Consider the following 57,001-nt stretch of genomic DNA (forward strand, 5'->3'; position numbering starts at 1 on the left):
ATATATATCTTATTACAACAATTATCGTATAAAACAAAAACTGGGAGGAATGTCACCGGTTGAATACCGGATCAATTCCTCCCAGAAAATAGCATAACCATCTTCCAATTTTAGGGGTTCAGGTCAAATGCTTTTTTATTTATATAAATGATTCATCTTTTTAATTTCGCTTTTGACATTTTCAACAATGCTACTTGGCGATATAACTTTTGCATTTACTCCTAGACGCAAAATATCAGAAATAACATACTTTGTATGCCTTTTTGGAAATGATGCCTTTAACATTAGTTTTCCGTTGTCATATTTAGAATATATACCATTGTATAACCAATGATTAGTAATATCGTCTTTATTCCTTTTATTAACGATTATTTTTATCTTTATCCATTCATCATCATCTAATCCTTTTTGATACCACTCATTAAATGACATGATACCGGTCGGTATTTTATATCCAGGATATTCATTTAAAACCGTAATCTGATCAACTCTAACATTTGGATATGTCCCATCATTGATATCATATCCTACCATATACCAATATCCATTCCATGCGTATAGACCAATCGGTATTAGCTTTCTTTCTTCGTTTTTATAACTAACCATGATTAACATTTTTTTGCCAACATAATCATATATTTGTTTTATATTTTTTACCTTTAATCCACGATTCGGATAGATAAATTTAACCCCCATGTCTTCTTCAACATCGTATTTTTCAAACCAGTCTTTGATTTTTAATTGAATTTGTTCTGAAGTTGTAGAAAAAGGTGTCTCAATTACTTTATTTAACATTTGCAAGGAGAATAGTATTGCTTTTGCTTCATCTGATGAGGAAGAAATCGGTGGAAGTTTTATACTATCTAAAACGCGATATCCGCCATTTTTCCCTTTTTCGGCATAAATGGGCACACTTAAAGATGAAAGCATCTCTAGGTCCCGAAAAATCGTCCTAGTGGAAACATCAAAGTGTTTGGACAACTCATTCGTGGTGAATTGACGATGCATATAAATATATAACCAGATTTTGATGATTCTTTCAGTTTGTTGCAAACTAGCTCCTCCTAATAAAAAAGGAGATGGAATCCCATCTCCTTTTTGCTATTGTTGTTCTTGGATTCCTAAAACATGTCCCTTATTATCTTTTACTAGTGCCTGAGTAAAACCAGTGTCAGTTGTGAATTTAGGTACAACGATACTACCACCATTCTTCAAAACTTCATCAATAGTGTCACTAACACTTTCAACACCAATGTATAAAGCGACCCATTCTTCTTTATCTTTTGAGTATGGATCTGCAATTGCCGCTAGCATATGGTTAGGACTTTTAGGGTCCATTACTCGATATTCCATCTCACCAGCAGGTGGATAAACATTCCATCCAAAAACATTTTGATAAAAATCTACCATTTCTTTTGAATTGTTTGAAGTAATTTCAATAAAAGTAATTGGGTTTGCCATATTAACAATACCTCTTTCTATAATTTCAAAATTAATTTTAGAGGTTTAATATGACATACTACTTCATATTATAATTTTTATTTTGTAATGTAATCTAAAATTGCATACATCACTTGTTTATTTTCTTTTGGTACTGGTCTAGCTAAGATATCTTCATTTGTTTGATTCAAAGCTGATCCTTCGACGTACTTATTATCATTGGTAACAATTTCTCTGACTTCGTCAGTCCCTAATTCAAAATGGAATTGTAAACCAACAATTCTATCACCAATGATGAATCCTTGGTTTTCTACCAAGTCACTGGAGAATAATAATTCACCGTTCTTTGGAATTTCAAACATTTCACCATGCCAATGCATTGCAGTAAGCTTGTTATAAATTCCAGGAATGCGTTCGGATCTTAAGTATACAGGTGCCCAACCTACTTCCTTGGCTGTTGAAGTGGTAATCTTGGCACCAAATGTTTTGGCAATTTGTTGCGCACCAAAACAGGCACCGTAGATTGGAACATCTTTTTCAGCAAGTTCTCTAATAATATCGCGTTCGAACTCAATCCAATCAATATCATCGTTAACACTCATTGGACCACCCATGATAACTAGCATATCTGTTTCATCTACCTTTGGTAGAATCCCAAATTGGTAAGGATGGTAAATGTAGACATCGTGTCCCCTGTCATGTGCCCAATCCAAAATCGAACCTGGTCGTTCATTTGGAGTATGTTGAATAATATTAATACGCATAATTTTTCGCCTACTTTTATATTTAATTTTTTATGTTTGATATTTTTTAATAGAAAGTAATATATACCTAAATTGTTGGGAGTGCAAAAAAAGACACCTGAAGGGGTTCATTTTTTAGGTTAGCCTTTGTCGGTGTAAAAGCTACCAAGCTTATATGTAGTGACTGGTTGGACATAATATTGGTATTTAGCAACAAGGTCACAAATCTTATCACCATTAATTAAAGTAATCACTCTTGTTCCTTGTCTAGCAACTTTAATTGCTTCTCTTGTAAAGTCTGATGTGGTAATGAAAATACCGAATTCCGCATTATATTTATCCATGGCACCTCTAAACTTATCAATTTCAGGTGTTGAAACTTTGCTTTCCCATCTTTTAGATTGTAGTGCCACTCGTGTGGTTCTGAAATCGTTAGATGTAATATACCCAAAACCATCTAAACCGCCATCAGCAACATATTGGATGCCAATTTCATCATCGATATCGACTCCCATTTGCTTTAATAGCCCTCGACTAAATAGCTCAAACTTTTGTGGACTCATACTTGATAATGCATTCAATAATTGATCTCTCCAAGGTTCATTATCAACTGTATCATCATCAATATCATCTATAATTTCATCAGCCTTAACCTTCGATTTCTTGTTATCAATCAAAAAAGGTAATACATCCCTGCTTCTGGAAAAATTATTTAGGTTAACAGTTCTTCCACTTTCAGATAATTCTAAAACTCTATTATCTTCGGTTACAAAATAACCTGACTTTATTAGTTTCTTAACTGCATGATTAAATAGGTATTGGAAAGGATGGTATTTAGCGCCAGATTTTTTTGAAACCTTTACCTCATCAACCTCATCTTCAGAAAATACATCAGAATTATCTCTAATTTCGCTTCTGATTTCTTTTCTGGTCATTTTGCCGCCAAGGGTCTGCATAACTTTTATGGCTTCTATCATAGCCTTTTCTTCTTCAATGTCGTGTTTATTTTTAGACATAATAAAATGCCTCCATGTTTTTAGTTATTACTTTAATTATAAATCGTAGATTGATTGTTAACAATGTAAGCTGATGACAAATGAAAAAAGACACCCTCTCACAGGGTGTCTTTTCCTTTATCTATCTCTTTTCAAATACAGTCACTGATTCAACGTGAACAGTTTGTGGGAATTGGTCAACCGGTTGAACTGGTTGAGTAATTTCATAACCGTATTCAGCTAAACGACGAGCATCACGTACTAATGTTGATGGGTTACATGATACATAAACAATCTTCTTAGGTGCTACTTGAGCAGCACTGTCGATGAATGATGATGCAAGTCCCTTACGTGGAGGATCAACCATGATAACATCTGGTTTCAATCCTTGTGCTTGCCATTTTTCCATTTGGTCTTCAGCACTACCTGTTACGAAAGTAGTGTTGTTGATGTGGTTCTTTTGCGCGTTAATCTTAGCATCTTCGATAGCTTCCTTAACGATTTCCACACCGTAAACCTTCTTAGCATGTTCAGCAACGGCTAGTGAAATAGTACCGATACCACAGTAAGCATCGATTACTGTTTGAGTACCATCTAGTTGCGCTTTTTCGATTGCTAGAGAGTAAAGCTTTTCAGTTTGTTCTGGGTTAACTTGGTAGAATGAGTTCAATGAAATAGCGAACTTCAAACCAAGTAACTTGTCTTCGATGTACTTCTTACCATCTAGGCAAACAGTACTCTTACCTAACAAACCGTTACCATCTGACAAGTTGATGTTTTGCATGATACTTGTTACTTCTGGTAAGGCTTCCTTGATTTCACGAACGATGATATCAACCATTGGAATCTTCTTGGTACGAGTAATCAAACCAATCATCATTTCGTTAGTGTAGTGACCTCTTCTAACCATGATGTTTCTAATCACACCACTGTGCTTAGTTTCATTGTATGGTTCGATGTGATACTTACGTAGGATGTCTCTAACGACAACGATTGCCTTGTCGATTTCAGGATCTTGGATGTAGAAATCTTCAATGGTTACTAAGTCGTGTGAATGCTTACGGAAGAAACCAGTTTGTAGCTTTCCATTAATTGAACGAACTGGAATTTGGGCCTTGTTTCTGTAATGAGTTGGGTTATCCATCCCAATAGTTGGCAATACTTCAACATCCATCTTTGACTTATCGAAAAGTTCTTGGATTTGGTGTTGTTTAAATTCCAATTGTGCATCGTATTTTAGATGTTGTAATGGAGCGATTCCTGTACGAGTGTAGTTTCTGTCGATGTTTTCTACACGATCTGGTGACTTAGTTAGTAATTTTTCTAACTTAGCGAAACCAAAGTTTTGGTTAACTTTGATTACCTTAATCAAAGCTTTTTCGCCTGGAAGAGTGTCTTCAATAAACAAAGGATAATCCTCAATCTTGGCTACTCCCAAGCCTTGGTAAGTTAAGTCGACAATATCAACTTCATATTCTTCGTTCTTTGTAACTGGTGCTTTAAATTTCATATTTACCCCTTTTTCTAAACAAAAAAGTTTTGTTGTAATCTTCTAAAATAATCATACAACAAAACTTTTCGTTTTTAAATTCCACTATGATAATTTATCTACTTTGTCGACGAATTCTTTTTCCACCTTTTCAGCATCAAAACTGATAGACTTCTTTGGCATTTCATCGACATTAGCAAACATTTCAATGTGTTGCTTTAAGTCAATAAACGTCATTGGTGCGTCGCCACCATATTCACCATCCAAGTTAATTTGCATCTTGTCTTGAACAGGATTAGCAACTAACTTGCTGGTCTTCTTGTAAATGATTCGAGGGTCATTGATATGGCGCCCACCACTTAAGACTTTCGCAAGTAGTTGAACAATTTCAACGATGTTACTGGTCTTAACAATAATCATTGTAAACTTACCATCATCTAACTTGGCGTCTGGAACGATTTGTTCCAAACCACCGATTGAGTTAGTCATAGCAAGTAAAAACATTGAAGCTTTACCTTTGAACTCCCCACCATCATATTCAAGATCCATTTCGATTGGCTTAATTCTTGGAAGCAATTCAGCTCCACGAACTAGGTAAGCCAAGTAACCAAAAATAGTCTTTAAATCTGAAGGAACATCGTAGGTTAATTCGGTTAACAAACCACCACCAGCAATATTCATGAAGTATTTTTCTCCAGCTTTACCAATGTCCATGTTGAAAGTTTGGCCTTTCAAAACAACTTTGGCCGCCTCAACTGGATCTTCTCTTGGAATATGCAATGCACGGGCAAAGTCATTGGTAGTCCCAGCTGGAATAATTGCTAGCTTAGGACGCTTTTCTAGTGGTGCAATCCCATTAACGACTTCGTTAATAGTTCCATCCCCACCAGCAGCAACAATCAAGTCAAAGCCATCTAAAGATGCTCTCTTGGCTTCATCGCGTGCTGAGTTAGGTTTAGGAGTGGTTGCGTATGCACTAGTTTCATAACCAGCTTCTTCGAAAACAGCGAGAATATCAATCAAGTTGCGTTTCAAAGCCTCACGGCCAGATGTTGGATTGTATATTACACGTGCCCTTTTTTGCATTTCCAAATTCTCCTAAACTTTATTTATTAATGGATGCCATTAATAACTTGTTAACAACTTGTGGGTTAGCTTTACCACGAGTTTGTTTCATAATTTGACCAACTAAGAAACCAATAGCACGGTCTTTACCGTTATGGAAGTCTTCCACAGATTGTGGGTTGTTTGATAGAACTTCGTCAATAATTGGTTGTAATTGTGCTGGGTCTGATAATTGAACCATTCCGTTTTCTTCAACAAACTTCTTAGGTTCTTTACCTTCAGTAATACCCTTGAAGACTTTCTTAGCCATCTTAGATGAAATAGTACCATCTTCAATTAGCTTAATCATTGTAGCTAAGTTTTCTGGTGTAATTTCAGTTTCAGATAGATCTTTTTGTTCATCATTCAAGTAAGCGTTAACGTTAACTTGTAGGTAGTTAGATGCCATCTTAGGATCTGCACCTAATTTAATCATGGCGTCGAAGAAGTCGGCCATTTCCTTAGTTTGAGTAAGAACCATTGCATCGTAGTCCTTCAAACCAAAGTCGTTAACGTAACGTTGACGACGACTAGCTGGCATTTCAGGCATTGAATCGTTAATTTCGTTGATCCATGCATCTGTGATGTCTAGTGCTGGTAGGTCAGGTTCTGGGAAGTATCTGTAATCATCCGCACCTTCCTTAACACGCATTAGGACAGTCTTACCAGTTGTTTCATCGAAACGTCTAGTTTCTTGTTGAATTTCGCCACCAGCCATGATTACACGTTGTTGACGTTTTTCTTCGTATGCAAGACCTTTTCTTACGTAGTTAAATGAGTTCAAGTTCTTTAATTCGACCTTAGTACCGAATTCTTTTTGACCGTATGGGCGAATTGAAACGTTAACGTCCACGCGCATTGAACCTTCTTCCATCTTAACGTCAGAAATTCCTGTAAATAGGATTCTTTCACGTAAAGCTTCAAGGTAAGCATATGCTTCATCAGGTGAAGCTATATCTGGTTTTGAAACAATTTCGATAAGTGGAGTACCTTGACGGTTCAAGTCAACGTAAGAGAACTTGTTTCCGTGGGTATTCTTACCGGCATCTTCTTCAATGTGCATTTCTTCGATACCGATTTTCTTCTTCTTACCGTCTACTTCGATTTCAATCCAACCATCATGCGCATCAGGAGTATCCTTTTGTGTGATTTGGTAAGCCTTTGGATTATCTGGGTAGAAGTAGTTCTTACGATCAAAGTGAGGGTGTTTTTCAACTTCAGCGTGTAGTGCTAAAGCAGCCATAATACCTGATTTAACAACACCTTTGTTGGTTGATGGTAATACCCCTGGGTATCCCCAATCAATTACGTTGGTGTTTAAGTTAGGGTCAACCCCGTATTGTACGGGAGATGGACTGAAAATCTTAGAGTTAGTCTTTAATTCAACGTGGACTTCTAGTCCAATTGTAGTTTCAAAGTTCATTATTGTGCTCCCCCCATCTTTGGATCTTGCTTATGGAAATCAGTGTTTTGTTCGAAAGCGTAAGCAGCTTGGTATAGAGTTGATTCATCAAATGGCTTACCGATTAATTGCATACCAATTGGTAGTCCGTCTGAGAAACCTGCAGGAACTGACATTCCTGGTAGACCTGCCATGTTAACAGGAATGGTTAGAATATCATTCATGTACATAGTGATTGGGTCTTTTTCATCCTTCAAGCTGTAAGCTGGAGTAGGAGCTGTTGGAGTTAAGATCACATCGTAATCTTGGAAAACCTTCTTGAAGTCGTCAATGATTAAAGTACGAACTTCAGCGGCCTTCTTGAAGTAAGCATCAAAGAAACCAGCTGATAGTGAGTAAGTACCAACCATGATACGACGCTTAACTTCATCTCCAAAACCTTGTGAACGACTCTTAACGTATAGTTCTTCTAGGTTCTTAGCATCTTCTGCTCTGTAACCGTAACGAATTCCATCGAAACGTTGTAAGTTTGATGATGCTTCTGAAGGAGCAATGATGTAGTAAGCTGCTACACCGTACTTACTGTTTGGAAGAGATACTTCTTCAACAGTTGCACCTAATTCACGGTACTTGTCAGCAGCGGCTAAAATAGCGTCTTGAACATCCTTGTCGACACCTTCACCTAAGTATTCCTTAGGTAAAGCAATCTTCATACCCTTAACACCCTTATCGATGTTTGCAGTAAAGTCAGGAACTTCCTTGTTTGAACTTGTCATATCATGTTCATCTTTACCGGCAATGGCATTTAGAACTACGGCGTTGTCCTTAACAGTTCTAGTCAATGGACCAATTTGGTCTAAACTTGATGCGAATGCAATTAATCCCCATCTAGATACACGACCGTATGTTGGTTTCATACCAACGATACCGTTAAATGATGCTGGTTGTCTGATTGAACCACCGGTATCTGAACCTAGTGATACTAAGACATCCCCTGCAGCAACTGCAGCAGCGGCACCACCTGATGATCCACCAGGTACTTTGTCTAAGTTCCATGGGTTCTTAGTCTTACCATGGAATGAAGTTTCAGTTGAACCACCCATGGCGAATTCATCCATGTTGGTCTTACCAATGTTGATAGTGCCTGCTTCTTTCATCTTAGCAACGGCTGTACCATCAATGATTGGTTTGAAGTTTGATAGCATCTTTGAACCTGCAGATGTTAATACACCCTTGGTTAACATGTTATCTTTCATAGCAACTGGAATACCTGATAATACGTTATCTGGGTCAATTCCGGTCTTATCAATTTCTTGGGCTTGCTTAATTGCATTTTCTTCATCGAAAACGACGAAAGCGTTAATATCTTCATCGTTCTTCTTAGCATTTTCAATTGTTTGTCTTGTTAATTCTTCGGCGGTAATATCGCCATTAACTAGGCTTTCGTGAATGCTAAAAATATCTTTTCCTAAATAGTCCATCTTCACTAGTCCCCGCTTTCATCAATGATTGTAGGTGTTCTAATTAATCCGTCGGAAACATCTGGTGCGTTATCTAGTAATGCATCCCTTTGTCCCCAATTATCAGCAACATCTTCTCTCATAACGTTAATTTGATCTGTAACACTAAATGTTGGTTCGACATTGCTAGTATCTACATCATTTAAGGAATCAAAAATTCCCATGATACTACCTAATTGGTCAGTAAAGTATGGTAGTTGTTCATCGGTTAATTCTAGCTTAGCCAATGATGCAACGTGACTTACTGTCTCTTTACTAATTTTTTCAGACATCGTTGTTCCCTCTTTCTTATATATATTGATAATACTGCTATCAGTATTTTAACACATTCACATTAGTAACTGGTAAAAACGTGAGTATAGAAATTCTTTGATCCAGTTTTTCTTGATAAGAAACTTTGAATTCCTTCTGAAGAACTAACTTGGATATCAATTGGAATGTTGTTTGGTAAGTACTTCTTAGCTGTAGAAGCGACGTATTGAGTGAAACTAATGATTTCACTTTGACCATAGAATTGAGTGGTAATGTTAACGTGTAGACCACGTAAGCTTCCATCAACGTAATGAGCTTGAGCAGTAACACCACTTAGGTTAGGGAAGAACTTTTGTACTTGGTTCTTGAAGTTTTCAAAAGCATCTTCGTCATTACTGTTAACTTCACTAGTTGAACTATCTGGTAGGACATAGTTCTTAATATCTAGTGATTTCCAGTTATCAACACTGGTTGATCCGGCCTTATTAACTGAGTATGAGTAGAAGTTACCACCGACTAGACTATCGTTAGATGCTTGTTTGTATAAAGCAATCACGATTGGAATGTTCTTTAGATCTTTTTGTTTTCTTAAGCGTTGTAGTACTTTATCGGCAATTTCCTTACCTTGTTTTTCAATATCACTATCGCTTAATTTCTTTTGGTAAACGGCCCCATAAGCTTCCTTACGATAGTAGTAAACGGAGTTAATTCCAAGACCAACGGTCATTCCCTTAATCTTTAGAGAGCCATGACTTTGTTCCATGAAATCTTGTTCGTCCATTTGTTGTAAGTAAAGTGGTTCCTTAGTATCACTACCTGCTGGGTTTAAACCATCAGGATTGTTCTTACTCTTACGACCTAACCAATCTTCGGCAGTACTAGTGTCGATGTATTGGCCTTCTTGTAGGATGTATGTATCTGTTGGGAATTGATCCTTTGAGATACTTAGTAATCCGTTTTCAAACCCTTTTAGGTTCAATTGGTTGTCATTTTGTTGAACAGAAACCCCTCTGGATTTACTTGTTAAGTAGTGACCATTCTTAATTACACCTTGATAATAATTGCTATTAGTTTGGGAAATAACTTGAGTACCAGATGAACTGCTACTGTCATCGTTGCTTCCACAAGCTGCTAACACTAATGCACTTAGTAGTGCTACAAATAAAACGTTTAATTTTTTCAATTTGCTTTCCTCCACAAATCACTTAGTTTCATTAACTACAGCAATAAAATCTTGTTCGGTCCATACATCTACGCCGAGGCTTTGGGCCTTTGTTAACTTACTTCCGGCATCTTCACCGGCGATTAAAACATCAGTCTTCTTAGAAACGCTTCCGGTAACTTTAGCTCCATGGTTTTCTAACCATTCACTAGCCTTTGGACGTGTCCATTCTGAAAGTTTTCCAGTTAAGACCATTGTCTTTCCAGCAACTGGTGAATCAGAAGTATCAATATCGGCTTGAGTAGCTCCTAGATATTGCATATTAACACCAACTGATTTGAATTCATCAATTAGTTTTTGTGCTTCCGGATTTTCGAAGTAAGTCACAATGCTATCAGCGATTGTTTGACCCATTCCGTTAATCTCAGCAATTTCTTCTGCACTGGCAGCCATTAGCTTATCCATGTCACCAAAGTGTTCAGAGATAATTCTAGCGGCCTTAGCACCGACGTGTCTGATTCCTAGACCAAATAGTAATCTTTCAACGGAATTACTACGGCTATTATCAATTGCAGACAATAAGTTAGTTGCGGACTTGCTACCAAACTTATCTAGGGTTTCAAGTTCTTCTTGAGTTAATTTGTACAAACTAGCCGCATCATCTAACATGTGACGATCAAATAGTTGTTGGACAATTCTTGGACCCAATCCATCAATGTTCATCGCATTTCTGGATGCAAAGTGATTAATTTGTTCACTCAATTGAGCTGGACACTTTGGATTAATGCATCTCAAAGCAACTTCATCATCCAAATGAACTAGTTTGTCACCACATGATGGACAAGTTGTTGGAATGACATATTCCACACTGTCAGCTGGACGTTTGCTTGGGATATATTCAGAAATTTCTGGAATGATATCGCCCGCTTTGTGCAACTTAACAGTGTCACCAATGCGAACACCCTTTTCTTCTAAATAGTCTGGGTTGTGCAATGATGCCTTGGAAACCTTGGTACCGGCTAGTTGAACTTCGTTCATGATGGCAGTTGGTGTAACCACACCGGTTCTACCAACGGTCCATTCGATATCTAATAGCTTAGTTTCAACTTCTTCGGGTGGGAACTTGTAAGCAATCGCCCACTTTGGCACCTTCACAGTGGTTCCGATTTGTTCTTGTAAGGATAAGTCGTTTTCCTTAATAACAATTCCATCGATACCATAGCTTAGTTCATCACGACGTTGTGTGTAATATTCGATGTAGTCATGGACATCGTCCATGTTCTTAATCACACGGTATGTGGGATTAATGGTGAAACCTAAGTCCTTAAGTTCTTCCAATAATCCAGCTTGGGTATTAGTTTCTAGGTCATCGTAATTTGCAACGTTGTACATGAAGGTACTTAGTTTACGATGTGCGGTAACCTTTGAATCTAATTGTCTTAGACTTCCGGCTGCCGCGTTACGTGGGTTGGCAAAAACTGATTCACCATCTTTTTCACGTTGTTCATTTAGTTTCACAAAAGATGACTTAGGCATGTAGCATTCACCACGCACCTCAATATCGATTGGACGAGTTAACTTTTGTGGAATTGATTCAATCGTTTTCAGGTTGTTGGTGATATCTTCACCAATTGTTCCATTTCCACGAGTTGAACCTTGAACTAAAATCCCGTTTTCATAGCGAAGTGAAATTGCTAAACCATCAATTTTTAATTCACAGTTATACTCGTTGATTTCTGGATAGTTCTTATCCAAGCGATCGATGAAGTCCTTTAGTTCTTCTTCAGAGAAGACATCCCCTAAAGAAAGCATTGGAATTTCATGATTTACCTTGTTGAAACCAGGTAAAGTTTGTCCCCCAACGTTTTGAGTTGGTGAATCACTAGCAATTAAATCAGGATGGCTAGCCTCGATTTCTTGAAGTCGGCGGTAGCTCATATCGTAGACATGATCTTCTACGCTTGGACTATCTTCTTGATAGTATTGACGACTCCAAGTCTTTAGTTGGTCTTTTAATTTATTGTATTCAGTTTGAATATCGTTACTTTGATCAGTCAATTAGCTCACCTCTATTGAACTTTTTGAATTGGTGCGAATGCAGCTAATAGTCTCTTTAATCCCTTGTCTGGGAAGGCAATATCTAGCTCCATATCTTCGCCAGTACCGTTAACTTTCACAACAGTACCTGTTCCCCAGGCCTTGTGTTCAACCTTGTCACCAACGGTCCATGCCTTTTTGTCAGCACCAGTTCCTTCGGGTTTTTGAACCTTCTTAGCTGGTTGTTTGTAGGCACGTTGTTGTGCAAAACGCGCATTACGTTGGTTTCTGTTTGAATCAAATGGTGTCTTTACAGTACTGCTTTGTGCAAAGTTGTTTTCTGATTCAATCAATTCTGGTGAAATTTCATTTACAAAACGAGATTCAGGATTAGTTTGACGACGACCATATAACATTCTTGAGAACGCGTTAGTTAAGAATAATTTTTCTTGTGCACGGGTAATTCCTACGTACGCTAAACGACGTTCTTCTTCTAGTTCCTTTTCATTTTCCATTGAACGACCTAGTGGGAAGATTCCTTCTTCCATTCCCATTAAGAATACAACTGGGAATTCTAGACCCTTGGCAGCATGAAGTGTCATTAGGGTAACTTGTGGAGAATTTTCTTCAACGTCGTCTTGTGCGGAAACTAAGGCAAGATCTGCTAAGAAGTCAGTTAGTGGTTCATTACCATCTTCGTTGTCTTCTTCGCTTCTGTTGGTATCGAATTGTTGAGTTACTGAAATAAATTCTTCAATGTTTTCAATGCGAGCCTTGTTTTCAAGTGAGTTGGTCTTCTTTAGTTCTGCTAGGTAACCAGTGTCATCCAATACGTGTTGGGCAACATCTGTTACGCTACCTTCTTTGGCAACCTTTTGAATCTTAGTCATCACGTTGGCAAAGTCAGCAATTGAATTTCTAGCACGACTTGAAAGTGTGTTGTTTAAATCAACGTTCTTGGCAGCTTCTAGCATTGACCAACCGTTTTCACCGGCGAAAATTCTTAGTTTATCAACACTTGATGCACCAATTCCACGTTTAGGTTCATTGATGATACGTTCTAAACTCATTGAATCACTTGGGTTAGCGACTAGTGTTAGGTAAGCCAAGATGTCTTGGATTTCCTTTCGGTCGTAGAACTTGTGTCCACCAACAATGTTGTATGGAATGTTCGATTTTAGAAGTGTTTCTTCAATGATACGTGATTGAGCGTTGGTACGGTATAGGATAGCAAAATCATTGTATGAGTAATGCTTTTCATCCATAATCTTTTGAATTTGGGTAACTGCGAAACGTGCTTCATCAATTTCGCTTTGGCCACGGTAGTATGAAACCTTGTCCCCTTCTTTGTTTTCAGTCCAAAGGTTTTTGGCCTTTCTAGCAACGTTGTTTTGAATAACGTCGTTAGCAGCACTTAAGATGTTCTTAGTTGAACGGTAGTTTTGTTCAAGTAATGTTGTGTGGGCATCGTTGTAGTCATCTTGGAAGTTCAAGATGTTGTTCATGTTGGCACCACGCCAACCGTAGATACTTTGATCAGAATCCCCAACAACACAGATGTTTCTGTACTTCTTAGCAAGCATAGTAACTAGTTTGTATTGAGCTTCGTTGGTATCTTGGTATTCATCGACGTGAATGTATTGGAATTTGTTTTGGTAGTATTCCAATGTTTCCTTGTCGGATTCAAACAATTGGATGGTTAACATGATTAAATCATCAAAGTCCAATGCTTGGTTTCCGTGAAGACGTTTTTGGTATTCGTCATAAACCTTAGATACAGTTTCTTCAAATGGACTGTTGTGGTCGATTGATTCACTGTATTGAATTGGATCTAATAAATCATTTTTAGCGTTTGAAATAGCTGAAAGAATTGCTCTTGGGTCGTTCTTCTTAGGATCAATATCAAAATCCTTTAGAATTCTCTTTACCAAGGTTCTTTGTTCACTACTACCGGCAATGGTAAATGCACGGTTAAAACCAATCTTATCAATGTGTCTTCTTAAAATTCTGACACATAGAGCATGGAAAGTAGAAATCCAAACGTCGTTTCCACCGTAATCTAGTAGGTTAGAAACACGTTCTTTCATTTCACGAGCTGCTTTATTGGTAAAAGTAATTGCTAGGATATTCCATGGCAATACGTTTTTTTCTTCGATTAAGTAAGCAATGCGATGGGTTAAGACACGGGTCTTACCACTACCTGCACCGGCCATTATCAATAGAGGACCTTCGGTACATAATACTGCTTCTTTTTGTTTATCATTCATTCCTGAAATTAAATCGTTTACTGGCACAAAAAACACAATCCTCTCAAATTTATATATAGCTTAATTATATCATAGCTGGGCATATTTTCATTTAGCACCAAATAAAAAAGTCGGCAAATTATGCCGACGCTTTTTAATCTTCTACAAAAGTGACTTTGTCGTTATCTAGTGATTTAATTTTCGCAAGAGACTCTAGATGAATCCCTGTCTTTTCAATCAACTCGTGGCCCTTTTGGTATGACTTTTCAATTACGATACCAATTCCATTAACTGATACATTAGCTTGCTTAGCTACATCCAATAATCCTTGAACGGCTTGGCCATTGGCTAAGAAATCATCAATGATTAGTAAACGGTCATTTGGTTGAATAAATCTTTTATCGATACTAATTTGGTTGCTGGTTTGTTTAGTGTATGAATATACCTCACTAGTATATACGTCATCTGTTAGTGTTAAACTTTTGTGTTTTCTAGCAAAGACAACTGGTACATCCATGTACAATCCAGCCATTACTGCAGGAGCAATTCCAGAAGATTCAACAGTTACGATTCTAGTAATGTTGTCGTCCTTAAATAGTCTGGCAAATTCCTTACCCATTTCAGCCATCAATTTAGGATCAACCTGATGGTTTAGAAATGCATCAACTTTTAATACATCCCCAGGTAATACACGTCCGACTTCTTTAATCTTATCTTCCAGTAGTTTCATTTGATGTTCCTCCTGTAGTGGTAGTTTGTTTATCATATTGATATAGCTTGTATTTACGGATGATCTCAATAATCTTATTGCGATAAGTTGGATCAGTCGCATATCCGTCAACTTGTAGCCCCTTAGCAGCAGCAACGTAATTATCTGAATCAATTACATCCTTATACTGATTTGGGTTCCAATCAGTCCCATTTACGAGCAATAACGCGTGGCTTTCGACTGACTCGGACCAACTGTTATATACTCTAAAACGACCTGTGATGGTGATAAATTGGCCGTTTACGAACTCTTGGGTAGAAAGATTCACCGATGGCTGGTTTCCAGACGCTTTAACACCGTATAAGTTATTATATTGACTAGATAATTGACTAGTTCCCCAGTTTGACTCAAGGATTGCTTGGGCCAGACTGATACTAACTAGGATGTTGTAACGTCTTTGCACATCATTTGCGGCCGGTAATAAGGCATTGATAAACTTACGATGCTTCTTTAACACATTCTGTTGTGTATATGAATCATACGTGTAAATGCGATCAAATATCTTCATCCCGCCTGCGAATAACAGCACTCCAACGATTAAAATAAAAATAAGACATCCAAAGTTAGATGTTTTCTTCTTTCTTCTTTTTCGATATCTTCTTTTACTCACAGAATCTCTCCTTATATTATTTAATATTCTAAACTATTCACTAAAAAAAAGAAAATCAAATTTTAACTTAAATATTGTTTAATTGACAAATGACTCATTTTTCTGTAATTTTAAGGTATAAGTTAGGAGATGTATGCTTTTGGTAAAAGATAAATTAACAAGCAATGACAAATCACCTTTTGATATTGGTGATCAAGTATCATTCATGCTAGAAAAGAAGAAATTCCAAGGAATCATTGAAAAAGGATACAACAACTCATACATGATTGGTTTTCAAACTACCGATCCTGCATTAGAGGACAAATATCACGGAAAGATTGTTATTAACAACAAGAATATCACCATGGTTAAAGAAGGACCTCACAACTCCAAGGGTAAAAACAAAGATAGTGAAGCCACTGAAGACGAAGAAAAATAATAAAAAAGCACTGATGACATTAGTCATCGGTGCTTTTTTTTCGTATTCTTAATAATGGTGAACCTATTACCGGTACCAATGCTGCTGATAGAATTGCTTCAATTAAACCATTAGTTGCAGCTACAAATAATAAGTATGGTAGTAGTTGATCAACGTTAATGTGATAAATGTTAAATGCATCCCCACGATAGAATACATAGACCAAGCCTAATAACACGACTGTGTTAACTAGTGAACTAACAAATCCAGTTATTGCCATGTACATACGATATGGCTTGTTAGGCTTGTATAGATGCGTAAAAATAAGTCCTGCCACTAATCCAACCAAGATTCTAGGTAGAATAGAAACTATTGGGTTAGTAAATACGTAAATTGCTAACGGACTAGTTGGCCACCAGAATGCTCGGATAAAGGTGATTAATCCCCAAATACCACCAACAATTGCTCCATCTTTGGTTCCAAGAAGAATCGCAGCTAGTACAACTGTAATTGGAATAATAGTAACGCTAAGTGGTCCAATTGGAATGTTTCCCAATCCAGGAATACTTGTTTGTATGATAATTATTGCGATAAACACGGATAAGATGTTCATCTTGTAAGCCTTATTTCTAATGATCATCATCTCCTCTTTGAGATTTTTTTCTTTCATATAAAACGACATTGAATATTAAACACTATTTTAATTAATAAGTCCACTTATGTATAAAAAAAGAACTTCCACACGGGAAGTCCTTTTGAAAACAGAAAGATAAGTGTATCTTAACGTTTTGAGAATTGACCAGCTTTACGAGCTTTCTTAAGACCTGGTTTCTTACGTTCTTTCATACGAGCGTCACGAGTTAATAAACCGGCACTCTTTAATGAAGCACGGAAGTCAGGATCTACTTCTAGCAATGCACGAGCGATTCCGTGACGAGCTGCACCAGCTTGTCCTGAGAAACCACCACCGTTAACATTGATTAAAGCATCGTAGTTACCTGATGTTTCAGTAACATTGAATGGTTGCATTACCACTGCTCTTAAGTTAGGGAATGGAATGTAATCTTCAATATCCTTTTTGTTCATAACAACTTTACCAGTACCGGGTACTAAAATTACTCGGGCTACTGAGTCTTTACGACGGCCTGTGCCGCGATATTGTACTTGAGCCAATTAAGTTTCCTCCTTAAATTAGGTTATTAATGTCTAATACTTCAGGGTTTTGTGCTTCGTGAGCATGGTTAGCATCAGCGTATACGTGTAAGTGTAGTAATTGCTTGTGAGCTAATGTACCACTTGGTAGCATACCTTTAACTGATGTTTCAACTAACTTGTCTGGAGTATCATTTAACATTTGACCAGCAGTTTTTTGTTTTAGACCACCTAAATAACCTGTGTGGTGGGAGTATAGCTTATCGCTAGCTTTACGACCTGTTAATGCAACTTTTGAAGCATTAATAACAATAACGTTATCGCCAGTATCTACATGAGGTGTAAATGTTGGCTTGTTTTTTCCTCGTAAAATAGAAGCAACGACAGTTGATAGACGACCTAAACTGATATCAGTTGCGTCAATGATGTACCACTTGCGTTCTACTTCACCTGGTTTTGCCATATATGTTGTACGCACTTTAATCTTCCTCCATGTTTCTGTGTTTGTTCGACACCAATATAAGTTTCCGGGGCTTATTGTGGGGCAAACAATACCATGCTTTATACTACAATTTTTTAATTATAAAGTCAACCTAAAATCATCTTTGATGATGAGGTAGTTTTGTAGGATGAGCAGGATCATCTCCCTCATAGTATACATGTTTTAAGTACAGTCCGCTAGCGGGAACAGTTCTTCTTGCTTCAGTACGATCCTTAACTTCATATAGTCTTAAAATATCATGTACATCCCTTGAACCAGAACCAATTTCAACTAATACCCCTACCATGATTCTAACCATGTTATATAGGAAACCATTACCGTAAAATTCGAATATCAATTCATTTTCTTTTTCATCAATTCGACATTTTGCTTCGTAGATGGTTCTGACATTGGTTCTAGCTGATGAACCTGAGGCAACAAAACTAGTAAAGTCATGTTCACCAATCAGGTCTTTTAGCGCAATGTTAATCTTGTCGATATCAACCGGGAATCTCCATTGAGCTGTATACCTGCGTTTGAATGGATTACGGAATTCACCCATATCCATTCGATACATGTATCGCTTTCCTGATACATCGTATCTAGCATGAAAGTCACTTGGCACTTTTTCTACCTTTTTAATTTGAACATCCAAAGGTAGCATGCTGTTCAATGCCTTTAGCATGTTTTCTTCAGGCAGGTCGTATGGAAAGTCAAAATGAGCGACCTGTCCTAATGCATGAACCCCTGCGTCTGTTCTACCGGATCCATAAACGGTAATTGCTGGCTCCGGATTTTTGGCCATCTTATTAACAATCTTGGTTAATATTCCTTCGATGGTTCTTTTCTTTGGCTGACGTTGAAAACCGTAAAAATCGGTCCCATCATAAGCCATCGTGATTTTATAACGATATGACATTTCTATTATCTAACTCCTATATATAAATATAACTATCGCCATGACTAAAATTAATAGCATGCATACAAAATCATTTGGTTTCCATTTAAATGTATGGAAGTGAGAACGTTCCTTGTTAGTTTGATATCCCCTTGCTTCCATCGCAATACTTAAATCATCAGCATGCTTGAATGCACTGACAAACAAAGGTATCAATAATGGGACAAACGCCTTAACACGTTTGATTAATCCCCCATCACCGAAGTCGACACCACGAGAACGTTGTGCATCCATGATTAATTTAGTTTCATCCGTTAAGGTTGGCACAAATCTCAATGAGATTGAAATCATCAAAGAGAAAGTTTCAACAGGGAATTTAAATCGATTTAGTGGCTTTAATAGCGCACTAATACCTTGTGAAATTTCAAGTGGTGATGTTGTTAGTGTCAACACAGTCGACATCGCAATAATTAGCATAAAACGAATCGTTAATACGACTGCGTTTAAAATTCCATAACTTGTTAGTTTAACAATTCCCCATGAAAAGTAAACGTGGCCACCTGATCCAAAGAATACCTGAATCATGACTGTGAAGATAATCACCCACAGCATTGGCATTAATCCCTTGATGAAGTATCCAAAAGGACACTTTGATAACAAGACGAATACCAACACAGTGGTTGCCATCACGACGTATGTAATTAAATTGTTGGCAAAGAAAACCATGATGATATAGGCAAATGCGATTAACATCTTGGCGGCTGGATTCATTTTATGAATTAGTGAGTTACCAGGAAGGTATCTTCCAAATATAAAGTTATTCATCCTTATCTTCATTCCTTAATTTATTAATGATGCCGTTAATTAATTCGTCCGCGTCTAAAGATAACTTATCTAGTGTTACACCTTTATCAGCCAAATCCTTGGTAATCTTAACAGTCTCAGGTACTTGCAAATCATACTTGTTCAAGAAATCCACATCAGTGAATAGTTCGTCCGGATAACATTTTTTTACAACCTTACCGCCACTCATCACGACTACTCGATCAGAGTACTTAGCGACGTCATCCATTTGGTGACTGACTAAAACGATTGTCATGTTTTCTTCTCGATTAAGTCTTCTAATTAAGTCGAGAATGTATTGTTGTCCCTCTAAATCTAAACCAGCGGTTGGTTCATCCAACACAAGAATTTCTGGGTTCATTGCTAGGACTCCAGCGATTGCTACCCTTCTCTTTTGACCACCCGATAAATCAAATGGTGACTTCTTCAATAGGTCGTGGTCTAAATGAACCAATTCAGCTGCATGCATCACAGTATCGTTTAATTCGTCTCCGGTCACACCAAAATTACTTGGACCAAATGCAATGTCTTCCTCCACTGTTTCCGCAAACAATTGTTGTTCTGGAAACTGGAAGACCATTCCAATCTTTTGACGAAGTGGTTTTAGATGCTTGTTATTGGTATGACTTGTGATTTCCTTATCGCCAATCGTGACACTTCCACTAGTTGGTTTTAATAAGGCATTAATGTGTTTAATCAATGTCGATTTCCCACTACCAGTCTTACCAATAATTGAAACAAAAGAACCACTCTTTATCTTCAATGAGACATCTTCTAGAGCATGAAATTCTAATGGCGTGTTTTCTTGATATACGTGGCTTACATTTTTGAATAATATTGCGTTATCCATTCTACAATCTCCTCGTCATTCAAATAGTCATCAGAAATATCAAAGCCCTCTTCCTTCAATCTCAAACGTAATTGTTCTGAGAAAGGTAGCTTCAAACCATATTCCTCGACATTGTCTAATTCAGTGAATAGCTTTTGTGGAGTGGTATCTAGTACCATCTTACCGTCACGAATTAGAATCGTACGATCTGATTTTTCGATTTCGTTAATATCGTGTGAAATCGATAATACAGTTAAATTATACTTTGTTCTAACCTCATTAATCAAATTTGTTATTAAGTACTTTGCTTTTGGATCCAACATGCTAGTGGCCTCATCCAAGATAATAATCTTAGGATTCATGGCTAGAATCCCTGCAATGGCAACACGTTGCTTTTGTCCACCTGATAATCTGGTTGGGTCCTTTTCAGAATAGTCCAGCATATCAACGTCGGTTAATGCCTTTTCGACGGCAGTCTTCATCTTGTCTTGTGGCATGTTTCTGTTTTCTAAACCAAATGCGATATCGTCTTGAACTGTTGATGCCACAAATTGATTGTTAGGATCTTGGAAAACAATTCCAATTCTATCCCTTATGTCATTAACAGTATCTTCGTTTAATTCAATTCCATCAACTTTGATACTGCCACTTTGGGCCTTTAATAAACCATCTAGTAAGCTAATTAGTGTTGATTTTCCACTACCGTTTTTTCCGATAATGGATACCCATTCACCTTCATTAATATCAAAGGATAAATCATTTACAGCAAAGTTGGTTGAATCAGTATATTTAAATTTTAGGTTTGATACATTGATAATCTTACTAGACACTTCATTCACCCCGTTTAAAATTATGTATAAAAAAATCACTAATAGGCTATTGATGCGAAGCAAAGCTCCATTCAAGCTAGACTTGGGGCTTGCCCATCATCATAACGCTTTATATCAATAGCCCTAGTGATTTGTTGTTACTATTTAATTAAGTTTACGATTAATTAATCAACTAATTGTAAAATAACCATTGATGCACCGTCACCACGACGAGGCATAGTCTTTAGAATACGAGTGTAACCACCATTACGTTCTGCATACTTAGGAGCAATTTCATCAAATAGCTTTTGTAATGCAGTAGTAACAGTTACGTCATCACCATCTTCTTTAGCGTCAGCAACTACGTTTTGTAGGAATGCTGCAGCTTGACGACGAGCATGAAGATCTCCACGCTTACCAAGAGTAATCATCTTTTCAGCAGTTGAGCGTACTTCTTTAGCACGAGCTTCAGTGGTCTTAATTTCACCGTTTACTAACAAGTCAGTAGTTAGGTTACGTAGTAATGAACGACGGTGTGCACTAGTACGTTGTAATTTACGGTAACTCATAAATGGATATCCTCCTTTATACTAATCTTCTTTACGCAATGACAATCCAAGGGCTTCTAACTTATTCTTTACTTCAACAAGTGACTTACGTCCTAAGTTACGAACCTTCATCATGTCTGCTTCGCTTTTGTTGGTTAATTCTTGAACAGTGTTGATTCCTGCACGCTTCAAACAGTTGTATGAACGAACTGATAAGTCCAATTCTTCAATTGTCATTTCAAGCATCTTTTCTTTGTGTGTTTCTTCCTTTTCAACCATAACTTCAGTGTTCTTGGCTTCATCGGTAAGATCAACAAACATAGCAAGATGGTCGTTTAGAATCTTGGCTGCTAAACTAATTGCTTCACTAGGAGTGATGGAACCATCAGTCCAAACGTCAAGAGTTAGCTTATCAAAGTCAGATCTTTGACCAACACGTGCGTTTTCAACTTGATAATTAACACGTTCGATTGGGGTATAAATGGAATCAACTGGTAAGACACCGATTGGCATTCCATCATTACGAGCCTTATTCTCATCAGCAGAAACATATCCGCGACCCTTGTTTGCAGTCATTCTCATGTGGAATGTAGAACCTTCAGCAACTGTAGCGATGTGTAAGTCTGGATTTAAGACAGTTACATCACCATCAGCCTGAATGTCTCCAGCAGTTACTTGAGCTGGACCTGTAACATTGATTTCCATTTCTTTGTCTTCGCCATCTTCGGCATCCAACTTCAATGAAATCTTCTTAACATTTAAAATAATTTGAGTTACGTCTTCTACAACACCAGGTACTGTAGAAAATTCATGTAAAACATCATCAATTTGAATGCTAGTTACGGCTGCACCAGGTAAAGATGAAAGTAAAATTCTACGCAACGAGTTTCCAAGAGTTGTTCCGTATCCACGTTCTAGTGGTTCAACAACAACTTCTCCATAATTATCAGTTTCATCAATCTTATGAATATTAGGTTTTTCAAATTCAATCATTCTTATCTTCTACCCCTTTCAAAACGCTCTGAGTTAAATATTAATTAGTCCATCATACAGAGATGAGAATAAATTAAACTCTACGACGCTTTGGAGGACGAGATCCATTATGTGGAACTGGAGTAACATCACGAATAGCAGCAACTTCTAAACCAGTTGATTGAAGTGCACGGATAGCTGATTCACGACCTGAACCAGGACCTTTAACAGCAACTTCAACAGTCTTCATACCATGTTCCATAGCTGTCTTAGCAGCGGCTTCTGAAGCCATTTGGGCAGCAAATGGAGTTGATTTACGACTTCCACGGAATCCTAAAGCACCAGCAGATGACCAAGCAATTGCATTACCTTGCATGTCGGTAATCATAACTAATGTGTTATTAAAAGTAGAGTGAATGTGAGCAACACCAGATTCGATGTTCTTCTTTACTCTACGCTTACGAGAACCTTTCTTTTGAACCATGATTTACTAACCTCCTTTATTTATTATTTTTTCTTACCAGCAATAGTTACTTTTTTACCCTTACGAGTACGGGCGTTGTTCTTTGTGTGTTGACCTCTAACAGGTAAACCACGACGGTGACGCATTCCACGGTAAGAACCAATTTCTTGAAGCTTCTTGATATTCATTCTTACTTCACGACGTAAGTCACCTTCAATTTTGTAATTGTCAACAACTTCACGGATTTTATCTTCTTGGTCTGGAGTTAGATCACGAACACGAACATCTTCTGAAACGCCAGCCTTTGAAAGGATTTCAGCAGCTCTGCTTTGACCGATTCCAAAGATGCTAGTTAGACCAATAACGATACGCTTATCACGTGGTAAATCAATTCCGGCGATACGAGCCATTCAAACACACCTCCTGTTTATATAAAATTACTTACCTTGTCTTTGTTTATGTTTTGGATTTGAGCAAATGACCATAACACGGCCTTTTCTCTTAATTACTTTACAATTTTCACACATTGGTTTTACTGATGGACGAACCTTCATTATATAACCCTCCTATACTTCAAGACAGTATCCTTACTTATAACGGTAAGTAATACGTCCCTTGCTTAAATCATATGGTGACATTTCAACTGTGACACGATCACCAGGTAAAATACGAATGTAATGCATTCTGATTTTACCGGAAACGTGAGCTAAAATTTCGTGACCATTTTCTAGTTCAACACGAAACATAGCATTTGGTAAGGTTTCGCTAACCTTACCTTCAATTTCAATAACATTATCTTTAGACAAAGAATTTTCCTCCTCGAAAAATACGATTACTACATAAAGGTAGCCAAATGCCAAGATATTATCGACAAAGACCGCCATGTAGCTAATCGCAAATACATATGGGTTAGTTTATCACACAAACATACTTCCAGCAACAAATGCTAGCCGCAGAAGCAATTACTTGAATTGCTTAAGTATTTTGTCAATGTCTTTAGTAACATCATCAATATCTTGACCACCATCAACAGTGAATAATAAATCACGTTTTTTGTAAAAATCAATTAATGGTGTATTCATCTTGATGTTTACATCTAAACGATTCTTAACTGTTTCAGGCTTGTCATCACTACGTTGATAAAATTCATGGCCACCACAAATATCACAAGTATTTTCAACTTTTGGCATTTTGTATAGCTTGTGGTAAGTGGCACCACAGTTCTTACAAATAAATCTACCAGAAAGTCGATCAACAAGAACTTTAGGGTCAACGTCAATATTTATAACAGCATCCAATGGACGATCAAGCTCTTCACAAATTTCTTGTAAAGCATTTGCTTGTTCGATAGTTCTAGGAAAACCGTCTAACATATATCCTTTTTTAGTATCGTCTTGTGCAAGACGATCTTTAACAATTCCACATGTTACATCATCAGGAACCAAGTTCCCTTTGTCAATATATTGTTTTGCCTTTAATCCCATTTCAGTTTGGTCTTTTATAGCGGCACGAAAGATATCTCCAGTAGAGATATGTGGAATACCATAATTTTCAATAATGGATTCAGCTTGTGTACCTTTACCAGCTCCAGGAAGCCCCATTAAGATTAAGTTCATTGACATATTTAATTACCTCCATTCACACTTTTATAAATCATTTGGACGAGGTGATTGAATGAATCCAACATATTCTTGTTTCATCATTAAACCACGAATTTGTCTAATTGTTTCGATGGCAACACCAACAACAATTAGTAAACTAGTACCACCTAAACCGATGGATTCGTCTAAGCTCCAAACGTTTTGTGCAATTAAAGGAATTAAAGCAACAATTCCTAGGAATAGGGCTCCAACTACGCTAAGTCTCATTAAGACTTTTGATACGTAAGTTTGAGTTCCATTTCCTGGCCAAACACCTGGAATATAGCTTCCTTGTTTTTGCAAGTTTTCTGAAAGTTTTTCAGGGTTAACTTGAACAAAAGCGTAAAAGAATGTAAAGACAACAATTAATACAGTGTATAAGGTAGCACCTGAAAGAGTTTGCATATTAAATACGTTACTCAATACTTGGTACCAACCATCACCAGAATGTTTACCTGCAAAGAAAAGCAAGATTGCTTGTGGTGTTGAGATAAACGAACTGGCGAAGATAACAGGAATAACACCGGCAACGTTAACCTTTAAAGGTAGGTAACTATTGTCACCCGCGCCTGTTTCTCTTCTAGTATATTGAATTGGAATCCTACGTTCAGCTTGTTGGAACCAGGTAACAAAAGTAACAATTATTAGAATTACAACGAATAGCGCTGCTAAGAATAAAATAGAAGGCCATAATTGTGAAGAAGTATCTCCAACGATGTATTCCTTATATAATTGTTGAACTCCTGTAGGAATTCTTGCGATAATACCGGCGAAGATGATCATTGAAACACCTTGACCGATACCACGATCAGTAATCATGTCACCCATCCAAGTTGTTAACATTGAACCACCGGTTAAAATTAAACCGATACTCAAATAAGTAGCAGGACCAGGATTTTGAACAAGGTTCAAACTGCTTAAAGTGTTAAATCCGGCTGTAATTCCAATAGACTGCACGAAAGCAAGAAATACTGTAAGTATTCTGGTAACTTGGTTCAACTTACGTCTACCCACGTCACCTTGTTTGCTCCATTCAACAAAACGAGGAACGATGTCCATTTGTAATAGTTGAACGATGATTTGCGCAGTAATATATGGTGAAACACCCATAGCAAATAGTGAATAGTTAGTTAATCCACCACCACTAAAGGTGTTTAAAATGCTAACCAAGCCAGATGAAGCAACGCTTTGGAGTGCTTTAGCATTTATACCAGGAACTGTAATATAAGCACCTAATCTAAAAACAATCAATACTCCCAAAGTAAACATGATTTTATTTCTAATATCTTTTACCTTAAAAGCGTTTTTCAAGGCTGATAGCATCTAGATCACCTCGATCTTACCGCCAGCATTTTCGATGGCTGATTTAGCAGCATCAGAAAATTTGTTAGCCTTAACAGTTAGCTTCTTGTTAAGTTCACCGTTACCTAGAATCTTAATTCCATCCTTGGCACTCTTAACGATACCAGCTTCCATTAAAGTTTCTGGTGTAACTTCAACACCGTCGTCAAATTGATCTAAAGTAGATAAGTTAACGATAGCGTATTCCTTACGGTTAATGTTAGTGAAACCACGCTTAGGAATTCTACGGTAGAAAGGCATTTGGCCCCCTTCGAATCCAACACGTGTCTTACTACGAGCCTTTTGACCCTTTTGTCCACGACCAGAAGTCTTACCTTTACTTCCTAATCCACGACCTAGACGTTGTCTTGATGAACGTGAACCTTCGGCAGCTTTTAATTCATGTAATTTCATTTGAAGTGCACCTCCTTGTTATTTATTACTTAACTTGTTCAACTTTAACTAAGTGTGCGATATGGAACAATGCTCCACGAGTTGCTTCGTTGTCAGGTTTAACAACAGTACTGTTAATACGACCTAAACCTAGCGCCTTAACAATTTTACGTTGTTTGGGGAGACGGTGTTCTGCACTGTGAGTTAAAGTAATCTTTAATTGAGCCATCTTCTAACCCCTCCTTATTCTGCTAAATGTTGAGCAGAAACGCCACGTAAAGTAGCAACTTTTTCTGCACTCTTCAATGCTTTTAGTCCTTCAAAAGTAGCACGAATAGCATTGATTGGAGTATCTGAACCTAAACGCTTACTTGTAACATCGTCAATACCAGCTAATTCCATAACTGAACGAACGGCACCACCAGCGGCAACACCAGAACCTTCTTCAGCAGGTTTTAACATGATCTTACCACCACCATAAGTACCGATAATTTCATGAGGAATAGTAGTACCAACCTTAGGAACACTAATTAAGTTCTTACGACCATCTTCAACAGCCTTACGGATAGCATCTGGAACTTCTTGAGCTTTACCAGTACCGAATCCGACGTGACCATTTCTATCACCAACAACAACTAAAGCAGCAAAACGTAGACGACGTCCACCTTTAACAACCTTAGTAATACGGTTGATTGATACGACAGTATCTTCAAGTTCTAATTTATTTGGATCAATAAATTCAGCCATTGCGGTTATTCCTCCTTTTATTAAAATTCTAGTCCGTTTTCACGTGCAGCTTCAGCAAGAGCTTGTACACGTCCATGGTATAAGTAACCACCACGGTCGAAAACAACATTTTTAACATTTTTTTCAACGGCACGTTTGGCAACTAAAGCACCAACAGATGATGCTTGTTCAGTCTTGTTTGAACCGTTAACTTCTTTGTCTAGAGTTGAGGCACTAGCAAGCGTAACACCCGCTACGTCATCAATAACTTGAGCGTAGATGTTTTTGTTAGAACGGTAAACGTTCAAACGTGGGCACACAGCAGTACCAGAGATTTTGTTACGGACACGCAAGTGACGACGTTGACGTGTCTTGTTTTTATCTGGTTTATTAATCAAAATAGTCACCTCTTAAATATTAATTAAAATAGTTAAGCAATGAGATTTAACTCATTACTTACCTGTCTTACCTTCCTTACGACGAACAACTTCGTTTTCGTAACGAATACCTTTACCCTTGTAAGGTTCAGGTGAACGAACAGCACGAACACGAGCTGCAAAGTCACCAACGTGTTCTTTGTTGATACCGCTGACAGTAATAGTTAAACTATCTGGAGTTTCAACCTTAAGATCATCATTGATTTCCATTTCAACAGGGTTGGAGTAACCAACGTTTAATTCTAGGACAGAACCTTTAGCTTGAGCACGGTAACCAACACCGACTAGCTTAAGTGTCTTAGTAAAACCATTTGATACACCTTCAACCATGTTGTTTAAGTTAGCACGCATAGTACCGTGCATTGCACGGGTCTTGTTATCGTATCTAACTGCTGGTTCAAAAGTTACAACGTTATCATTAACGTTCATCTTGATAATTGGTGAGAATTCACGAGTTAGTGAACCCTTAGCACCTTTAACAGTTACGTTGTTACCTTCAGTTGATAATTCAACACCTTCAGGTAAAACAATCTTTCTGTAACCAATACGACTCATTTCATTACACCTCCAATTCAAGCAAAAAGTATTACCAAATGTAAGCTAATACTTCTCCACCAATTTTTTTAGCACGAGCTTCTTTATCAGTGATAACACCTTCAGAAGTTGAGATAATTGCAATACCTAAACCATTTAATACCTTAGGAATTGAATCAGATTTTACGTATGAACGTAGACCAGGTTTTGAAATACGCTTCAAACCAGTGATAACACGTTCATTGTTCTTACCATATTTTAGGAATACGCGGATAACGCCTTGTTTGTCGTCTTCAACGTATTCAACATCGCGAACGAAACCTTCACGTTTTAAGATTTCAGCAATGTTGTTTTTGATTTTTGAAGCTGGAACTTCAACTGAATCGTGACGAGCCATGTTGGCGTTACGAATTCTAGTTAATAAGTCAGCGATTGGATCTGTCATGGACATTAACGTAGACCTCCTATCTAATTATAGTTAATTTTACCAACTTGCCTTCTTCATACCAGGGATTTGGCCTTTGTGCGCAAGATCTCTGATGCATAGACGGCATAAATGAAACTTCTTGTAAACTGAATGAGGTCTACCACAGCGTTCGCAACGAGTGTAATTTCTTGTTGAGAATTTAGCAGGACGTTCACTTTTTACAACTAATGCTTTTCTAGCCATATTATTTATACCCTCCTATTATTTTGCAAATGGCATACCGAATTGAGTTAACAATTCTTTGGATTCTTCGTCAGTGTTAGCAGTTGTAACAATAACGATGTCTAATCCACGTACACGGTTAACGTTATCGTAGTTAATTTCTGGGAAAATTAATTGTTCACGAATACCTAGAGTGTAGTTACCACGACCGTCGAATGAACGGTTGTTAACACCATGGAAATCACGAACACGTGGTAATGAAACGTTAACTAACTTGTCTAAGAAGTCATACATACGTTCACCACGTAGAGTAACTTTGGCACCAATTGACATACCTTCACGTAAACGGAAGCCGGCGATTGATTTCTTAGCCTTAGTTACTAGAGGTTTTTGACCAGAAATTAGAGTTAATTCTGAAACAGCTTCGTCTAAGTTCTTAGCGTTAGTAACAGCGTCACCAACACCCATGTTTAGAACGATCTTTTCAATTTTTGGAGCTTGCATAACTGAAGAGTAGTTAAACTTTTCAACTAATGCTTTTGTAATTTCATTTTTGTACTTTTCTTGTAAACGGTTTGACATGGAAAGGTATCCTCCTTTCAATTAAATTTTAATCGATTGATTTGTTTGATTTTTTAGAAATACGAACTTTCTTACCATTTTCAATTTTGAATCCAACCTTAGTTGGTTCGTTAGTTGATGGGTCAATTAACATAACGTTTGAAACATGAATAGGAGCTTCAACTTCATTAATGCCACCTTGTGGGTTAGCTTGTGAAGCTTTTTGATGTTTCTTAACAATGTTAATGCCTTCAACGATTACGCGATCTTTTGAAGCGATAGTCTTGGTAACAGTACCTTCTTTACCTTTATCCTTACCACTAATAACGCGAACTTTGTCACCGGTTTTAATAAACATTTCTTGGCACCTCCTTGGTTGACATTGATTAATTAAAGTACTTCAGGGGCTAGAGAAACGATCTTCATGAATTCGTTGTCACGTAGTTCACGTGCAACTGGTCCGAAAATACGAGTTCCCTTTGGACTTTTATCATCTTGAACAAGTACGGCAGCATTTTCATCGAAACGGATGTATGAACCATCTGCACGACGTGATACTGACTTAGTTCTTACGATTACAGCCTTAACAACGTCACCCTTTTTGACAACGCCACCTGGTGTTGCTTGTTTAACAGTAGCAACAATGATATCACCGATACCTGCATATCTTCTGCTTGATCCACCTAAAACTTTAATAGTTAAAAGTTCACGAGCACCTGAGTTATCAGCAACTTTCAAACGACTTTCTTGTTGAATCATTAGCTAATACCCTCCTTCCGGTATTTACTCAGAATACGATAAAATTCTTATGTTAGATAATAACAGCTTTTTCAACGATATTAACTAGACGGAAATTCTTAGTAGCTGATAGCTTACGTGTTTCCATAATTTCTACAACATCGCCCATTTTAGCTTCATTGTTTTCATCATGAGCCTTGTACTTCTTTGAGTACTTAACACGTTTTCCGTAAGTAGGATGTGTTTTGTAAGTTTCAACAACAACAGTGATGGTTTTATCCATCTTGTCTGAAACAACACGGCCTCTGTAGACCTTACGCATATTACGTTCCATATTACATTGACCTCCTATCGTATTCTATTTGTTTAGTTCTTGTTGACGCAAAGCAGTTTTGATACGTGCAATGTTCTTACGAACTTGCTTCAATCTTGCAGTGTTTTCCAATTGACCAGTAGCTAATTGAAAACGAAGGTTGAATAGTTCTTCTTTGTAGCTTTGTTCTTTTTCATGCATTTGAGCAGTGGTTAGTTCATTAATTTCTTTAGCCTTCATTTGATTCGCCACCTACTTCCTCACGTTTAATAATCTTTGTTCGAACAGGAAGTTTAGCTGAAGCTAAACGTAAAGCTTCTAGAGCAACTTCTTCAGAAACTCCACCAACTTCGAATAGGACTTTTCCACGTTTAACTGGAGCAACCCATCCTGCTGGAGAACCTTTACCATTACCCATACGAACACCTACACCTTTTTCAGTGTATGACTTGTGAGGGAAAATCTTAATCCAAACTTTCCCACCACGCTTCATATGTCTTGTCATAGCAATACGACAAGCTTCGATTTGACGGTTAGTGATCCAATGTGAATCGATTGATTGTAAACCAAATTCACCGAATGAAACAGTGTTTCCACCCTTTGAATGACCACGTAACTTACCACGGTGTTCACGACGGAACTTAACACGTTTTGGTACTAGCATGTTTATTTCCCTCCTTTATCGTTTTCTTGAGCATCGTTAACTGCTTGTGGTAAAACTTCACCACGGTAGATCCAAGTTTTTACACCAATTGATCCGTAAGTAGTGTGAGCTTCTTCCCAAGCGTAATCGATGTCTGCTCTTAGTGTATGCAATGGAACAGTTCCTTCAGCGTATGCTTCCACACGTGACATATCTGCACCATTTAGACGACCAGCAACTTGAGTTTTGATACCCTTAGCACCGGCACGACGAGAGCGTTGCATTGATTGACGCATTGCACGACGGAATGCTACACGGCCTTCCAATTGACGAGCAATGTTTTCACCAACAAGTTTTGCATCTAAATCAGGTTTCTTGATTTCGATGATGTTGATGTGAACTCTCTTACCTGTTAAATTGTTTAATTCTTTACGAAGATTTTCGACTTCTGATCCGCCTTTACCGATAACCATACCTGGTTTAGCAGTGTGAATTGAAACGTTAACACGCTTTGCAGCACGTTCGATAACAACTCTTGATACGGAAGCGTCAGCGAGTCTCTTACTAATGTATTCACGGATTTTTAGGTCTTCGTTTAAATCGTTAGCAAAATCAGCTTTTTCAGCGTACCATTTTGCGTCCCAATCGCGAATAACTCCGACACGTAATCCAGTAGGATTTACTTTTTGACCCACGGCTAATCCCTCCTATTTTTCTGATACTACAACTGTGATATGACTAGTACGTTTGTTGATTGGAGAAGCAGAACCTTTTGCTCTTGGACGGAAACGTTTTAAAGTTGGTCCTTCGTTAACAAAAACTTCGCTTACTACCAAGTCTTCACGATCTAAATCAAAATTATTTTCTGCATTTGCTACAGCTGACATTAAAACTTTTGAAACAACTGGTGAAGCTCCTCTTGGAGTGAACTTCAAGATTGCAGCTGCTTCTGAAACGCTTTTACCTCTAATAAGATCAACTACAAGGCGGACCTTACGTGCGGCAATGCGAACAGTTCTAGCAGTAGCTTTTGCTGATGTAACTTGTTCAGCCATTTGTTATCCTCCTTGCTTAAACAGTTTTCTTATCGTCGTTTCCATGTCCATGGAAAGTACGAGTTGGTACGAATTCACCTAGTTTGTGACCTACCATATCTTCTTGAATATAAACTGGAACGTTCTTTCTTCCATCATAAACAGCGATAGTGTAGCCAATGAAACTAGGGAAGATTGTTGAACGACGTGACCATGTCTTGATTACGTCTTTCTTGTCTTGGTCTTTTTGAGCATCGATTTTCTTTAAAAGATGCTTATCGGCAAAAGGTCCCTTTTTTAAACTACGAGACATTATGAAACCTCCTCTTCAAAATCAGTATAGGGAAGTGTATACCCGAAGGTATAACTTAGTTTATTACATCTTTGATCCCTTACGACGGCGAACGATGAACTTGTTGGAACGAGCCTTCTTACTACGAGTCTTCTTACCAACAGTCTTCTTGTGCCATGGTGATAATGGTGATGGGTAACCAACTGGAGCTTTACCTTCACCACCACCATGAGGGTGATCGTTAGGGTTCATTACAGAACCACGAACGTGTGGACGTTGGCCCTTGTAACGGTTACGACCAGCTTTACCAATGTTAACTAATGAGTGTTCTTCGTTACCAATGCTACCAATAGTTGCACGGTTAACTGAAAGAATCATACGAACTTCACCTGATGCTAGACGAACTAGTACGTATTTTCCTTCCTTACCCAATAGTTGAGCTGAAGTACCAGCAGAACGAACTAATTGTCCACCCTTACCTGGTTTTAATTCGATATTGTGAATAACTGTACCTACAGGGATATCCTTCAATGCTAATGCATTACCTGGTTTGATATCAGCGTTTGGTCCTGATTGAACCTTGTCGCCAACTTTTAGACCCTTAGGTGCTAGAATGTATGACTTGATACCGTCAGTGTAAACAACTAACGCAATGTTAGCAGTACGGTTTGGATCGTATTCGATAGTCTTAACGATACCATCAACGTCGTCATGGTTACGCTTGAAATCAATAATACGGTATTGATTCTTGTTACCACCACCACGGTGACGAACAGTCATATGACCATAGTTGTTACGACCAGCAGTGTGTGACTTAGGAGCCAATAATGACTTTTCAGGTTTTGAAGTAGTCAAAACACTGTAGTCAATGCTAGTCATGTTACGACGACCATTACTGGTTGCCTTGTATTTTTTAATAGCCACGGTGTTTTCCTCCTAAATTGATATTTTATTTATTGCTAAATAAGTTAATTTCTTTTGAATCGTTTGATAAAGTAACGATCGCTTTACGACGCTTCTTAGTGTAACCAGAGAAACGACCTTGGCGCTTTAGCTTACCTTTAAGATTCATAATATTTACATTTGCAACTTTAACATCAAAGATGTCTTGAATTGCGTTCTTCACTTGTGTTTTAGTTGCTCGTAAGTCAACATCAAAAGTGTATTTCTTTTCGTCCATCATAGCAGTTGATTGTTCTGTAATAACGGGACGTAGGATAATATCACGTGATTCCATTATGCGAGCACCTCCTCTACTTGAGAAAGAGCAGCCTTTGTGATGACAATCTTGTCACTGTTTACAACGCTCAATGTGTTTAAACCTTTAGCTGAAACGATTTCAACGTTCTTTAGGTTACGAGCTGATAATACAGCGTTCTTGTTGTCTTCTTCCAAGACTACTAATGTCTTAGTTGAAGCATTTAGCTTGTTTAGTGCTTCTGAGAAGTCTTTAGTCTTAGGAGCATCGAAGCTTAATGAGTCAACAACTACGAAATTGTCGTTAGCAACCTTTTCTGATAGAACAGACTTGATAGCTAGACGGCTAACCTTCTTTGGTAAGTGGTAGCTGTATGAACGAGGAGTTGGTCCGAAGACAATTCCACCCCCACGCCATTGTGGTGAACGGATTGAACCTTGACGAGCACGTCCAGTACCCTTTTGACGCCATGGCTTCTTACCACCACCTCTAACAGCGCTTCTGTTCTTTACAGCGTGTGTACCTTGGCGCATTGATGCTCTTTGCATCAAAACAACGTCAAATACAACACTGTCGTTTTGTTCGATAGCAAAGATTTCATCGTTTAATTCAACGTTTCCGTTCTTGCTACCATCTTGTTTGTATAATGCTACGCTTGTCATTTATGGTTCCTCCTTTCTTATTTTTGTGATCCGCGAGCTGCAGATTTAACAGTTAGGAATGACTTGTTGGCACCAGGAACGTTACCCTTAATTAGGATTACGTTGTTGTCAACGTCAGCCTTAACTACTTCAAGATTTTGAATAGTAACTTGTTTGTTACCCATTCTACCTGGTAATTTCATACCCTTAGTAACACGGTTGATAATTACACCAAGTGAACCAGGACGACGGTGGTATCTAGAACCGTGAGTTTCAGGACCTCTAGCTTGACCATCCTTATGAATGTTACCTTGGTAACCATGACCCTTTGTGATACCTGTTACATCTACGATGTCACCGGCTTCAAAAATGTCTGCCTTGATTTCGTCTGCTACATTGTAATCGCTAAGCTCAACATCTCTGATTTCTTTAATGAAGCGCTTAGGATTTGTATTTGCTTTTGCTACATGACCTTTTTCTGGTTTGTTACTTAAAACATCACGTTTGTCTTCGTAACCAAGTTGGATAGCGTTGTATCCATCAGTTTCAGTTGATTTTGTTTGTAGAACAACGTTTGGAGTTACATCTACAACAGTAACTGGTACTAATTCACCGTTTTCAGTGAAAACTTGAGTCATTCCGACTTTTCTACCTAAGATTCCTTTTCTGGTCATGAGTACACCTCCGATATATTGTAATTTTGATTAATTATAGTTTAATTTCGATATCAACACCGCTTGGTAAATCAAGCTTCATTAGTGAATCAACTGTTTTTGGTGTTGGGTTTAAGATGTCGATAAGACGTTTGTGAGTCAACATTTCAAATTGTTCACGTGACTTCTTAAACTTATGTGGTGAAGCTAGAACAGTATAAACAGTTCTATCTGTTGGCAATGGAATTGGACCAGAAACACTAGCACCAGTTCTTTGCGCAGTAGCCACAATCTTTTCAGCTGATTGATCTAAAGTACGATGTTCATATGCCTTTAAACGGATACGAATCTTTTGCTTTGCCATTATTTTCCCTCCTCGTCTGTATTTTAAATACGACTAACTCCGTGGAAATTACCGGCGCACCCTTCATGACAAAGTGGCCGGGTGTGTCGCAACCTCCCACATCAACGCTTTTCTCATATCTGCTTGAGAGCATACTAACCCCTCGAACAGGTACTTGTATATAATACTAGATTTTCTGCGGTGTTTCAAGGGTTTTCACTCATTTTATTGAAATTATTTTTAAATTTTTTTCCAACTTTTTTCAAAAAAATTTGAAATTTTTTATTTTTTCTTCCATATTATATTTGTTCGATCATAAAACTAAATCATTTAAATAAATATAAAAACACCAATAAATTATAAAATTTTTCTTTTTTATACATATTAATGGTTAAAATTCCCCTATTTTTATAAATGATTTTTTTTATGTACAAAAAAAGAAGCATTGAAATTAATCAACACTTCTTAATTTAGAAACACTAATTACTTGTTTCCACCGTTCTTTTCAATAATTTCTTCTTGAACTGCGGCTGGAACTGGTGAGTAGTGATCGAATGTCATTGAGAAAGTACCTCTACCTTGAGATGCTGAACGCAATGTAGTTGCGTAACCGAACATTTCTGATAGTGGAACCATAGCATGGATTAGTTGAGCTTTGTTTCTAACTTCCATACCATCAACGTTACCACGACGTGCAGTAACTTGTCCCATAACATCACCCATGTATTCTTCTGGAACCACGATATCAACTTTCATGATTGGTTCTAGGATAACTGGGCCAGCTGACTTAGCAGCATTTCTTAATGCTAATGATGCAGCAACCTTAAATGCAGCTTCTGATGAATCGACATCATGGTAACTACCATCATATAACTTAGCCTTAACATCAATCAATGGGTAACCAGCAAGAACACCGTTTGCCATTGATTCTTTTAGACCTTGTTCAACTGAAGGAATGTATTCACGAGGAACAACCCCACCAACGATAGCATTTTCGAATTCGAAACCTTTACCAGTTTCATTTGGAGTAAATTCAATCCAAACGTCACCATATTGACCTTTACCACCAGATTGACGAACGAATTTACCTTGAGCCTTAGTTGGCTTAGTAAATGCTTCTCTGTAGGCAACTTGTGGTTGACCAATAGTAGCTTCAACCTTGAATTCACGTTTCATACGGTCAACGATGATGTTCAAGTGAAGTTCACCCATTCCGGCGATAATAGTTTCACCAGTTTCGTTATCAGTTTCAGCCTTAAATGTAGGATCTTCTTCTGATAGCTTTTGTAGAGCAATGTTCATCTTGTCTTGGTCAGCCTTAGTCTTAGGTTCAACAGACACAGAAATAACTGGATCTGGGAATACCATTGATTCTAGGTGTAATGGGTGCTTTTGATCAGTTAGTGAGTCACCAGTAGTGGTGTTCTTCAAACCGATAGCGGCAGCGATATCACCAGAGAATACTTCTGGGATTTCAGTTCTATCATTTGAGTGCATTTGTAGTAAACGACCAACACGTTCACGTTTGTCCTTAGTTGCGTTAAGAACGTATGAACCTGATTCTAGAGTACCTTGGTATACACGAATGAAAGTTAAACGACCAACAAATGGGTCAGTTGCAACCTTAAATGCTAGGGCAGCAAATGGCTTGTTGTCATCAGCTTTAAGTTCAACATCTTCACCTGATTCAGGATCAGTAGCCTTGTATGGACGAACATCAAGTGGTGATGGTAAGAAGTCCAATACGGCGTCCATTAACATTTGGATACCCTTGTTCTTAAATGCTGAACCAGCTAATACTGGGTAGTATTCTAGATTAAGAGTACCTTGACGGATGGCAGCCTTGATTTCAGGTACAGAAATTTCTTCACCTTCAAGGTATTTTTCCATAATTCCGTCGTTGATGTCAGCAAGTGATTCAATTAAGTTAGCACGTGCTTCATCAGCTTTTTCCTTGTATTCGTCAGGAATATCAACGATATCGTAGTTTGAACCATTTTCATCTAGATCGTAGATGTATGCTTTCATTTCTACTAAGTCGATAACACCTTGGAAAGTGTCTTCCTTACCGATAGGAATTTGGATAGCGTGTGCGTTAGCATCTAGACGTTCGTGTAGAGATTCTACAGAAGCTTCGAAGTCAGCACCTAGCTTATCCATCTTGTTAGCGAATACGATACGAGGAACTTCGTATTCTGAAGCTTGACGCCAAACAGTTTCTGTTTGAGGTTCAACCCCAGCAGCAGCGTCCAAGATAGTAATTGAACCATCTAGAACACGTAGTGAACGTTCAACTTCGGCAGTGAAGTCCACGTGTCCTGGTGTATCGATGATGTTGATACGAGTATCTTTCCAACGTGCAGTAGTAGCAGCTGAAGTGATAGTGATACCACGTTCTTGTTCTTGTACCATCCAGTCCATTTGTGAAGCACCATCATGAGTTTCACCAATTTTGTGGATTCTACCAGTGTAGTACAAGATACGTTCAGTAGCAGTAGTCTTACCGGCATCAATATGAGCAGTGATACCGATATTACGAGTTTTTTCTAATGGGAATTCACGTTTGTTAGCCATTATAAAAAGTTTCTCCTCTCAAAAATAAATCTCTTTTGTAAAAAAGTGGCTAATATAATAACACATTAGCCACTCAATTAAATGTACAAATAAGTTTGTACGTTTATTTTACCAACGGTAGTGAGCAAATGCACGGTTAGCTTCTGCCATCTTATGAGTGTCTTCACGTTTCTTAACTGAAGCACCTGTGTTGTTAGCAGCATCCATAAGTTCACGACCTAGGCGTTCAACCATTGTGTGTTCACCACGTAGACGTGCGTAGTTTACGATCCAACGTAAACCTAGAGTAACACGACGGTCAGGACGTACTTCGATAGGAACTTGGTAGTTTGATCCACCAACACGACGAGCCTTAACTTCTAGTACAGGCATAACGTTGTTCATAGCTTCTTCGAATACGTCAACTGGGTCATTTCCAGTTTCTTTCTTAATAAGATCAAATGCACCATATAAAATTTCTGATGCAGTTCCTCTCTTACCATCTAACATCAAACGGTTAATTAAGCTTGAAACCAATTTTGAGTTGTAGATTGGATCAGGAAGAACTTCACGTTTTTGAACATTTCCTTTTCTTGGCATTTAAAAATCCTCCTTGTTTTCTTATAGCGGAATAAATGTTTTAGTCTTTAGGCTTCTTAGTACCGTATTTTGAACGACCTTGACGACGGTCAGCAACACCGGCAGTATCTAGAGCACCACGAACGATGTGGTAACGTACCCCAGGTAAATCCTTAACACGACCACCACGAATTAAAACAACACTATGTTCTTGAAGGTTGTGACCAATACCAGGAATGTATGCAGTAACTTCAATCAAGTTTGAAAGTCTAACACGGGCGTACTTACGTAGAGCTGAGTTAGGCTTCTTTGGAGTCATAGTACCAACACGGGTAGCTACTCCACGTTTTTGAGGAGCAGGGTTGTTAGTTTGCTTCTTCTTGTAACTGTTGTACCCATGGTTTAAAGCTGGGGCTTTTGATTTAGAACTTCTAGAATGACGACCTTTACGTACTAATTGGTTAATAGTAGGCATCTAAAAATTCCTCCTTCCAATAAAATTTATTTTTAAGTCCACACATCCAGGTGGTTCTTTTTTATGTAAAAGTTCACCGGATGAATAAGCACTTAATAATATTATCACGACGTCTCATTTGTGTCAATGAAACTTAGGATTTCTTTCGTAAATAATATTGGAGGTTTTAAATATGTTTTTATTCATTTTATTTATCCTGGGTTCTTCCTTTGGATCGTTTCTTACTGCCCTATTCTATCGACTAGAGCATCAAGAAAGTCTGGTCGGATTTTCCCATTGTGATGTCTGCAAACACCGACTAGAAGTGATTGATTTAATCCCTATCTTCTCTTATCTACTTAATCATGGTAGATGCAGGTACTGTCATAAGACCTACTCAAGTTTATCGTTTGTAAACGAAGTGTTCTTAAGTACAATCTTTCCATTAATATTTATTGAAACCAGAAGTATGCTGCCATTGCTTATCATTGTCTATCTTTTCTACTTAAGTCTAGAAGATATGCACAAGCAAATGGTTTCAAGTATTATTTTACACTCACTGCTATTAATTGTTTTTGTTATCACTCTTCCCTTCTCTAGAATTTTGATATTAATGCCGATTTATTTTTTCTTCTATCTTTTAAACTACAACTATCATTTTATTGGTGAAGCAGATATCGATCTATTTGCAATTTTGTTTCTGTTAATCGGTAACCATATTCTATTAATCATCTTTGTTGCTAGTATGTTTGCCTTAGTCGCCTATCCGTTTATCAAACAAGTCAGCGGAAAAATCCCGTTCATTCCATTTATATATCTATCATATTTGATGTTTCTATGTATAAAAAAATAGCAACCGCTATTCAGCGATTGCTATTTTTGAGTTGTAAATTATTGGTTATTTACGTCTTCTTCATTCATACGTTTTTCAATTTGGCTAATTGAGTAAACGTCGTTTGAATCAACTTTTGGTGATTCTTGTTCTTCAACTTTAGCGTTGATTTCACCGTAAGTCTTCATTCCAGTACCAGCTGGAATTAGCTTACCAATAATAACATTTTCCTTAAGACCAACTAATGGATCGTTCTTTCCACGGATAGCAGCATCTGTTAGAACACGAGTAGTTTCTTGGAATGATGCAGCTGATAAGAAACTGTTAGTTTCTAGGGCAGCCTTAGTAATACCTAAGATAACTGGACGTGCAGTTGCTGGAATCTTACCAGAAATAACTGCGTCAGCATTAGCTTCCTTAAAGTCGTTAATATCCATTAAAGTACCCGGTAGAACTTCAGTGTCACCTGAGTCCATGATTCTTACCTTACGTAGCATTTGACGAACCATGATTTCGGCATGCTTATCACTAACTTCTACCCCTTGCATACGGTAAGTCTTTTGAACTTCACTTAGCAAGTATACTTCAGTTGATAGTGAGTCACGAACCTTGATTAGTTCCTTAGGATCAATTGAACCTTCGTTAATAGCTTGTCCACGACGGATGAAGTCACCTTCAGCCACGTTCATACGAGCATTAATTGGAACCTTGTAAGTTCTAGTGTCGGCGTCACCTTTAACAGTAACTTCCTTCACTCTTTCAGCAGGGTTTTCTTCAATTAGAGATACAGTACCTGTAACTTCAGTAATTTCTGCTTTACCTTTAGGGTTTCTAGCTTCGAAGATTTCTTGAACACGAGGAAGACCTTGTGTGATATCGGCGTTACCAGCAACCCCACCGGTATGGAAGTTACGCATAGTTAATTGAGTACCAGGTTCACCAATTGATTGAGCAGCAACAGTACCAACTGCTTCACCAACTTCTACAGGTGAACCAGTAGCTAAGTTACGACCGTAACATTTTTCACAAACCCCGTGAACTGTGTTACAAGTGAATGCTGAACGAATTTCAACTTCTTCAATTCCAGCAGCTTCAATTGCTTCAGCTTCAGGTTCGTTAATCATTTGGTTATGCTTAACAATTACTTCACCAGTTTCTGGGTTCTTAACTGTCTTCATAGCATATCTACCAATGATTCTGTCGTATAGAGGTTCAATCATTTCGTTACCTTGCTTCAATGCAGCAACGATAACTCCACGGTCAGTGTTACAATCTTCTTCTCTGATAATAACGTCTTGAGCCACATCAACTAGACGACGAGTTAAGTAACCTGAGTTGGCAGTCTTCAAGGCAGTATCAGTCATACCCTTACGGGCACCGTGGGTAGAAATAAACATTTCAAGAACTGATAGACCTTCACGGAAGTTAGCAGTGATAGGTAGTTCCATGATTTCACCATTAGGTGCGGCCATCAAACCACGCATACCAGCTAATTGAGTAAAGTTAGAGATGTTACCACGGGCACCAGAGTCACTCATCATAAAGATAGGGTTTTGAGGATCAAAGTTCTTCAACAAGTCGTTTTGAATTTCATCCTTAGCATCACTCCAGATACCGATAACTCTTTCGTAACGTTCTTGGTCAGTAATTAAACCACGACGGAATTGTTTTGTAACGTTTTCAACTTTTTTGTGTGAATCAGCAATAATTTGAGGTTTTGACTTAAGGTCAGTAACGTCAGTGATACCAACAGTTAAACCTGACTTAGTTGATTCGTTGTAACCTAAGTCCTTCATTCTATCTAGTAGTTGTGAAGTTTCAGTTACCTTGTATTGCTTGTAAACTTCAGCAATGATGTCTGATAAGAAACCTTTCTTGAAGGCACCGTTTAGAGGAGCATTCTTCAAGTGTTCATGGATATCTTCACCAGGTTCTAGGAAGAAACTGTCAGATAAGTGACCATGTAGGTTAGTATCAGTTGGTTCGTTCAAGTATTGGAATGTCTTTGGAAGAATACCGTTGAAGATAATCTTACCAATAGTTGTTACCAAAATCTTGTCCTTTTGTTCGTCAGTGAATGGCTTTTCGCTCATTGATGAAGCGGCAATACCAACACGAGTGTGCCAGTGAGTTAAACCACTTTGGTATGAAAGTTTAGCTTCTTCAGGTGTATTGAAGATCATACCTTCACCTTCACGGCCTTCTTCTTCCATAGTTAAGTAGTAGTTACCGATAACCATATCTTGAGAAGGAGCAACGATTGGGTTTCCATCACGAGGGGCAAGAATATGAGTAGCAGCTAGCATCAATAGTCTTGATTCAGCTTGTGCTTCGTCTGATAAAGGAACGTGGATGGCCATTTGGTCACCATCAAAATCGGCGTTGTAAGCTTCACAAGCTAATGGGTGAAGACGCATTGATTTACCTGAAACCAATACTGGTTCGAATGCTTGAATACCTAATCTATGCAATGTAGGCGCACGGTTAAGTAATACTGGATGTTCCTTAATTACGTCATCCAATACATCGAATACTTCTTCATCTTTACGTTCGATTTGACGTTTAGCAGACTTAATGTTTGAAGCACTACCACGTTTTACAAGTTCTTTCATAATGAAAGGCTTGAATAATTCCATGGCCATTGGAACTGGAAGTCCCATTTGGTTGAACTTCAAGAATGGTCCAACATCAATAACAGAACGACCAGAGTAGTCAACACGCTTACCAAGTAAGTTTTGTCTGAAACGACCTTGCTTACCTTTAAGCATGTGTGATAGTGACTTAAGTGGACGGTTACCAGGACCGGCAACAGGACGACCACGACGACCGTTATCGATTAAAGCATCAACAGCTTCTTGTAGCATACGTTTTTCGTTTTGAACGATGATACCAGGAGCATGTAGATCTAATAATCTCTTTAGACGGTTATTTCTGTTAATAACACGACGGTACAAGTCATTTAAGTCAGAAGTGGCGAAACGGCCACCTTCTAGTTGTACCATTGGTCTTAAGTCAGGTGGAATAACTGGAATTGCTTCCATTACCATCCATGACAAGTCATTACCTGATTGTAGGAAGGCTTCTAGAATATCTAGACGTCTAACCGCTCTAACACGCTTTTGACCAGTAGCCTTCTTTAGTTCATCTTTTAGTTCAGCAACTTCTTTATTGATATCAACATTGTTCAATAAAGTTCTAATTGCTTCGGCACCAATCTTAGCTTCGAAACGGTTACCGTATTCAAGTTTCTTTTCACGGTAATCTTGTTCTGAGATTAGTTGCTTGTTTTCTAGTGGAGTATCACCAGGATCTGTAACAACGTATGAAGCAAAGTAGATAATTTCTTCCAAAGCACGTGGGCTCATGTCTAATACAAGACCCATACGACTTGGAATTCCTTTGAAGTACCAAATGTGAGTTACTGGAGCAGCTAATTCAATGTGACCCATACGTTCACGACGTACTTTAGCACGTGTAACTTCTACTCCACAACGATCACAGACGATACCCTTGTATCTAATACGTTTATATTTACCACAAGCACATTCCCAATCCTTTGTAGGACCGAAAATTCTTTCGTCGAATAGACCATCTTTTTCTGGTTTTAAAGTTCTGTAGTTGATAGTTTCTGGCTTTTTAACTTCACCAAATGACCAACTACGAATTTTATCAGAAGAAGCTAATCCAATTTGCATGCTTGAAAATTTGTTTACATCGACCAATGGATAGTCCCCTTTCTTTATTCCTTAAAGTTGGTGTTTGCTTTATCGTCTTGTTCAGACTTTTCTTCATCTTTTTCTTCTTGTTCTTTCTTTTGCTTTTCAGCTAGTTTGCTTAAAGCATCAACGTTAACAACACCGTCGTCTTCTTCGCTGTCTAAGTCACGAAGTTCGATTTCTTGGTTGTCTTCGTTAAGAACCTTCATGTCTAATCCTAGAGCTTGAAGTTCTTTTACAAGAACACGGAATGATTCAGGAACACCTGGCTTAGGAATTGGTTCACCCTTAACAATAGCTTCGTATGTCTTAACACGACCAACAACGTCATCTGACTTGTAAGTCAAGATTTCTTGTAGTGTGTATGCGGCACCATAAGCTTCTAGGGCCCAAACTTCCATTTCACCAAAACGTTGTCCACCAAATTGTGCTTTACCACCAAGTGGTTGTTGAGTAACTAGTGAGTAAGGTCCAATTGAACGAGCATGGATCTTATCGTCAACCATGTGAGCAAGTTTCAAGTAGTGCATTACACCAACTGCAACACGTTTATCGAATGGTTCACCGGTTCTACCATCGTAAACAACTGACTTACCGTCTGAAGCCATACCAGCTTCCTTAACAGCGTCCCAGATATCTGAATCACGAGCACCGTCGAATACCGGAGTACTTACGTGGATACCTAGTTTTTTAGCAGCCATACCTAAGTGTAATTCAAGAACTTGTCCAATGTTCATACGTGAAGGCACACCCATGGGACTCAATAGGATATCAATTGGAGTACCATCTGGTAAGTAAGGCATATCTTCTTCAGGAATAACAATGGAAACAGTACCCTTGTTACCGTGACGACCAGACATCTTGTCCCCTACTTGGATCTTACGTTTTTGAGCAATGTAAACTCGAACCATCTTGTTTACACCTGGTGCTAATTCATCACCATTTTCTCTAGTGAAGACCTTAACGTCTTGAACGATACCGCCACCACCGTGAGGTACACGTAGTGAAGTATCACGGACTTCTCTAGACTTTTCACCGAAGATAGCATGTAGTAAACGTTCTTCAGCTGATAATTCTGTTACACCCTTAGGAGTAACCTTACCAACTAAGATGTCACCATCATGTACTTCAGCACCAATTCTGATAGTTCCTTCTTCGTCAAGGTTTCTTAAAGCGTCTTCCCCAACGTTAGGAATTTCTCTAGTCATTTCTTCAGGTCCAAGTTTGGTATCTCTAGTTTCTGATTCGTATTCTTCAATATGAATTGAAGTGTATACATCTTCTCGAACTAATCTTTCTGAAATACCAATGGCATCTTCGAAGTTGTAACCTTGCCAAGTCATGAACGCAACAACTGGGTTTTGACCTAAAGCAAGTTCTCCGTTTTCCATTGAAGGACCGTCGGCTAGAATTTCATCAGCGTCAACCTTGTCGTTTACACGAACGATTGGACGTTGGTTGTAGTTCTTACCACCGTTTGAACGTTGGAACTTCATTAGCTTGTAAGTATCTAATGAACCGTCTTCTCTTCTAACACGTACTTCGTCAGCGTCAACGTATTCAACAGTACCTGGGTGTTTACAAATTAAAGCAACACCAGAGTCATGAGCTGCCTTGTATTCGATACCAGTACCAACTAGTGGTGCATGTGGGTTAACCAAAGGAACAGCTTGACGTTGCATGTTGGCACCCATCAAGGCACGGTTGGAGTCATCGTTTTCCAAGAAAGGAATACATGCAGTGGCAACTGAAACTACTTGCTTAGGAGAAACGTCCATGTAGTCAACGTTTTCAATCTTAGTTTCAATATTGTTTGACTTGTATCTAGCCATAACAACATCGTTCTTGAATGATCCGTCTTCATTTAATGGAGAGTTAGCTTGAGCAACTACGAAGTTATCTTCTTCGTCAGCTGATAAGTAATCAATCTTATCAGTTACTTTGTGAGTATCCCATGATACACGACGGTAAGGTGTTTCCACGAAACCGTACTTGTTAACCTTAGAATAACTTGAAAGTGAGTTAATCAAACCAATGTTAGGACCTTCAGGAGTTTCAATAGGACAAATACGACCATAGTGAGTGTAGTGAACGTCACGAACTTCGTATCCGGCACGGTCTCTGGTCAAACCACCAGGTCCCAATGCAGATAGACGACGTTTATGAGTTAATTCACCCAATGGGTTAGTTTGGTCCATGAATTGTGACAATTGTGATGAACCAAAGAATTCCTTAATTGAAGCTACTACAGGACGAATGTTGATTAATTGTTGTGGAGTAACAGTACTAGTGTCTTGAATTGACATACGTTCTCTTACTACACGTTCCATTCTTGCTAGACCAATTCTGAATTGGTTTTGTAGTAATTCACCAACAGAACGGATACGACGGTTACCTAAATGGTCAATATCATCAGGTTCACCAATTCCTTCTTGCAAGTTGAAGAAGTAGTTGATAGCAGAAATAATATCTGCTGGAGTGATGTGATGGTAATCCAATGAGATGTTGTCGTTTCCAATCATGTTAACAACATGATCTGGGTCTTTTTCTGATTGTACTTTGATGATTTGTACAGTCATTGGTTCTGGAACAACTGATTGTTCTGAAGGGTTGAAAGTGTATGCCTTGAAGTCTTCGCGGTCCAAGTATGGAGCTAATTCCTTCATGACATTCTTATCAATTACAGTACCCTTCTTAGCAATAATTTCACCAGTATCTGGATCAGCTAAAGTTTCAGCAAGGGTTAATCCTAGTAAACGAGTCTTTAGGCTTAACTTGTTGTTAGTCTTGTATCTACCAACAGGAGCCATGTCGTAACGTTTTGGATCGAAGAAACGAGTAGTCAATAGGCTACGAGATGAATCAGCAGTCTTAGGTTCACCCGGACGTAGACGTTCGTAAATGTCCTTTAATGCTTCTTCAACACGTGAATCTTCTGTGTCTTTGTGGACATCTTTTTCAAGAGTCAATGAAAGACTATCATTGCTACCCAAAATTTGAGTAATTTCGTCATCTGAACCGAAACCTAATGCACGAACTAGTTCAGTAATTGGTAGCTTTCTAGTTCTATCAATACGAACGTATGATAAGTTCTTTGCGTCAGTTTCGAATTCCATCCAGGCACCACGGTTAGGAATTACAGTAGTACCATAGCTGATACGTCCATTCTTGTCTTCTTCTTTGTGGAAGAATACACCAGGAGAACGAACTAATTGTGAAACAATTACACGTTCCGCCCCGTTAATAATGAAAGTACCTTGATCAGTCATCAATGGGAAATCGCCAAAGAATACATCTTGGGTCTTAATTTCACCAGTTTCATGATTGGTCAATTTCAATGTGATATGAAGTGGAGCTGAGTAGTTAGCCTCATGATCTCTTGCTTCATTAACAGTGTACTTAGGTTCTAATAATTGGTAATCAACGAATTCTAAGGATAGTTTTCCTTGGAAATCATCAATTGGCATAATGCTGTTAAACATTTCACGCAAACCTTCATCTAAGAACCACTTGTATGAATCGGTTTGAATTTCAATTAAATTAGGTAAATCAAGAACTTCCTTGATTTGAGAGTAACTTCTACGAATACGGTGTTTACCATATTTAACTAAATGTCCTGCCAAGTTCTTCACCCCTCCAAAAATTTCTACGTAAGTGAAATATTACAATTGTGTTACAAATGCATTTTTTTACCCTTTTTATCTAAAAATGAGCAAAAAAAAACCAAAATAAGCAATTCAAATTGAAGCTTATTTTTGGTTAATATAGGCGTGTCTGACGGACAATAGATCGCCGACACACATTTCACTTCGTAGTTATATATTTAGTATGATACTCTCGAAGGTATACAAAGTCAAGATTTAGACAATAAAAAAGAGGGATAATTCCCTCTTTTTTATTATGCCTTAACGGCTTCTTTTTTAGTGATTGTAATCTTGCCTTTAGATGCTCCGATTGAAACGTCATCCCCTGGTTTAATTTCACCAGAAAGAATTTCTTCAGAAACTTTATCTTCAACATCGTTTTGCAATGCACGACGAATTGGACGTGCACCGTATTCAGGATTGAAACCATTCTTAGCAATTAATTCGATTGCTGCTGGAGTCATCTTCACGTTGATTCCTAAGTCGTGAACTCGTTTCAATAAATCGTTAGCCATTAGCTTAACAATTTCTTGAACTTGTTTTTCGTTTAGTTCGTGGAAGATGATTGTTTCATCGATACGGTTTAAGAATTCTGGTCTGAAGAATCTCTTCATTTGTTCTTCGACCGTCTTTCTCATTAGCTTGTAGTTTTCATCGTCATGATCTAGTTCAGCACCAAAACCAACAGTCTTCTTATCACGTAGTGTTCTAGCACCTAGGTTAGAAGTCATGATTAGGACAGTATTTCTAAAGTCGACATGTCTACCTTTAGAATCTGTTAGGTATCCATCATCTAATACTTGTAGTAACAAGTTGAAGACATCTGGATGAGCCTTTTCTACTTCATCGAATAGGACAACTGAGTATGGATGTTGTCTTACCTTTTCGGTCAATTGGCCACCTTCATCGTATCCAACGTATCCTGGAGCTGAACCAACCATTCGAGAAGCTGATTCCTTTTGCATGTATTCTGACATATCAATTCTGATAATGTCATCCTTTGAACCAAACATTTCTTCAGCTAAGTCCTTAGCTAATTCAGTCTTACCAACACCGGTAGGACCTAAGAAGATGAATGAACCGATTGGTCTATTTGGATCCTTGATTCCACTTCTAGCACGTCTAATTGCACGTGATACGGCAGAAACGGCTTCGTTTTGACCAATAATCTTCTTGTGTAGGATTGATTCTAGGTTAACCAAACGCTTGCTGTCAGCCTTAGTCATCTTAGTTACTGGAACCCCAGTCCATTCTGAGACAACCTTAGCGACATCTTCACCGGTTTCTTCGATATCGAAGTTGTGGTCTTCTTGACGTTGCTTTTTGATATCAGCGGTTTCTTGACGCTTAGTCTTTAGTTCTTCTTGTAGTTCTTGTTCCTTTTGACGAAGTGAAACGGCATCTTCGAAGCGTTGTTCTTCGATGGCACTTTCCATTTGAGTACTGTATTCGTTAATCTTGTTTTCTAGTTCTTCTAATGGATTGTTTTCGTCTAGGTTGTTGATTCTAACCATTGCGGCTGCTTCATCCATCAAGTCGATTGCCTTATCAGGTAGGAAACGGTTGCTGATGTATCTGCTTGATAAATCAACGGCCTTTTCAATCGCATCATCGGTAATCTTTACTTGGTGGTGGCTTTCGTACTTAGGACGAATTCCCTTTAGGATTTCGACAGCTTCATCTCTAGTAGGTTCATCAACTGAAACAGTTGCGAATCTTCTAGCTAATGCACCATCTTTTTCGATGTACTTTTGGTATTCATCCAAAGTAGTAGCACCGATGGTTTGAAGATCTCCTCTTGCAAGCGCAGGCTTTAGGATGTTAGAAGCATCGATAGCTCCTTCAGCACCACCGGCACCCATTAGAGTGTGTAGTTCATCAATGAATAGGATTACATTACCAACTGACTTGATTTCACTGATAATCTTCATTAAACGTTTTTCAAACTCACCACGGTACTTAGTACCAGCGACTAGAGTTCCCATTTCAAGCATCATAATACGCTTATTTTGCATGTCTTCTGGAACTTGTCTGTGAGCAACCTTTAGTGCCAAGCCTTCAACAACAGCAGTCTTACCTACCCCTGCTTCCCCGATTAGCACTGGGTTGTTCTTAGTACGACGACTAAGGATTTGAATTACACGTTTGATAACATCGTCTCTACCAATAGTAGGATCGATTAGACCATCTTTGGCTGACTTAGTAAGGTCAGTAGCAAGTGAGTCTAATGTAGGAGTAGTTCCATTGTTTCGAGCTGCTCTAGTTCCTGGTAGTGGAATGTTCTTTGAGTTTGAACTTGAATCGCCTGGGAATCCCATCTTGCGTAATAGCACCTTCTTTACGTCGTTTACTTCGACCACGTTTAGTGCCACTAGAATTCTAGCAGCTAAAGTGTCTGGAGTATCTAAGATGGCAAGTAATAAGTGTTCTGTTCCTATCTTAATTGCACCGTATTTCTTCGCAATTTGGCCAGATAAGGTCAAGATTGCTTCAGCCTTAGGTGAGTATGGTAGGTATGTGTCCTTGTCTGAATCGGTTAAGTTACCGTATCCAACCAAGATTTCCATTTCGCCTTTAATATCATCTTCGTGTACATCGCATTGCTTTAAGGCTGACTTTGCGATGCCGTTATCTTCCATAGATAAAGCTAGTAATAAGTGTTCTGTCCCAATCCCTTGGTGGCCAAACACTTTGGCTTGTTCTTGTGCCAAAATCAATACGTTCTTTGCGCTTGGAGTAAAAATGTTATCCATATCGTGCCTCACTTTCTAGCTTTTGTATCTTAAATGATCAAGTATTGCGACCATTATATTCGCTCTAATCTCATTTTCAAGTAGTTTGTTGCCAACGGCTAGTGTCTGCTTGTTAATAGATGCTAACACTAAATCGGCTTCATTGTCAGTAATTAGATCATTTAACACCAAAGTGTTGATAATTGCTTTACCCTCACGTTGTGTTAAATCGTCGCCAATGGCATTAATCAGCGTATCTAAAATATCTATATTATCAAGCAGCTTCACCTTTTCAATGCGGATATATCCACCGCCACCACGTTTACTTTCGACTACGTATCCATTTTGAATGGTAAACCTAGTCTTAATAACGTAGTTAATTTGTGATGGAACCACATCAAAATGGCTGGCAATATCAGATCTACTTATTTCGACTCTCTCGTCTTCAGCAATCATTTCCTTTAAATACTTCTCAATAATATCCGAAATATTCTTACCCTGCATAATACCACCTCTTTCTTTGACTAATTCTGACTATAATTATACGGACTTATATTGAAAATGCAAAGATTTTTAACGAAAAACAAAAAAGAGAAAACAAATTAATGTTTTCTCTTTTGGTTATATTATCGGGAAGACAGGATTCGAACCTGCGACCCCCTGGTCCCAAACCAGGTGCTCTACCAAGCTGAGCTACTTCCCGAAAATAAAAAAATGCACCCAGTAGGAGTCGAACCTACAACCTTCTGATTCGTAGTCAGACACTCTATCCAGTTGCGCTATGGGTGCATAATAGTATTAAATTATTGAAATGCCGAGGACCGGGATCGAACCGGTACGGTTATCACTAACCGCAGGATTTTAAGTCCTGTGCGTCTGCCAATTCCGCCACCCCGGCAGAACTATGCAAAAGCGGAAGACGGGATTCGAACCCGCGACCCCCACCATGGCAAGGTGATGTTCTACCACTGAACTACTTCCGCATAATGCCGACTAGATGATTCGAACACCCGACCTCTTCATTACTAGTGAAGCGCTCTAGCCAACTGAGCTAAGTCGGCAGCAATTATGCAAATTGCAAATGCGGGCGAAGGGATTCGAACCCCCACTTCCATAAGGAAACTAGAACCTAAATCTAGCGCGTCTGCCAGTTCCGCCACGCCCGCATGATTATATTAAAATGTATATGGCATAGAGCCAATGAGCCGTGGCAGGTTCGAACTGCCGACCCTCTGATTAAAAGTCAGATGCTCTACCGGCTGAGCTAACGGCTCATATGGAGGATACAGGGCTCGAACCTGTGACCTCCTGCTTGTAAGGCAGATGCTCTCCCAACTGAGCTAATCCTCCATGAGGTCTTCCAAGTTATCTCTTAACAAGACAACTATTTAATAATATCATTTCTTTCAAGTGATGTCAACAAGAAATTTTACTTAATTGTTGATATGACTTGCTTCTGAGCCGTTCTCTTTAACTCAACAAAAGATATTATATCTAAATTTCTGCTATCTGTCTACCCTTTTTTTCAAAAAAATAAAAAAGCGACAATCTTTCGATTATCGCTTTAGTTATAACTATTCAATTAGTCTTCTTTTTCGATCTTAGTCTTACCACCCATGTATGGTTGTAGTACTTCTGGAATGTTGATTGATCCATCTTCATTTTGGAAGTTTTCTAAGATAGCAGCTACAGTTCTACCAACAGCTAAGCCAGAACCGTTTAGAGTGTGAACATATTGTAGTTTACCATTTTCATCCCTGTATTGGATGTGTGCACGACGTGCTTGGAAATCAGTGGTGTTTGAACAACTTGAGATTTCACGGTAACGACCTTGAGCTGGCATCCATACTTCGATGTCATGAGTCATTGCAGCAGTGAAACTCATGTCACTAGTAGTTAATGTGATTACATGGTAAGGAATACCTAGCATCTTCAATAGGTCTTCTGCATGTGCAGTAATGCTTTCTAGTGCATCCCATGATTGTTCAGGTTTAGTGAATTGAACCATTTCTACCTTATTGAATTGGTGTAGACGAATTAGACCTCTTGTGTCTCTTCCGGCACTACCAGCTTCTGATCTAAATGCTGGTGATAGTGCAGTGAACTTAACTGGTAGTTTGTCTGCATCCATTACTTCATCTCTGTAGTAGTTTACCAATGGAACTTCGGCAGTAGGAATCATTGTTAAATCACTGTCAGCAATTTCGAAACCGGCCTTTGTTTCCTTAAACTTAGGGAATTGACCAGTACCAAACATTGATGCTGAGTTTACCATGTATGGTGGTAATACTTCTTTATAACCAGCCTTAGCATTTTGGTCTAAATAGAAGTTGTAAATGGCACGTTCTAGCTGTGCACCTGCACCCATGTAGTAAACAAAACGACTACCGGCAACCTTAGCACTTGCTTCGAAGTCTAAGATGCCTAACTTTTCACCTAAGTCCCAGTGATGTTTTGGTTCGAAGTCAAACTTACGTGGTTCACCGTATTTTCTTAGTTCAACGGCACCTTCTTCAGTCAAACTAACTGGAACGTCATCTGCTGGAATGTTTGGTAAGTGCGCCGCTAAGTCTTGTTGATCTTGTTCAACTTTTTCAAGTTGTTCATCTAATTCCTTAACTTCCTTACCTACTTGTTGCATTTCAGCGATGGCGTCAGCAGCGTCTTCCTTGTTACGTTTTGCTTCCGCAATTTTCTTTGATACTTCGTTCTTCTTAGCTTTTAATCCTTCACTTTTTACGATTAGTTCACGACGCTTTTCATCGTAACCTAATAGTTCATCGATTGTTTCAGCTTTGATATTTCTAGTAGCTAACTTTTCCTTTACCCAGTCAGCGTTTTGACGAATCATTTTCATATCTAACATAGTAAATACCTCCAATTTTGCAAATAAAAAAGAAGACCTCCATCCATTGGGACGAAGGTCTTCTTTTCGCGGTACCACCCAAGTTCTTAGCACATGCTAAACACTCGTTTGGAGATAACGGTCACCTGCCGTGTAGCATTACCTACCCGCTTTTGCGTATGCCGGAATTTCGACTTGCAATTCACACCAACCATTGCATCTCTTTGTTGTCTACTTAAAAACATACCTTGCGTTTATTTGTTGACTCAATAATATTATAAAAAAATGTGATTGGCAACTATTTTAAGTTCAATTCAGCAATTTTTTCATCAATTTGTTTTAGAACTGCTGCTAAATCTTCTTCGTTTTCGATAAAGTCAAACTTATCACCGTCGATTTGCATCTTAGGAGATAAATCGTAGTTGTCATACCAGTCGTTGTAACGACTATTTAAGTCTTGGTAATAGTTGTATAGTTCTGGATCTTTATCCACTTGTTCGTAACTTCTACCACGTTTTTTGATTCGTTTTAACATGGTATCGAATGAAATGTTGATGTGGATTAATAAATCAGGATTCTTTTGGTTCAATGAACCAGGAATTTCTTCCATCATATTTTCCAACAATGAATCGTAGATATCAGCTTCAGTTGAAGTGGCACGTTTCATATCAGCATTCAATCTAAATAGTAATGAATCTTCGTAGATAGAACGGTCCATAACACTTAACTTTTCGTTGTGGGCCTTTTCAATATTGTTTAGACGTGTATTTAAGAAGTAAATTTGTAATAAGAATGCATACTTCTTAGGATCCTTGTAAAACAATGGAAGAATTTCGTTATCGTCCACTGATTCGTAATACCCAGTTGAATCAAGATGAGCAGATAGGATCTTAGTTAAAGAGGTTTTTCCGGCTCCAATGGTTCCAGCAAGTACTATCATAATAATCTCCTTAATTTCGTTTTCTAATATACTATTTTAATACATTCAAGTCGTTTTGAATATGAAGAAATTGATGGCAAACAAAAAAGATGCCGTTAAAACGGCATCTTCATTATATTATTTTTCTTCATCTCTTAAATCAGAAGGAGATACATCAACCTTATCTAGAGGAATTAGATGTGTCTTGTGCTTAATCTTGTAACCAATGTATAGAATTAATACAAGTGGTACTGAGATGTAAGTAATTCCGATTTGTTCCCAATCCCAGTTAGCAAATGAGTTTACGTTTTGACCACAAATAACTAAGATACATAGAATTAAAGTAATGATTGGTCCAATTGGGAACCAAGTAGCATGGTACTTCAATTCGTCTAGTGAATGACCTTGCTTGATGAAGGCTCTTCTGAAACGGTAATGTGATAGTGCAATTCCGACCCAAGCAATAAAACCAGTAAGACCAGAAGCGGCAACTAACCATAGATAAATTTGTGGACCTTCGATACTTGTAATGAAAGTAAGTAATGCAATCACAGTAGTAACTGTTAAGGCACCAACTGGAATACCGCGACGGTTAGTCTTACCCATAGCCTTAGGAGCGAATCCTTGGTGAGCCATTGAGTAAAGCATTCTAGTTGAAGCATACATTCCTGAGTTAGCTGATGAAATGACTGAAGTTAAGATAACAGCGTTCATAATAGAAGCAGCGGCTGCTAAACCAGCACGCTTGAATACGATTGTAAATGGACTAATTGCAACATCGGTAGCACTTGAACCTAATAGATCAGGACTAGTGTAAGGAATGATTGAACCAATTACGAAGATTGCTAGGATGTAGAATAAGATAATTCTCCAGAAAACATCCTTGATCGCACGTGGAACGGCTTCTCTTGGGTTATCTGATTCACCAGCAGTAATACCAACTAATTCAGTTCCTTGGAATGAGAAACCAGCGACTACGAATACCGCTAAAATCATTGGAATACCACCAACGAATGGCGCTTGCTTGTAAGTGAAGTTAGATAAACCAATGTAGTGGCCACCCATGATACCAAAAATGGTTAAAACACCAACAGCTAAGAAGATAAAGATTGTAATAACCTTAATCAATGACATCCAGAATTCTGTTTCACCGAATGACTTAACTGATAATGCGTTCACACAAAGGATTAGTGCTAATGTAATCGCACTGAAAATCCAACCTGGCATGTGTGGTAACCAGAACTTCATTACTAAAGCTGCAGTTGAGATATCAACGGCAACGGTAATTGCCCAGTTGAACCAGTAGTTCCAACCCATGGCAAATCCAAGCGCTGGGTCAACGTACTTACCTGCGTAAGCCGCGAATGAACCTGAGATAGGTGTGTTGGTTGCCATTTCACCTAAACTAGTCATTAAAAAGTAAACCATTAGTCCCATTAATAAGTAAGCAACTAATGCTCCACCAGGTCCCGCTTGGCTAATAACTGAACCAGAGGCAACGAATAGACCGGTACCGATTGAACCACCTAAGGCAATCATAGAAACGTGTCTAGTCTTTAAACCTCTCTTTACATGATTATTTGAGTTTTCACTCATGATGTATTTCACCCTCTATAAGTATTTCTAAGAGGTGCCGATAATAACTAAAAAAGTCTCTTCCTGTAAACACAAGAAGAGACCATAATAATTTCTTTTAATTATTGATCACAAAGCACTCCGTGGAATTAACCACGACAGTCTCTAGCCTATTAAGCTAGAACCCAACAAACTCGATTCATAAGGAATCGGTCGTTTCGGCAGACATCCCCTTTCACCATCAATCGTTGTCGCCCTATCGACTCATGATGGCTACTTTTGTCAGCTGCGCCTCTTCTTAGATTTCTACAACATTATATATTAATGTCTTTACGATTACAATACTATTTTACTTTCATTTCAAAAACGAGGTTGTCTTCGTATTCATCCACCTGTGTAAAACCTAAACTGTGTAAAACTTTTTGCGAAGGTAAATTACGGGCTTCAACCGTTGCTTCGACCACCTTTACGGGTGCTTTTAGACAATTTAAAACCTCACCCAATGCATAGGTCATGTATCCACGCTGTTGATAACTTGTGTTAATAAAGTAACCTAATTCGATATTTTCGTAATCCGGTTCAAAGTTATCCCCAATTTCCGGAAAAATATTAATAATCCCGATTAGTTTTCCACCGTTGATAAGTCGAATTGCATACGTTTTATTGGTATCATTTTCGGATTCGAACAGCATATGCACCTTTCTTTCATCGTTAACTGGCTCAAAGCCGGTCTTTTTGGCTAGTTGTTCATCGCGCATCATTTCATAATAGTCGGCAAAATCATCTGTGCGTAACTCAGTGACTGCCACTTCTTTTTCAGGTGAATTATTCTTTTTATCCACAATCATTATCTCCTTGCGTTAAAATATATGTAAAACATATTTGAGAGGTGCTTACATGAGAATCATCAGAGAATCGATTCGTCAAAACTCAAACGCTTTTCTTCAAGGATATCTTAAATCAGCAGATGTGCAAACTAATCAATACAAATATCCTGCCGTAATCGTCGTTCCCGGTGGATCTTATACTCACATTTCACTCCACCAAGCAGAAAGCTTTGCACTCAATTTCAGTGCCAACGGTTACCAAAGTTTCTATCTAAGATACACATTCGAACAAGAAGCAATGCCACTAATGCCCAATCCACTAGAGGAATTGGCCAACAGCATCAAATACATTCGAGAACACGCCAACGAATTCAATATCGATGAAAGTAGAATCGTGATTGCCGGATTCTCCATTGGTGGTCATATCTGCAGTCTCTACAATGACTTTTATCACACCGATTGGATGCAAAAACTAGCCGGTGTGGATAACGCAGAGATTTTGAAACCAAATGCGGTTATCCTAAGCTACCCTGTGACTAACTTAACCTGTGGTTTCCCTAAGGATAAGGAAAGCATCTTAAACTGGGTATCAGATGAACAACAAGTAAAGGCTGACGAACACGTTTCAGCTAAAAACATGCCAACATTTATCTGGCACACCGCCGACGATCCATTCGTTCCTGTGGAAAACGCGCTTAAGTATTCCATTAAGTTAAACGAATACAATGTGGATAATGAATTACACATCTTCCACCACGGTCCTCACGGAATGGGACTTGCCAATAATATTACATCCTGGAACGAAGATTCCAATAACGCCCGTGTCGCCGAATGGTTTGACCTTGCCATTACCTGGTTAGATGAAATCTGGGCAAAATAAAAGAACTGATGAATTTCATCATGAACTGAACCCCTTGAGTTGGAGAAATCTAACCTAAGGGGTTCTTTTATGTTTTCTAAAGAATTAAAATTAGCTGCCATTAAAGATTATTATAATGGTTTAGGATTTACAAAAATTATTAATAAGT

General features: G+C 38.3%; 65 protein-coding genes, 8 tRNA genes and 1 riboswitch. Of the genes, 4 read left to right on the forward strand and 69 right to left on the reverse strand.

Going from position 1 to position 57,001, the window contains the following annotated elements; genetic code table 11:
• Nucleotides 1-4: 4 nt before the first annotated feature.
• Complete coding sequence (locus OEZ61_RS08165; RefSeq protein WP_080719905.1) at nt 5-97, forward strand: IS3 family transposase; 93 nt, start codon at nt 5-7, stop codon at nt 95-97.
• A gap of 38 nt (nt 98-135) precedes the next feature.
• Here the strand turns inward: OEZ61_RS08165 and OEZ61_RS03915 are convergent, their stop codons facing one another.
• From OEZ61_RS03915 to OEZ61_RS03980, 14 genes are all read right to left on the reverse strand, one after another.
• Nucleotides 136-1,053 (reverse strand): WYL domain-containing protein, encoded by a 918-nt coding sequence (locus OEZ61_RS03915; protein ID WP_290046983.1) that lies wholly within the window; start codon nt 1,051-1,053, stop codon nt 136-138.
• 48 nt (nt 1,054-1,101) lie between these two features.
• Nucleotides 1,102-1,461 carry a VOC family protein gene (locus OEZ61_RS03920; protein WP_057198168.1) on the reverse strand — a complete coding sequence of 120 codons (360 nt, stop codon included), beginning with the start codon at nt 1,459-1,461 and terminating at the stop codon, nt 1,102-1,104.
• Between the two features lie 77 nt (nt 1,462-1,538).
• A complete protein-coding gene (locus OEZ61_RS03925) occupies nt 1,539-2,204 on the reverse strand; it encodes a type 1 glutamine amidotransferase (protein ID WP_290046984.1) in 666 nt (221 codons plus the stop codon).
• Between the two features lie 119 nt (nt 2,205-2,323).
• A complete protein-coding gene (locus tag OEZ61_RS03930) occupies nt 2,324-3,199 on the reverse strand; it encodes a restriction endonuclease (protein WP_290046985.1) in 876 nt (291 codons plus the stop codon).
• Between the two features lie 121 nt (nt 3,200-3,320).
• On the reverse strand, nt 3,321-4,688 hold the full coding sequence (rlmD, locus tag OEZ61_RS03935; RefSeq protein WP_290046987.1) for a 23S rRNA (uracil(1939)-C(5))-methyltransferase RlmD: 1,368 nt from the start codon (nt 4,686-4,688) through the stop codon (nt 3,321-3,323).
• A gap of 84 nt (nt 4,689-4,772) precedes the next feature.
• A complete protein-coding gene (locus OEZ61_RS03940) occupies nt 4,773-5,753 on the reverse strand; it encodes a diacylglycerol kinase (protein WP_053792865.1) in 981 nt (326 codons plus the stop codon).
• A gap of 19 nt (nt 5,754-5,772) precedes the next feature.
• A complete protein-coding gene (gatB, locus tag OEZ61_RS03945) occupies nt 5,773-7,194 on the reverse strand; it encodes an Asp-tRNA(Asn)/Glu-tRNA(Gln) amidotransferase subunit GatB (RefSeq protein WP_290046988.1) in 1,422 nt (473 codons plus the stop codon).
• The gene (gatA, locus tag OEZ61_RS03950; RefSeq protein ID WP_290046989.1) at nt 7,194-8,654 is read right to left on the reverse strand and encodes an Asp-tRNA(Asn)/Glu-tRNA(Gln) amidotransferase subunit GatA; all 1,461 of its coding nucleotides are present in this window, start codon (nt 8,652-8,654) and stop codon (nt 7,194-7,196) included. The genes gatB and gatA overlap by 1 nt, the downstream gene beginning before the upstream one ends.
• 5 nt (nt 8,655-8,659) lie before the next feature.
• Nucleotides 8,660-8,965 carry an Asp-tRNA(Asn)/Glu-tRNA(Gln) amidotransferase subunit GatC gene (gene gatC / locus OEZ61_RS03955; RefSeq protein WP_034531556.1) on the reverse strand — a complete coding sequence of 102 codons (306 nt, stop codon included), beginning with the start codon at nt 8,963-8,965 and terminating at the stop codon, nt 8,660-8,662.
• 62 nt (nt 8,966-9,027) lie between these two features.
• A complete protein-coding gene (locus OEZ61_RS03960) occupies nt 9,028-10,128 on the reverse strand; it encodes a CamS family sex pheromone protein (protein WP_080695537.1) in 1,101 nt (366 codons plus the stop codon).
• 18 nt (nt 10,129-10,146) lie between these two features.
• Nucleotides 10,147-12,165: an NAD-dependent DNA ligase LigA gene (gene ligA, locus OEZ61_RS03965; protein WP_198177936.1), complete on the reverse strand. Its 2,019-nt coding sequence runs from the start codon at nt 12,163-12,165 to the stop codon at nt 10,147-10,149.
• A gap of 11 nt (nt 12,166-12,176) precedes the next feature.
• The gene (gene pcrA, locus OEZ61_RS03970) at nt 12,177-14,438 is read right to left on the reverse strand and encodes a DNA helicase PcrA (RefSeq protein WP_290046994.1); all 2,262 of its coding nucleotides are present in this window, start codon (nt 14,436-14,438) and stop codon (nt 12,177-12,179) included.
• A 106-nt stretch (nt 14,439-14,544) separates the two neighbouring features.
• Nucleotides 14,545-15,120, reverse strand: a complete 576-nt coding sequence (locus OEZ61_RS03975; protein ID WP_053796770.1) for a xanthine phosphoribosyltransferase — start codon at nt 15,118-15,120, stop codon at nt 14,545-14,547.
• Nucleotides 15,101-15,769, reverse strand: a complete 669-nt coding sequence (locus OEZ61_RS03980) for a glycoside hydrolase family 73 protein (protein WP_051592211.1) — start codon at nt 15,767-15,769, stop codon at nt 15,101-15,103. Before OEZ61_RS03980 ends, OEZ61_RS03975 begins: the two co-directional genes overlap by 20 nt.
• Before the next feature lie 139 nt (nt 15,770-15,908).
• Between OEZ61_RS03980 and OEZ61_RS03985 the strand changes: the two genes are divergently transcribed.
• Nucleotides 15,909-16,187, forward strand: coding sequence for a hypothetical protein (locus OEZ61_RS03985; RefSeq protein ID WP_081034738.1), 279 nt, complete (start codon nt 15,909-15,911; stop codon nt 16,185-16,187).
• Nucleotides 16,188-16,206: 19 nt separating this feature from the next.
• Here OEZ61_RS03985 and OEZ61_RS03990 read toward each other — a convergent pair whose 3' ends face one another.
• The 39 genes from OEZ61_RS03990 to rpsL form a co-directional block, all read right to left on the reverse strand.
• Nucleotides 16,207-16,806 carry an ECF transporter S component gene (locus tag OEZ61_RS03990; protein ID WP_057198185.1) on the reverse strand — a complete coding sequence of 200 codons (600 nt, stop codon included), beginning with the start codon at nt 16,804-16,806 and terminating at the stop codon, nt 16,207-16,209.
• Between the two features lie 140 nt (nt 16,807-16,946).
• Complete coding sequence (gene rpsI, locus OEZ61_RS03995; RefSeq protein WP_034531546.1) at nt 16,947-17,339, reverse strand: 30S ribosomal protein S9; 393 nt, start codon at nt 17,337-17,339, stop codon at nt 16,947-16,949.
• Nucleotides 17,340-17,352: 13 nt separating this feature from the next.
• Complete coding sequence (gene rplM / locus OEZ61_RS04000) at nt 17,353-17,796, reverse strand: 50S ribosomal protein L13 (protein WP_034531544.1); 444 nt, start codon at nt 17,794-17,796, stop codon at nt 17,353-17,355.
• A gap of 121 nt (nt 17,797-17,917) precedes the next feature.
• Entirely contained in the window at nt 17,918-18,718 is an 801-nt protein-coding gene (gene truA / locus OEZ61_RS04005; protein ID WP_057198187.1) for a tRNA pseudouridine(38-40) synthase TruA, read from the reverse strand.
• Between the two features lie 9 nt (nt 18,719-18,727).
• The gene (locus OEZ61_RS04010; RefSeq protein WP_290046998.1) at nt 18,728-19,522 is read right to left on the reverse strand and encodes an energy-coupling factor transporter transmembrane component T; all 795 of its coding nucleotides are present in this window, start codon (nt 19,520-19,522) and stop codon (nt 18,728-18,730) included.
• A complete protein-coding gene (locus OEZ61_RS04015) occupies nt 19,515-20,390 on the reverse strand; it encodes an energy-coupling factor transporter ATPase (RefSeq protein WP_057198192.1) in 876 nt (291 codons plus the stop codon). Before OEZ61_RS04015 ends, OEZ61_RS04010 begins: the two co-directional genes overlap by 8 nt.
• Entirely contained in the window at nt 20,360-21,187 is an 828-nt protein-coding gene (locus OEZ61_RS04020) for an energy-coupling factor transporter ATPase (RefSeq protein WP_198177947.1), read from the reverse strand. The genes OEZ61_RS04015 and OEZ61_RS04020 overlap by 31 nt, the downstream gene beginning before the upstream one ends.
• 176 nt (nt 21,188-21,363) lie before the next feature.
• Entirely contained in the window at nt 21,364-21,747 is a 384-nt protein-coding gene (gene rplQ, locus OEZ61_RS04025) for a 50S ribosomal protein L17 (RefSeq protein WP_034531537.1), read from the reverse strand.
• Nucleotides 21,748-21,768: 21 nt separating this feature from the next.
• Nucleotides 21,769-22,719 carry a DNA-directed RNA polymerase subunit alpha gene (locus tag OEZ61_RS04030; RefSeq protein ID WP_034531535.1) on the reverse strand — a complete coding sequence of 317 codons (951 nt, stop codon included), beginning with the start codon at nt 22,717-22,719 and terminating at the stop codon, nt 21,769-21,771.
• 73 nt (nt 22,720-22,792) lie between these two features.
• Nucleotides 22,793-23,182: a 30S ribosomal protein S11 gene (rpsK, locus tag OEZ61_RS04035; RefSeq protein ID WP_034531534.1), complete on the reverse strand. Its 390-nt coding sequence runs from the start codon at nt 23,180-23,182 to the stop codon at nt 22,793-22,795.
• A gap of 23 nt (nt 23,183-23,205) precedes the next feature.
• Nucleotides 23,206-23,571, reverse strand: a complete 366-nt coding sequence (gene rpsM / locus OEZ61_RS04040; RefSeq protein ID WP_034531532.1) for a 30S ribosomal protein S13 — start codon at nt 23,569-23,571, stop codon at nt 23,206-23,208.
• Nucleotides 23,572-23,598: 27 nt separating this feature from the next.
• Nucleotides 23,599-23,715, reverse strand: a complete 117-nt coding sequence (rpmJ, locus tag OEZ61_RS04045) for a 50S ribosomal protein L36 (RefSeq protein ID WP_034531530.1) — start codon at nt 23,713-23,715, stop codon at nt 23,599-23,601.
• A gap of 33 nt (nt 23,716-23,748) precedes the next feature.
• A complete protein-coding gene (gene infA, locus OEZ61_RS04050; RefSeq protein ID WP_034531529.1) occupies nt 23,749-23,967 on the reverse strand; it encodes a translation initiation factor IF-1 in 219 nt (72 codons plus the stop codon).
• A 156-nt stretch (nt 23,968-24,123) separates the two neighbouring features.
• Entirely contained in the window at nt 24,124-24,777 is a 654-nt protein-coding gene (locus OEZ61_RS04055) for an adenylate kinase (protein WP_290047011.1), read from the reverse strand.
• A 30-nt stretch (nt 24,778-24,807) separates the two neighbouring features.
• Entirely contained in the window at nt 24,808-26,124 is a 1,317-nt protein-coding gene (gene secY, locus OEZ61_RS04060) for a preprotein translocase subunit SecY (protein ID WP_034531525.1), read from the reverse strand.
• Nucleotides 26,125-26,556, reverse strand: coding sequence for a 50S ribosomal protein L15 (rplO, locus tag OEZ61_RS04065; RefSeq protein WP_034531523.1), 432 nt, complete (start codon nt 26,554-26,556; stop codon nt 26,125-26,127). It abuts the gene before it with no gap.
• Between the two features lie 25 nt (nt 26,557-26,581).
• Complete coding sequence (rpmD, locus tag OEZ61_RS04070; protein WP_034531522.1) at nt 26,582-26,764, reverse strand: 50S ribosomal protein L30; 183 nt, start codon at nt 26,762-26,764, stop codon at nt 26,582-26,584.
• A 14-nt stretch (nt 26,765-26,778) separates the two neighbouring features.
• Nucleotides 26,779-27,282 (reverse strand): 30S ribosomal protein S5, encoded by a 504-nt coding sequence (gene rpsE, locus OEZ61_RS04075; protein WP_034531520.1) that lies wholly within the window; start codon nt 27,280-27,282, stop codon nt 26,779-26,781.
• Nucleotides 27,283-27,302: 20 nt separating this feature from the next.
• Nucleotides 27,303-27,659, reverse strand: a complete 357-nt coding sequence (gene rplR / locus OEZ61_RS04080; protein WP_080695536.1) for a 50S ribosomal protein L18 — start codon at nt 27,657-27,659, stop codon at nt 27,303-27,305.
• Nucleotides 27,660-27,713: 54 nt separating this feature from the next.
• The gene (gene rplF, locus OEZ61_RS04085) at nt 27,714-28,253 is read right to left on the reverse strand and encodes a 50S ribosomal protein L6 (protein WP_034534417.1); all 540 of its coding nucleotides are present in this window, start codon (nt 28,251-28,253) and stop codon (nt 27,714-27,716) included.
• Between the two features lie 31 nt (nt 28,254-28,284).
• Nucleotides 28,285-28,683: a 30S ribosomal protein S8 gene (gene rpsH, locus OEZ61_RS04090; protein ID WP_034531516.1), complete on the reverse strand. Its 399-nt coding sequence runs from the start codon at nt 28,681-28,683 to the stop codon at nt 28,285-28,287.
• 33 nt (nt 28,684-28,716) lie between these two features.
• A complete protein-coding gene (locus OEZ61_RS04095; protein WP_034531514.1) occupies nt 28,717-28,902 on the reverse strand; it encodes a type Z 30S ribosomal protein S14 in 186 nt (61 codons plus the stop codon).
• Nucleotides 28,903-28,920: 18 nt separating this feature from the next.
• Nucleotides 28,921-29,463: a 50S ribosomal protein L5 gene (gene rplE, locus OEZ61_RS04100; RefSeq protein ID WP_034534416.1), complete on the reverse strand. Its 543-nt coding sequence runs from the start codon at nt 29,461-29,463 to the stop codon at nt 28,921-28,923.
• A gap of 28 nt (nt 29,464-29,491) precedes the next feature.
• Nucleotides 29,492-29,800, reverse strand: coding sequence for a 50S ribosomal protein L24 (gene rplX / locus OEZ61_RS04105; protein ID WP_034531511.1), 309 nt, complete (start codon nt 29,798-29,800; stop codon nt 29,492-29,494).
• A gap of 32 nt (nt 29,801-29,832) precedes the next feature.
• Complete coding sequence (rplN, locus tag OEZ61_RS04110) at nt 29,833-30,201, reverse strand: 50S ribosomal protein L14 (RefSeq protein ID WP_034531509.1); 369 nt, start codon at nt 30,199-30,201, stop codon at nt 29,833-29,835.
• A 52-nt stretch (nt 30,202-30,253) separates the two neighbouring features.
• On the reverse strand, nt 30,254-30,514 hold the full coding sequence (gene rpsQ / locus OEZ61_RS04115; protein WP_034531507.1) for a 30S ribosomal protein S17: 261 nt from the start codon (nt 30,512-30,514) through the stop codon (nt 30,254-30,256).
• A 24-nt stretch (nt 30,515-30,538) separates the two neighbouring features.
• Entirely contained in the window at nt 30,539-30,733 is a 195-nt protein-coding gene (gene rpmC / locus OEZ61_RS04120) for a 50S ribosomal protein L29 (protein ID WP_034531506.1), read from the reverse strand.
• Complete coding sequence (gene rplP, locus OEZ61_RS04125) at nt 30,723-31,157, reverse strand: 50S ribosomal protein L16 (protein WP_034531505.1); 435 nt, start codon at nt 31,155-31,157, stop codon at nt 30,723-30,725. The genes rpmC and rplP overlap by 11 nt, the downstream gene beginning before the upstream one ends.
• Nucleotides 31,158-31,159: 2 nt before the next feature.
• The gene (gene rpsC, locus OEZ61_RS04130) at nt 31,160-31,831 is read right to left on the reverse strand and encodes a 30S ribosomal protein S3 (RefSeq protein WP_034531504.1); all 672 of its coding nucleotides are present in this window, start codon (nt 31,829-31,831) and stop codon (nt 31,160-31,162) included.
• Between the two features lie 12 nt (nt 31,832-31,843).
• Complete coding sequence (gene rplV / locus OEZ61_RS04135) at nt 31,844-32,191, reverse strand: 50S ribosomal protein L22 (protein ID WP_034531503.1); 348 nt, start codon at nt 32,189-32,191, stop codon at nt 31,844-31,846.
• A gap of 16 nt (nt 32,192-32,207) precedes the next feature.
• Complete coding sequence (rpsS, locus tag OEZ61_RS04140; RefSeq protein WP_034531502.1) at nt 32,208-32,483, reverse strand: 30S ribosomal protein S19; 276 nt, start codon at nt 32,481-32,483, stop codon at nt 32,208-32,210.
• Between the two features lie 63 nt (nt 32,484-32,546).
• On the reverse strand, nt 32,547-33,386 hold the full coding sequence (gene rplB / locus OEZ61_RS04145) for a 50S ribosomal protein L2 (protein ID WP_034531499.1): 840 nt from the start codon (nt 33,384-33,386) through the stop codon (nt 32,547-32,549).
• Nucleotides 33,387-33,411: 25 nt separating this feature from the next.
• Nucleotides 33,412-33,699, reverse strand: a complete 288-nt coding sequence (gene rplW / locus OEZ61_RS04150; protein WP_034531498.1) for a 50S ribosomal protein L23 — start codon at nt 33,697-33,699, stop codon at nt 33,412-33,414.
• Complete coding sequence (rplD, locus tag OEZ61_RS04155; protein WP_034531497.1) at nt 33,699-34,322, reverse strand: 50S ribosomal protein L4; 624 nt, start codon at nt 34,320-34,322, stop codon at nt 33,699-33,701. Before rplD ends, rplW begins: the two co-directional genes overlap by 1 nt.
• A 17-nt stretch (nt 34,323-34,339) precedes the next feature.
• Complete coding sequence (gene rplC / locus OEZ61_RS04160; RefSeq protein ID WP_034531496.1) at nt 34,340-34,975, reverse strand: 50S ribosomal protein L3; 636 nt, start codon at nt 34,973-34,975, stop codon at nt 34,340-34,342.
• 34 nt (nt 34,976-35,009) lie between these two features.
• On the reverse strand, nt 35,010-35,318 hold the full coding sequence (gene rpsJ, locus OEZ61_RS04165; RefSeq protein WP_034531495.1) for a 30S ribosomal protein S10: 309 nt from the start codon (nt 35,316-35,318) through the stop codon (nt 35,010-35,012).
• A 462-nt stretch (nt 35,319-35,780) separates the two neighbouring features.
• Nucleotides 35,781-37,871, reverse strand: coding sequence for an elongation factor G (fusA, locus tag OEZ61_RS04170; RefSeq protein WP_034531494.1), 2,091 nt, complete (start codon nt 37,869-37,871; stop codon nt 35,781-35,783).
• Between the two features lie 108 nt (nt 37,872-37,979).
• Complete coding sequence (rpsG, locus tag OEZ61_RS04175; protein WP_034531493.1) at nt 37,980-38,450, reverse strand: 30S ribosomal protein S7; 471 nt, start codon at nt 38,448-38,450, stop codon at nt 37,980-37,982.
• 40 nt (nt 38,451-38,490) lie between these two features.
• Nucleotides 38,491-38,904 (reverse strand): 30S ribosomal protein S12, encoded by a 414-nt coding sequence (gene rpsL, locus OEZ61_RS04180; protein ID WP_034531492.1) that lies wholly within the window; start codon nt 38,902-38,904, stop codon nt 38,491-38,493.
• Nucleotides 38,905-39,076: 172 nt separating this feature from the next.
• Between rpsL and OEZ61_RS08170 the strand changes: the two genes are divergently transcribed.
• Complete coding sequence (locus OEZ61_RS08170; RefSeq protein ID WP_034531491.1) at nt 39,077-39,736, forward strand: A24 family peptidase; 660 nt, start codon at nt 39,077-39,079, stop codon at nt 39,734-39,736.
• 38 nt (nt 39,737-39,774) lie between these two features.
• Here OEZ61_RS08170 and rpoC read toward each other — a convergent pair whose 3' ends face one another.
• The 16 genes from rpoC to OEZ61_RS04260 all read right to left on the reverse strand — a co-directional run bounded on the left by rpoC (nt 39,775) and on the right by OEZ61_RS04260 (nt 55,988).
• Nucleotides 39,775-43,437 carry a DNA-directed RNA polymerase subunit beta' gene (rpoC, locus tag OEZ61_RS04185; RefSeq protein WP_034534414.1) on the reverse strand — a complete coding sequence of 1,221 codons (3,663 nt, stop codon included), beginning with the start codon at nt 43,435-43,437 and terminating at the stop codon, nt 39,775-39,777.
• A gap of 17 nt (nt 43,438-43,454) precedes the next feature.
• The gene (locus tag OEZ61_RS04190; RefSeq protein WP_041152921.1) at nt 43,455-47,063 is read right to left on the reverse strand and encodes a DNA-directed RNA polymerase subunit beta; all 3,609 of its coding nucleotides are present in this window, start codon (nt 47,061-47,063) and stop codon (nt 43,455-43,457) included.
• A 266-nt stretch (nt 47,064-47,329) separates the two neighbouring features.
• The gene (locus OEZ61_RS04195) at nt 47,330-49,828 is read right to left on the reverse strand and encodes an ATP-dependent Clp protease ATP-binding subunit (protein WP_041152922.1); all 2,499 of its coding nucleotides are present in this window, start codon (nt 49,826-49,828) and stop codon (nt 47,330-47,332) included.
• Between the two features lie 15 nt (nt 49,829-49,843).
• On the reverse strand, nt 49,844-50,311 hold the full coding sequence (locus OEZ61_RS04200) for a CtsR family transcriptional regulator (protein WP_041152923.1): 468 nt from the start codon (nt 50,309-50,311) through the stop codon (nt 49,844-49,846).
• A gap of 125 nt (nt 50,312-50,436) precedes the next feature.
• Nucleotides 50,437-50,510, reverse strand: a tRNA-Pro gene (locus OEZ61_RS04205).
• Between the two features lie 12 nt (nt 50,511-50,522).
• Nucleotides 50,523-50,596: transfer RNA gene (locus OEZ61_RS04210), tRNA-Arg, on the reverse strand.
• A 23-nt stretch (nt 50,597-50,619) separates the two neighbouring features.
• A tRNA-Leu gene (locus OEZ61_RS04215) sits at nt 50,620-50,705 on the reverse strand.
• 13 nt (nt 50,706-50,718) lie between these two features.
• A tRNA-Gly gene (locus OEZ61_RS04220) sits at nt 50,719-50,790 on the reverse strand.
• A gap of 4 nt (nt 50,791-50,794) precedes the next feature.
• Nucleotides 50,795-50,868, reverse strand: a tRNA-Thr gene (locus tag OEZ61_RS04225).
• Nucleotides 50,869-50,889: 21 nt separating this feature from the next.
• Nucleotides 50,890-50,973, reverse strand: a tRNA-Leu gene (locus OEZ61_RS04230).
• Nucleotides 50,974-51,008: 35 nt separating this feature from the next.
• Nucleotides 51,009-51,081 (reverse strand) — tRNA-Lys (locus tag OEZ61_RS04235).
• 3 nt (nt 51,082-51,084) lie between these two features.
• Nucleotides 51,085-51,157 (reverse strand) — tRNA-Val (locus OEZ61_RS04240).
• 232 nt (nt 51,158-51,389) lie between these two features.
• Nucleotides 51,390-52,673: a serine--tRNA ligase gene (gene serS, locus OEZ61_RS04245; RefSeq protein WP_034531486.1), complete on the reverse strand. Its 1,284-nt coding sequence runs from the start codon at nt 52,671-52,673 to the stop codon at nt 51,390-51,392.
• 277 nt (nt 52,674-52,950) lie between these two features.
• A complete protein-coding gene (locus tag OEZ61_RS04250; RefSeq protein ID WP_034531485.1) occupies nt 52,951-53,592 on the reverse strand; it encodes a deoxynucleoside kinase in 642 nt (213 codons plus the stop codon).
• A 117-nt stretch (nt 53,593-53,709) separates the two neighbouring features.
• A complete protein-coding gene (locus OEZ61_RS04255) occupies nt 53,710-55,167 on the reverse strand; it encodes an amino acid permease (RefSeq protein WP_290047009.1) in 1,458 nt (485 codons plus the stop codon).
• A 105-nt stretch (nt 55,168-55,272) separates the two neighbouring features.
• Nucleotides 55,273-55,451, reverse strand: a riboswitch (Lysine riboswitch).
• 39 nt (nt 55,452-55,490) lie between these two features.
• Entirely contained in the window at nt 55,491-55,988 is a 498-nt protein-coding gene (locus OEZ61_RS04260; RefSeq protein WP_290047010.1) for a GNAT family N-acetyltransferase, read from the reverse strand.
• Between the two features lie 55 nt (nt 55,989-56,043).
• Here OEZ61_RS04260 and OEZ61_RS04265 point away from each other — a divergent pair, with 55 nt between their 5' ends.
• Nucleotides 56,044-56,853 carry an alpha/beta hydrolase gene (locus OEZ61_RS04265; protein ID WP_263500166.1) on the forward strand — a complete coding sequence of 270 codons (810 nt, stop codon included), beginning with the start codon at nt 56,044-56,046 and terminating at the stop codon, nt 56,851-56,853.
• Nucleotides 56,854-57,001 lie beyond the last annotated feature (148 nt).

This window comes from Apilactobacillus sp. EABW-1NA, assembly GCF_030398685.1.
Lineage (GTDB): Bacteria > Bacillota > Bacilli > Lactobacillales > Lactobacillaceae > Apilactobacillus > Apilactobacillus waqarii.

What these genes read in the sequence shown, in the direction of transcription:
- OEZ61_RS03920 (WP_057198168.1), bottom strand. Translation starts at nt 1,461, where the DNA reads ATGGCAAACCCAATTACTTTTATTGAAATTACTTCAAACAATTCAAAA.
- OEZ61_RS03925 (WP_290046984.1), bottom strand. Translation starts at nt 2,204, where the DNA reads ATGCGTATTAATATTATTCAACATACTCCAAATGAACGACCAGGTTCG.
- OEZ61_RS03930 (WP_290046985.1), bottom strand. Translation starts at nt 3,199, where the DNA reads ATGTCTAAAAATAAACACGACATTGAAGAAGAAAAGGCTATGATAGAA.
- rlmD (WP_290046987.1), bottom strand. Translation starts at nt 4,688, where the DNA reads ATGAAATTTAAAGCACCAGTTACAAAGAACGAAGAATATGAAGTTGAT.
- OEZ61_RS03940 (WP_053792865.1), bottom strand. Translation starts at nt 5,753, where the DNA reads ATGCAAAAAAGGGCACGTGTAATATACAATCCAACATCTGGCCGTGAG.
- gatB (WP_290046988.1), bottom strand. Translation starts at nt 7,194, where the DNA reads ATGAACTTTGAAACTACAATTGGACTAGAAGTCCACGTTGAATTAAAG.
- gatA (WP_290046989.1), bottom strand. Translation starts at nt 8,654, where the DNA reads ATGGACTATTTAGGAAAAGATATTTTTAGCATTCACGAAAGCCTAGTT.
- gatC (WP_034531556.1), bottom strand. Translation starts at nt 8,965, where the DNA reads ATGTCTGAAAAAATTAGTAAAGAGACAGTAAGTCACGTTGCATCATTG.
- OEZ61_RS03975 (WP_053796770.1), bottom strand. Translation starts at nt 15,120, where the DNA reads ATGAAACTACTGGAAGATAAGATTAAAGAAGTCGGACGTGTATTACCT.
- OEZ61_RS03990 (WP_057198185.1), bottom strand. Translation starts at nt 16,806, where the DNA reads ATGATCATTAGAAATAAGGCTTACAAGATGAACATCTTATCCGTGTTT.
- truA (WP_057198187.1), bottom strand. Translation starts at nt 18,718, where the DNA reads ATGTCATATCGTTATAAAATCACGATGGCTTATGATGGGACCGATTTT.
- OEZ61_RS04010 (WP_290046998.1), bottom strand. Translation starts at nt 19,522, where the DNA reads ATGAATAACTTTATATTTGGAAGATACCTTCCTGGTAACTCACTAATT.
- OEZ61_RS04015 (WP_057198192.1), bottom strand. Translation starts at nt 20,390, where the DNA reads ATGGATAACGCAATATTATTCAAAAATGTAAGCCACGTATATCAAGAA.
- rplQ (WP_034531537.1), bottom strand. Translation starts at nt 21,747, where the DNA reads ATGAGTTACCGTAAATTACAACGTACTAGTGCACACCGTCGTTCATTA.
- OEZ61_RS04030 (WP_034531535.1), bottom strand. Translation starts at nt 22,719, where the DNA reads ATGATTGAATTTGAAAAACCTAATATTCATAAGATTGATGAAACTGAT.
- rpsK (WP_034531534.1), bottom strand. Translation starts at nt 23,182, where the DNA reads ATGGTTCAAAAGAAAGGTTCTCGTAAGCGTAGAGTAAAGAAGAACATC.
- rpsM (WP_034531532.1), bottom strand. Translation starts at nt 23,571, where the DNA reads ATGGCTCGTATCGCCGGAATTGATTTACCACGTGATAAGCGTATCGTT.
- rpmJ (WP_034531530.1), bottom strand. Translation starts at nt 23,715, where the DNA reads ATGAAGGTTCGTCCATCAGTAAAACCAATGTGTGAAAATTGTAAAGTA.
- OEZ61_RS04055 (WP_290047011.1), bottom strand. Translation starts at nt 24,777, where the DNA reads ATGAACTTAATCTTAATGGGGCTTCCTGGAGCTGGTAAAGGTACACAA.
- secY (WP_034531525.1), bottom strand. Translation starts at nt 26,124, where the DNA reads ATGCTATCAGCCTTGAAAAACGCTTTTAAGGTAAAAGATATTAGAAAT.
- rplO (WP_034531523.1), bottom strand. Translation starts at nt 26,556, where the DNA reads ATGAAATTACATGAATTAAAAGCTGCCGAAGGTTCACGTTCATCAAGA.
- rpmD (WP_034531522.1), bottom strand. Translation starts at nt 26,764, where the DNA reads ATGGCTCAATTAAAGATTACTTTAACTCACAGTGCAGAACACCGTCTC.
- rpsE (WP_034531520.1), bottom strand. Translation starts at nt 27,282, where the DNA reads ATGGCTGAATTTATTGATCCAAATAAATTAGAACTTGAAGATACTGTC.
- rplF (WP_034534417.1), bottom strand. Translation starts at nt 28,253, where the DNA reads ATGAGTCGTATTGGTTACAGAAAGATTGTTTTACCTGAAGGTGTTGAA.
- rpsH (WP_034531516.1), bottom strand. Translation starts at nt 28,683, where the DNA reads ATGTCCATGACAGATCCAATCGCTGACTTATTAACTAGAATTCGTAAC.
- OEZ61_RS04095 (WP_034531514.1), bottom strand. Translation starts at nt 28,902, where the DNA reads ATGGCTAGAAAAGCATTAGTTGTAAAAAGTGAACGTCCTGCTAAATTC.
- rplE (WP_034534416.1), bottom strand. Translation starts at nt 29,463, where the DNA reads ATGTCAAACCGTTTACAAGAAAAGTACAAAAATGAAATTACAAAAGCA.
- rplX (WP_034531511.1), bottom strand. Translation starts at nt 29,800, where the DNA reads ATGTTTATTAAAACCGGTGACAAAGTTCGCGTTATTAGTGGTAAGGAT.
- rplN (WP_034531509.1), bottom strand. Translation starts at nt 30,201, where the DNA reads ATGATTCAACAAGAAAGTCGTTTGAAAGTTGCTGATAACTCAGGTGCT.
- rpsQ (WP_034531507.1), bottom strand. Translation starts at nt 30,514, where the DNA reads ATGGAACGTAATATGCGTAAGGTCTACAGAGGCCGTGTTGTTTCAGAC.
- rpmC (WP_034531506.1), bottom strand. Translation starts at nt 30,733, where the DNA reads ATGAAGGCTAAAGAAATTAATGAACTAACCACTGCTCAAATGCATGAA.
- rplP (WP_034531505.1), bottom strand. Translation starts at nt 31,157, where the DNA reads ATGCTAGTACCAAAACGTGTTAAGTTCCGTCGTGAACACCGTGGTAAG.
- rplV (WP_034531503.1), bottom strand. Translation starts at nt 32,191, where the DNA reads ATGGCTGAACAAGTTACATCAGCAAAAGCTACTGCTAGAACTGTTCGC.
- rpsS (WP_034531502.1), bottom strand. Translation starts at nt 32,483, where the DNA reads ATGTCTCGTAGTTTAAAAAAGGGACCTTTTGCCGATAAGCATCTTTTA.
- rplW (WP_034531498.1), bottom strand. Translation starts at nt 33,699, where the DNA reads ATGGAATCACGTGATATTATCCTACGTCCCGTTATTACAGAACAATCA.
- rplD (WP_034531497.1), bottom strand. Translation starts at nt 34,322, where the DNA reads ATGACAAGCGTAGCATTATACAAACAAGATGGTAGCAAGAACGGAAAC.
- rplC (WP_034531496.1), bottom strand. Translation starts at nt 34,975, where the DNA reads ATGACCAGAAAAGGAATCTTAGGTAGAAAAGTCGGAATGACTCAAGTT.
- rpsJ (WP_034531495.1), bottom strand. Translation starts at nt 35,318, where the DNA reads ATGGCAAAGCAAAAGATTCGTATCCGTTTAAAGGCATATGAACATCGT.
- fusA (WP_034531494.1), bottom strand. Translation starts at nt 37,871, where the DNA reads ATGGCTAACAAACGTGAATTCCCATTAGAAAAAACTCGTAATATCGGT.
- rpsG (WP_034531493.1), bottom strand. Translation starts at nt 38,450, where the DNA reads ATGCCAAGAAAAGGAAATGTTCAAAAACGTGAAGTTCTTCCTGATCCA.
- rpsL (WP_034531492.1), bottom strand. Translation starts at nt 38,904, where the DNA reads ATGCCTACTATTAACCAATTAGTACGTAAAGGTCGTCATTCTAGAAGT.
- OEZ61_RS08170 (WP_034531491.1), top strand. Translation starts at nt 39,077, where the DNA reads ATGTTTTTATTCATTTTATTTATCCTGGGTTCTTCCTTTGGATCGTTT.
- OEZ61_RS04195 (WP_041152922.1), bottom strand. Translation starts at nt 49,828, where the DNA reads ATGGATAACATTTTTACTCCAAGCGCAAAGAACGTATTGATTTTGGCA.
- OEZ61_RS04200 (WP_041152923.1), bottom strand. Translation starts at nt 50,311, where the DNA reads ATGCAGGGTAAGAATATTTCGGATATTATTGAGAAGTATTTAAAGGAA.
- serS (WP_034531486.1), bottom strand. Translation starts at nt 52,673, where the DNA reads ATGTTAGATATGAAAATGATTCGTCAAAACGCTGACTGGGTAAAGGAA.
- OEZ61_RS04250 (WP_034531485.1), bottom strand. Translation starts at nt 53,592, where the DNA reads ATGATAGTACTTGCTGGAACCATTGGAGCCGGAAAAACCTCTTTAACT.
- OEZ61_RS04255 (WP_290047009.1), bottom strand. Translation starts at nt 55,167, where the DNA reads ATGAGTGAAAACTCAAATAATCATGTAAAGAGAGGTTTAAAGACTAGA.
- OEZ61_RS04265 (WP_263500166.1), top strand. Translation starts at nt 56,044, where the DNA reads ATGAGAATCATCAGAGAATCGATTCGTCAAAACTCAAACGCTTTTCTT.